We start from the raw sequence: 57671 nt of genomic DNA on the forward strand, positions 1-57671 counted from the left end.
ATATCGAGAATATTTTCAGGGTTATAGCGTTCATTATCGCCAACAATTGGGATCACGCGATAGGCTTTGCCGTCTTTATTAAAATAGTTAACAAAGTTGTTCGACATTAAAATGCTCAGCTGATCATTCACCGATTGTAAATTTAACCCTAAATCGGCGATTAATTCGCGGTCGATTTCTAGCTCTGCCTGCGGTAAATCGATTTTTAAGTCGGTATTAATAAACATAAAGCTGCCGCTGGCGTTTGCTTTTGCAATAATCTCGTCGGCGTATTGCTTCATAGTTTCTGGCTTATCATTCGCGCGCAATACAACTTCAACGTCAAACTGTCCTGCGGTAGGCAATGACGCTGGCAGAATTGGGAACAAACTTAAGCCCGTTACACTGCCTAGTCGACCGTAAAGGTCAAACAGTAAGTCGTGCACCGAGTTTTCGCGTTCTTCATAGGGTGCTAGTTCAACGCCACCAAAACCGGCCGCGGCAGTAATAATTTGCCAGGTAAACTGACCACCTTCAGTCGCGTTCATTACCTCAGCGGTATCATTCATTTTGCTTGAAGTATACGCCTGCGATGATTCAGGCGGCGCTTCAACAACCACTTGTATACTACTTTGGTCTTCAATTGGCGCGAGCTCTTTTTGTGATAAAAGATAAAAAGGTGCCGACAACAATGAAAACACAATAGCGACGAAGAACACTTGAGCACGCCAGTTAAATAGGGTGTCTAATGCGTTAAAGTAGAAATTTTGTAACTTATCAAAGTAACTATTTACTTTTTTCGTTAGTTTACTTTCTTTACCACCTTCTGCGTTAACCCACGCACTCATAATGGGTGATAAAGTAACTGCAACAACACCGGAAATAAGTACAGCAATGGCGAGGGTAAACGCAAACTCTCTAAATAAGAAACCCGTTAAACCCGTTAAAAAGCCAATGGGGGCGTACACTGCCGCAAGGGTTAAGGTCATGGCGATTACTGGCACAAGCAATTGACGTGAACTAATGAGCGCCGCTTGCCAGCGAGGTCTGCCTTCTCGCATATGGCGTGCTACGTTTTCAACGACCACAATGGCATCATCTACTACAAGGCCAACGGATAACACAATTGCAAGAATTGTCAGCAGGTTAAGTGAAAAACCAACCACATAAATAACGGCAATCGCACCTAAAATTGAAATAGGAATGGTGATAAGTGGCACCATAGCCGTTCTAAATGAGCCCATCATGGCAAGAACCACAATGCCAACAAGTAGTACGGTTTCACCCAGCGTGGTAAAAATCTCTTTAATTGAGTCACGCATATAAAGCGTGCCATCGTAGCCAATTTCAATGTGCATACCGTTTGGCAATACTTCATTGATTTGATCTAGCTTTTTATAAAGTGCATCACCAATTACAATTTCGTTAGCGCCTGGCAGCGCCCAAACTGCTAAAAATACCGTATCGTGATCATCTAAACGCGCTGTTACCATGCCTTCGGCTTCGCCAATTTCGACATTGGCGATAGTACCAAGACGAAGTTGCACTCCGTCACTTTCTTTTACGATGAGGTTTTCAAAGTCAGCAACGCTTTTCAATGACGTATTAGCCATTAAATCAATGCGTTGACGGTTGTTTTCACTGTAGCCTAATGTTGCAATGGTGTTGTTAGCTTGCAGTGCTTGAAACACATCAACCGCACTCACGTTATAAACAGCGAGTTTATCGGTATCAAGCCAAATACGCATCGCTGGATCGCGACCACCTTCAAGGGTTACTTTTTGCACGCCATCAATATCGCTCATTTGCGGCACGATGTTACGGGTTAGGTAGTCACTTACTTCGCTACGCGGTAAACCTTGCGATTGCACATCCAGGTAAAACACCGCGTACGGGCTATCGGCACGTACAATTTGAATTGCCGGATCTTCAGCGCCCGTTGGCAGTTCAAATTTGATTTGATTTAATTTAGTCGTGAGCTCTGCTAAAGCATCGGTAGTATTGTGGTTTAGTTCAAGCCACGCAGTTACTTTACTTAGGCCTGCTGTGGTAATTGAATCAACGTAGTCTACGCCAGGAACCGTAGAGGTGACACGCTCAATAGGCTCGGTAACATAGCCCTTTACAACATCGGCTGATGCACCAGTGTAAACGGTATTAATGACTAACGAGGCACTTTCAATTTTCGGATATTGTTGTACCGAGATTTTTTGCGCAGCGTTAATACCCGCGAGCACAATTAATACTGACAGTACAATTGCCAACACGGGTCGATTGACAAAAATGTCCATAAAGGAGGGCTTGTTTTCGTGTAATGAACTCATTACAAGCCTCCAGTGTGCGTTGTGCTTTCAGCAGTTTCTGTGGTGTAAACCAAGAGGTTTTCTTTTAGTTTAAACGCACCTTCACTGGCAATAAACTCACCGGCATTTAAACCACTTAAGATTAATTGTTGGTCTTGGATTTTGTCGCCTAGCTCTACTTTAATTGGCTTGGCGCGCCAATTTTGTTTATCGTCTTTCTCTAATTTATAAACAAAATCACCGAAGTGGCTGCGTGTTACTGCATTGGTCGGTACTGCTACTGCGTCAATCACTTCAATTGGTACAAACACACTCACCATTTGGTTGTGATGTAACTGCTTATTTTGATTGTTTACAATGGCGCGATAGCTTTGCTGGCGTGAATTTATGTCGATATTTGGCGCAATAGCGATAAGTTCAGCTGTTAACGCGGTGTTTGACTTTTGCTGCTTTACCGGTGCAACGCTTAGGGCATCACCAATTGCTAAGCGTGGTAGGGTTTGTGGCACAGCAAAATCAATCCAAATATTATCATTTAAGCCAACCAAAGTAGTGATTTGGCTATTGACATCAAGTAACTGACCGACTTGATATTGTGTTAAGCCAACGCGACCAGCAAACGGCGCTTTAATGGTTTTTTTATTAATAACTGACGTTAAATTAGCCACTTCAGCGTTAGCAACATTGACATTTGCCAGCGCTTTATCCACTTCATCTTGGCTAATGCGTTTTTGCGATAACAACTTTTCAACACGCGATAGGGTTGATTCTGCAAGTGTAAGGCGTGCTTTAGCAGCACTTAAGTTGGCTTCTTCGATACTGGTATCAAGTTTTATAAGCAACTGATCTTTTTCAACTATATCACCCGGCTTAAAACCTACTTTGGTAATATTGCCAGCATATTCATTGCTTACGGTTAGTGTATTCGGTGCTTGCACTTGGCCAATAACTTTTACGGTTTTAATGTGCTGAGTTGGCTGTGCATAGGTACTTTTCACCGATGCGGAAGGTTCAGGAAATGATTCGGCAAAGGCAATCATTGCTTGAATTTGACTAAACTTGGCGAAGCCTAGTCCCGAGATAACAACAAGTATAAGGATAATGGCTGCGAGCCAGCGTTTAATTTTCATACTTTCTCCGTTTGTATTGCATTAACGCAATGTTAATTTCTTTAATTCGTTTTCGATGGTGACAAGTGAGTCATCATCGATGGGTTTCTTCCATGGATAACTATTAAGCAAACGCACTGTGCTTCTAATAATAGGATGATTAAGCGGCAATGGCTCAAGTAATGAGTCTGTGCCTTCGACGATTTCTTGCGTTTGTTTAACCCGTTGTACTTGTTCAAAGCCAACAGTTATAGCCCAGCCACTAATGAGTATTTCTTCAATCACTTCGCTTAGGTTAGGCACATTTTGCAGCTCGCCTGCACTGATGCCATCGGAAAGGGCTAATTTAAAACCTTGTTCACAACAGTTACAGGCGTCGATCATTTTTTCAGTCCAACGACTAGAAGCGCGTTGAATAACCGCTTTATTGGTTGAATAAGATTGCAGTTCGTAATCAAATTCAAAGCGTTGCATGGCTTTAGGGGATATTAAACATACCGCGAGCATTTTTTCTGGCGTTGATAAAGGCAAGCTAAGCACACGTTCAAAAACCTTTGATACGTGATCAAATGACTGATAGGCAAGGGCAAGCACAATATCTTCTTTGCTCTGCACGAACTTATATACAGAACCCATAGAAAGCCCGGCCAAACGCGCGACCTTAGCCATCGTAAAGTCGGTAACTGACGACTCGTTAATACACTGTTCTGCGGCATTTAAGATCATTCTTTCCTGCTCTTGCAGGCTATATTTTGGTGCTGGTGCCATTACTAAACCTCTTGCTCATTTTCTTTTGTAACGCCATTCGAATGATATTCGAATGGCGTTATTCTAATTCAGCAAAGGTTAATGTCAATTAAAATGTTGCGCTTGTTAATTACAAATTAGGATAAGTTATTAGGGTCTAATTAACTTAATATTAATGAAGGTATGTTTGGACGTGTCTTGTTACTTTTTGTTTAGTCGATTTCACATGGTAAAAGGTAAGAAACTGATTTGAATGCACAAGTTTAAATGAAATTCGATTTATATTGCTGTTATCGCAGAGGGGGCGTGAACTTATACTGTTTGTGTACCGTTAATTAAAAATGCTTAGTGTAATTGAAACTTATGGGCTTAGTTGTTTTAAACATTCGTTAAATATAATTTGTGTGGCAAAGTAAATTCAAAATTACCCAATGTTAAACAAACTTAAACTGGAACCCAAATGTCAATGAATTAATGTCGAAAACACGAGCGCTTAATTGTGTCAAAGCTAGATATTAAAATTTGTTAAAATCTAATCTTAAAGGACACTGAAAACAGGCTACCAGTGTCTTTTTTCTTTTCAACTTGCTTCTTTTTTACTTGTTGCGTATTCGTCTGCTTTGTTTGTGTGTACTGGTTTGTATTTGAAGCTTGTAACACTTCATTTTGATTAACCTCAGGTAACGCTAATTGTGCTGAAAAAATAAGTGCAATAAGTGACATTGGTTGTTTCCGCTTTACATAAATTACGTTTGTGGGGCCATGATGCCGATTAAATTAATCCTTGTCTCTTATCAAACTATTATATCGTGAAATATAAGGTTTGGCTGGAAATTGCTTATTTATTTCAATGTGTTAAACGAAATCTTATTTGGTTGTTTTTTAAATAAATAATATTACTTATAGAAAATAAAGTGAGTTATGCTAATATCGCGTTTATTTTTTGTTAACTGCGAGCAACGTGATTTATCAGTTAGGACCTTGGCTTTTTGATAGCGATTTATGTTTGCTATCGAATGATGATACTAAAACGGAATTAGACCCACTTCTTGTTAAGTTATTGCGGTATTTTATTGCACATCCAAAGCAAATTATTTCTCGCCAAATGTTGGTTGATAATGTTTGGCAGCAATCATTTGTTGATGACAATGCGATAAATCGTGCAATGTCTGAATTGAGAAAACAACTCCAGCATTCTGAGCTTGAAGCGCCGCTAATCAAAACCCATTATCGTAAAGGGTATAGCTTACAACTACAGCCAAAAATAATTGAAACTCAAAACACTGAAGTTAACGAAAAAGAGAAACCAACGCGAACGAATGCACGTCCAAATATTTTGCTTGTTATTGGTGTATTGCTGTTGGTTGTTGGGCAACTTTGTTGGTATTTTTGGCCAAAACAAAGTAGCGATTATGTGGCGACAGCAGATTTTAAAACCGAACTTGTAACTAACGATAGCGCGCTGAAATGCTTCCGTTATTTAGTTTTGATAAAGCCTTTATGGCTTACACACGCTCTTATCCAGATACCAAAGAGAGAAAAGTCCATATTAGACGCATGGCGGATAAGCAAGAAATTACGTTAATTCACCCAACAATGATGATTTCCGCATTAGCGTGGCAAAATCAGCAGCACAGTATAATTGTGCAGGCAGTAGATATCAGCTTGGGTAAATGCGAGTTTCTGTTGGCAGATGTATCGGGCTTTACAGTTCGTTCGGATTTTACTCATCTATCAGATTGTAATTACCAAACAGATGGCTACGTAGCGCTCGATAAACAGGGACGCTATTTGTATTACACATCGAGCAATAACGAACTAAAAACAAAAGCCTTGTTAAAGTACGATACAGAAACCAAAACATCACACGCTTTGGTTCCGGCACGCCCTGATTTGTTTGGCCCATCGATGCCAAAGCTGTCGCAAGACGGAAAGTGGTTGGCTTATTTAATTTTTGAGAAAAATAAGCGTGTGCAAGTGTTTTTACATTCATTCGAAACGCTAGAGTCAAAAAGGCTATATCAAAATAAGTCAGCAACGTATTCATTCGCATTAGATTGGGTCGACGCAAAAACGTTGCGATTTATCGATTATGATCAAATCGTAACAATCGATATTAACTCATCAAGTGTCGTTGAACGCTTATCATTACCTGATTTTGTGTTTCCTTATTATATAAGTCACAGAAGCAAAACAGATCTTTATTACACAACAGGTAACACCCAGCATTACGGTTTTAAACAAGTTGATGACTTTGGCCGTGGGCATGATGCGTACAGTATTTATGAATCAAAACACCACTCATATTTTATTCAGTACGATAATCAGCGCCAGCAATCCTATTTTATTTCTAAACGAAGTGGCATACCGCAGGTATGGTATGGTAACAAATTAGGCGTTAAGCAATTAACCCATTTTGAAGATAAAGCAACTGCATTATCAAAGTTAAAATTAAGCCCAAATAGCAACCATTTGTTGTTTGAACGTAATAACCGCATTGAAATTTTAAATGTAGAATCGGGTAAATTGCGCAGCGTTGATTTTTTAGCGAACAAAGAACTATTGTCGATCATATGGGGCGAAAACAGTAATACTTTGTTGTATGTAGAAAAAGGTGATGATGCACGGGTAAAGCGTTATGATTTTATAACAGAGGAACATCAAACCATATTATCAGTAAACTCATTGTCACTATTTAACAGTAATAATGGTGTGCCTTATGCTGCAACTGATAAAGGCTTAGTTAATCTAGACACTAAAGAATTAGTCACACTGCCTGACAATGTTATTGTCGATTTAAATATGCGATTTAACTCTGTAGATGATTACTTTTACGCAACTGACCGAATTAAAACGGTTTATCGTTTTAAAGCTGGTGATAAAGAAGCCGATGTCAGTAAGCTCAATTTTAATATTCACAGTATGGACATAACAAATAAGCACCAAATATTACTTGGGAGCAGAATTATGAAAGATATAAATATCGAACGGATCTGGTGGTAAAACGCTATTTAACGCTCTGTTGCGTTCAAATATTAAGCTAAATTATATTTTTTCTTTCCACTATAACTTTCATTTATAATGGGTATTATTTGGCTAAATCCTGCTTGTGATATCCTCGTGTTACAATGCCAGAAAATGAATATCTAAAGTGAAGCCGACAGATAAAACAGACTATTGCGTAATCCCATTAACGTGCTTTAATTGGTTGCAAAGTGGTTAGGTTTTGTTTGGTAATAATAACTATTATCAATGAGTTATTGACGACTTCACGATTATGACCAGTAAGGTTATCAATTAGTATTAATTTACTGAGTTTTTCATGTTTTTTAGACTCGACAGTTTAGTGAGTGAGTAAAAATCATGTAAAATACTTAGTTCATATCTTTTCAAAAACACGTCGAGAGTTTTTTATGAGTTTGTACACAGAATACATGGAAGAAATTGAGGTTCGTAAAAAAGACCTTGGTTTAAACCCAAAGCCAATTGATAGTGCAGAGCTACTATCTGAAATCATCGCTCAAATCAAAGATACAACAAATGAGCACCGTGAAGATTCATTAAAATTCTTCATCTACAACACGCTTCCTGGTACTACACCAGCGGCAGGTGTTAAAGCGCAATTCTTAAAAGAAATCATTCTTGGTGAAGAAAGTGTTGCTGAAATTTCAGCTGATTTTGCGTTTGAACTACTTTCACACATGAAAGGTGGTCCATCAATCGCAGTATTACTTGATCTTGCACTAGGTAATGATGAAGCAGTTGCAAAACAAGCTGCTGATGTACTTAAAACACAAGTATTCCTATACGATGCAGATACAACGCGTTTACAAGATGCGTTCAAAGCAGGCAACGCAGTTGCTAAAGAAATTTTAGAAAGCTACGCAAATGCTGAGTTCTTCACAAAACTTCCTAACATTCCAGAGAAGATTGAAGTTGTAACTTACATTGCAGGTGAAGGTGATATCTCTACCGATTTACTTTCTCCAGGTAACCAAGCGCACTCACGTGCTGACCGTGAATTACACGGCCAATGTATGATTACACCTGAAGCGCAACAAGAAATTGTTGCACTTAAAGAAAAGCACCCTAACGCGAAAGTAATGCTTATCGCAGAAAAAGGAACTATGGGTGTTGGTTCTTCACGTATGTCTGGTGTGAACAACGTAGCACTTTGGGCGGGTGAGCAAGCGAGCCCATACGTTCCATTTATTAACATCGCACCTGTAGTTGCGGGTACGAATGGTATTGCGCCTATCTTCCTTACAACGGTTGACGTAACCGGTGGTATCGGTCTTGACCTTAAAAACTGGGTTAAGAAAGTAGACGCTGACGGTAAAACAGTTACAGACGCAAATGGCGACCCAGTACTAGAAGAAGCTTACTCAGTTGCAACGGGTACGGTATTAACAATTGATACCCAAGCGAAGAAACTATACAACGGTGACAAAGAGCTTGTAGATGTGTCATCTGCATTCACGCCACAGAAAGTTGAATTCATGCGCGCGGGCGGCTCTTACGCGGTTGTATTCGGTAAGAAACTTCAAACGCTAGCTGCTGAAACGCTAGGCGTTGATGCACCAGCAGTTTACGCACCGTCAAAAGAAATCTCACACGAAGGCCAAGGCCTTACTGCTGTTGAGAAAATCTTTAACCGTAATGCGGTAGGTGTGCAATCTGAAACGCCACTTCACGCAGGTTCAAACGTACGTGTTAAAGTTAACATCGTAGGTTCGCAAGATACAACGGGTCCTATGACATGTCAGGAACTTGAAGCGATGGCTGCTTCAACGATTTCACCACTTGTAGATGGTGCTTATCAGTCTGGTTGTCACACAGCATCAGTTTGGGATGCAAAAGCGCAAGCAAACATTCCTAAATTAATGGCGTTCATGAACAAGTTTGGCCTTATCACTGCACGTGATCCTAAAGGCATTTACCACTCAATGACTGACGTAATCCACAAAGTATTAAACGATATTACTGTGGACGACCGTGCAATCATCATCGGTGGTGACTCGCACACGCGTATGTCTAAAGGTGTCGCATTCGGTGCCGACTCAGGTACTGTAGCACTTGCTTTAGCAACAGGTGAATCAGCAATGCCAATTCCTGATTCAGTTAAAGTAACGTTTAAAGGTAAAATGGCTAAGCACATGGACTTCCGTGACGTAGTACACGCAACGCAAGCGCAAATGCTTAAGCAATTTGGCGGCGAGAACGTGTTCCAAGGTCGTATTATCGAAGTTCACATTGGTACGCTAATGGCTGACCAAGCGTTCACGTTCACTGACTGGACTGCAGAAATGAAAGCGAAAGCGTCAATCTGTATTTCAAATGACGAGACACTTATCAAGTCAATTGAACTTGCTAAGAGCCGTATCCAGATCATGATCAACAAGGGTATGGAAAACGAAGCGAAGACGCTTCAAGGTCTTATCGACTTAGCTGACGAGCGTATCGCTGGTATTAAGTCTGGTGAGCAACCAGCACTTGCACCAGATGACAACGCTAAGTACTACGCAGAAGTTGTGGTTAACCTTGACGAAATCGTTGAGCCAATGATCGCTGACCCAGACGTAAACAACGATGACGTTTCTAAGCGATATACGCACGATGTTATTCGTCCAGTTTCTTTCTACGATGGCAAACCAGTTGACCTTGGTTTCGTTGGTTCGTGTATGGTTCACAAAGGTGACATGCAGATCATCGCGCAAATGCTACGTAACCTTGAAAAGCAAAACGGTTCAATCGAGTTCAAAGCGCCACTGGTTGTTGCGCCACCAACATACAACATTGTTGATGAGCTTAAAGCTGAAGGTGATTGGGAAGTGCTCGCTAAGTACGCAGGTTTTGAGTTTGACGATGCAAATCCGAAAACAGCTGCACGTACTAAGTACGAAAACATTCTTTACCTAGAACGCCCAGGCTGTAACTTATGTATGGGTAACCAAGAAAAAGCAGAACCAGGTGATACAGTTATCGCAACATCAACGCGTCTTTTCCAAGGCCGTGTAGTAGCTGATACATCTGACAAAAAAGGTGAGTCACTACTTGGTTCAACACCATTAGTAGTACTATCGTCAATTCTTGGTCGTTTCCCAACTATGGCTGAATACTCAGCAGCAGTTGAAGGCATTGACCTAACAGCGTTTACACCGCTTGAAGAAGAACTAACGACTAAGTTCGGTTCAGAGCAAGCAGTACCAGTTAAAATGGTTTAATAAACCGATTTAACGAAAAAGCGCGGTAAGTTCTGCTTACCGCGCTTTTTTATTATCTAACGAATCATTTAAGTATTCTTATCACTGCTCTGAAGCGAACCGTTATTCATGGTATTTGCGAATAACCGCGACTTTGCCATCTTCAATTTCGAGTACTTCCATCATCACATTTGAATACGCAAGAGGCTGCTTATTTTGCGGGTGAATGCCTTTGGCATTTGATGTGTAACGAATGGCAACGGCAGAGTTATTAAAAGCAAAGACATTGAGTAATTTTGAGTTGTATTCTGTGTGTGCACCTAAATAAAACGTCATGCCTTTACGCATTGCTTCTTTGCCATAGGGTTGTCTTGTATCGTCAGTCACATAAGGTAAATGCGTGTGACCTATATCATCGGTTAAAAATGCTAAGTAATTTTCTAACTCTTTTGATGTTGCGTTTGGTGCTTGAGTTGCAACCATTGCATTGTAGTAGTCTGTGGCGAATGCTTTTAGGTCAATTTTTTTTGTATCTGCAAACACCGTAGGTATTGTTAAAAATGATAATAAGCAAATAATAATTAAGCGCATTTTAGTTCCTGTTGATTTTATAAACATCAACTAATCTAGCGACTTAATTTTTTAAAGCCAAGAAAAATAAAGGCTTAGAATTATTTTGTTACATTAATCGCAAAATGAAATCACTTAGCCAGTAGCAAATAACTATGGTTGATAAATGTATAAATGCTCGGATAACGAAAGTAAACTTGCTCACATTAATGTTCAATTTAGTCGATGCTATAACGGCTAAACTCATTACAAAAAACCACGGTGTGCAAACAAAAAATACTTCTTGTTTGATTACGCTTACCGCTAAATCATGAAGTAGTCCACTGATACTAAATGTTAAAATTAGCGTGAGAGAGTACGGCAAAAAGTGCGTTAGTGGTTTTTGAATTTTTGTGGCTAAGTAATAGCCCCAAATTGGGTTCCAATAAAGCCAAAACTGCGAAAAGTTATTAGCACCAAGGGCATTTTTAAGCATGTTTGAAAGCGAACCTGATGCACCGAGCGGTACACCATTTCGACGCTTTACATATTGTCTCAGGGTCAATTTTCTAGCCATGACTAGTCATCTAAAGTAACAATCCATTGGTAATGGGCTGAAAACGACTCGCGCTGTAAATGAGTGACTGTGCGGTGAGTTTTTCAACGCCATATACCCAGGTTTCTATACCATGTTTAGCTGCAACTTTTTGCAGTAGTAAATCGAAATCCCCATCGCCAGAGAGTAAACACACCACATCGACATTGGGTGCATGCTCTAATACATCAATAGTAATACCCACATCCCAATCGCCTTTTGCTGAGCCGTCAGCGCGTTGGATAAAGGGTTTGAGTTTTACGTCAAAGCCAATGTGTTTAAGTGCTTTTTGAAATTTATGCTGTTGGTCGTCTTGGCGCGCGATTGCGTATGCATTAGCGAGTACAATCTCCCCTTGATTAGATAATTGTTGCCATAACTCACGGTAATTAAATTGGCGTTGATAGGCTTGACGTGTGGTGTAGTAGATATTTTGAATATCTACAAAGAGCGCGATTTTTTTCAAAGTGATCAGTTCATTTTATTGTTTGTGACACTATAGCAAGCATAGTTTGAGACTAACAGTGATGGCATGCTGTGATATACTTCTCTTTTTGCAATATTTGAGTGTTCGCTTTGTCTTCAACTTCTTGTTTTTCAACTACGGCGCTATCGCCCGCGCTTTTAGAAAACTTAACCAGTTTAGGTTATACCACCATGACCGATATTCAGGCGCAAACCTTGCCGCTTATTCTTGCGGGTAAAGATGTGATTGGGCAGGGCAAAACAGGTTCGGGTAAAACGGCTGCGTTTTCACTTGGCTTGTTACATAACTTAAATGTTAAACGTTTTCGCGTACAAGCAGTGGTTGTGTGCCCAACACGTGAACTTGCCGACCAAGTAGCGGTAGAGATACGAAAGCTCGCACGTGCGATTCACAATATTAAAGTGCTTGCATTATGTGGTGGCGCACCGATGGGGCCGCAAATAGGCTCGCTTGAACATGGCGCCCACATTGTGGTTGGTACGCCAGGGCGTATTGAAGAGCATTTACGAAAAGGGCGTTTAATTCTAGATGAAGTAAATACCTTTGTGCTTGATGAAGCCGATCGTATGCTAGAAATGGGGTTTGAAGAGTCACTTAATTGCATCATTGAGCACCTACCAACAGCAAGACAAAATTTATTATTTAGTGCCACTTACCCAACTAAAATCGAGCAGTTAGCACAGCATGTGATGGTTAATCCTGAAAAAATCGTGGTCGAAGCAACGCATGATCACAGCTCAATTAGCCAATATTTTTATGAAGTTGTAAATAATGATGCACGTTTAGATGCGGTTAATCGCTTATTACTTAAGTTTCAGCCAAAATCAGCGGTGGTGTTTTGTAATACCAAAAGTGAATGTCAAAATGTATGCGATGAATTAAGTCATTTTGGCTTTGATAGTGCTGCGCTGCATGGTGATTTAGAACAAAAAGATCGTGACCGTACTTTAGTGCGCTTTGCTAACAAGAGTTTAACTATTTTGGTTGCAACCGATGTTGCGGCCCGCGGAATCGATGTTGACCATGTTGATATGGTGGTGAATTACCACATAGCGCACGACCCTGAAGTGCATGTTCACCGCATTGGCCGTACCGGCCGCGCCGGTAATAAAGGTATTGCCTGTTCGCTTGTGAGTTATAAAGAATCTCATAAGGTGAATGCGTTAGAAGACTATTTAAAGATTGAAGCGTTGCCTACTGATTTGCCAGGCGATGAGGTATTTGCCAACGCGATTGAGCGCGCGCCAAATATTACGCTGCAAATTGATGGTGGTAAAAAAGCAAAACTTCGCCCAGGCGATATTCTGGGTGCGCTTACATCGAATAGTGCAATTACCGGAGAACAAATTGGTAAAATCAAAGTAACGGCGATGACATCGTATGTCGCGGTAACACGAAAAATTGCCAATGCGGCTGTAAAAACCATTAGCGAAGGCAAAATGAAAGGCCGTAACTTTAGGGTACGCAAAGTCACTAAATAGTTGTACTCAATCTGTTATACGGGTGTGTGACAAAGTCACACACCTTTAAATAACGCGCGCATTTTAATCGTGTTTTCACTAACCTTATATCTACTCGCTTAGCGTTATATTTTATAAAAATACGCTAATGATAGAGCGTACCGTTTTTATAAATATCCGTTGACCACTGCTCCAGCAGTTCACTCGCTTTCTCATGCTCTTCAGCCGAGAGCTTATCGTACTGTCTGTTAACGAACCAAGAGAAGCGATTATAAATTTCGTCATTGTTGGTAAATTGGGTGATCAATTGATTTAGAGCAAATGACTTTACATGACCAAATTTTCCCGCGTTTTGTGAATGATGCAGATTCGACAATTGAATTAATGCATCAATACTGCCTTTTTTACCGGCTTGCTCCAACAGCGCTAGTTTTTGTGTCGTAAATGCATCGCGCGTTGCAATATAATCATCGCGCGATAATGATGCATAGCCTTGTGATTGCATGTAAAACTCAGCAGTGACGCGCCCTAATGTTTCCTGCGCAGGCACAAATCCTTGAGTTGCTGCAGTTTCTAAGTAGGTGTAAAAGGCGTTTAAATTTTCTGACTCAAGCCCCTGGCAATAGGTATACTGTTCACGCACTCGCTCAATTGCCACGGTGCTGTCCGTAAACTGGTAGGTTTGCTCAAGCTTGTCTTCAAACACTTGCTCATTTAACGGTGCAAATAAACAATAACGAAAATTACGGGCAAGAAGGTAACTCGCTTCAGCGTCCCCCGATTTTGCACGTAATTTTAATGTGCTTAACTGGCTCTTTATGCCATCTTCTAAACGCCATTGTGGTTTGGTAATTTCAATTAAATGGCCTTGCTTGGTGTGCTTTGATTGTATGGGTAACGCGTTAGTAATAGGCTGAATTTCGGTGATTTTTTCATGCTCAAACCGTTCGATGTTCTGCTGCGTTTTAAGCGACGTATTTGTTATATCTTGCGTTGTGTTTTCGCCGTTTAAAATCAAAATAAGCGAAGTCACAACGCACAGAGAAATTGCGATATAAGTAAATGCTTTCATAGTCACCAATTAGGATGCGCTAGGATTTTTTGCATTTAATGGTTGTTGGCGCGACAGAACGACTGCTAATGTTATTTTGATGTGATTCATATTTAGTCCAACCAAGTGGGCATTGTGTCGCATCAAGTTCAACAATCGTATTTTTTGGCAGCAAACTTGATTGTTTGCTTAATGTTTCAATCACTTTTTCTAATTTAACAATTTTTCGTTCTAAACAACGCGTTTGTTCGTTCGCGCTGAGTTTTACAGAGCAGTCTTCAGCATTTGCACTCATCGAGTGTGTAATAAAATACAGAAAGATTACGAATAGGGGAGCCAGTTTAAGTCTCATTTGAATGTCCGTTTAATGTGATACTGTTAATTTTTAATTTCGCGCATCTGCTATGCCCTGCTCAAACCCGATTACAAATGGTTCGATAGCAAAACCAATTAACAAACATAATGAGGCGGTTAACATCATATTGCGGTTATTTTTTTTGTAACCAATGCTAAAGAGCACAACAAACAGAACGAGCGTGAAAATTTCAACGTATTGCAAGGTCAAATCCTTTTGAAGTTAAAGTAATATACTTTTATGGGCTTTCTATATGATTGATATATTTACCAAATCTAAAAGCACTTTACTATAAACTCATCACAATAAATGTTAACAAATGTGTATTGCCGGGAAGCGGGTTGCTGTTGGTTTAAGTTGCAATTATAAGCCGTGTTTTTGATTATAAGCTTTTAATGCATTTCTAACTTTCTCTACTAATGCTTTATCTGTTTTATTACTAAACGCTAAGCATCCTTCGGCGTCACTGGCCTTAGTTACCTCAATCAACTTTTCGATTTCAGACTCGGTATGATTAAAATGACGCAGATTCTCTGACATTTCCCACTCTGTTTGTAATACCAAATCGACACGTCCTGCAAAAAACTTTCGTGCGCCTGCGTAAGGATCGCTCGTTACATCGAGGTTAACGCCATTTTTGAAGCCATTTGCCAACAAATACTCATGATCTGATTCGCCCTTTTCGATGGATGTAACATAGCGCTTGGCGTGTTCAAGCGTGGTTATATTTATCTCTTTGCGCTTCGCTAACTTGTACAAATTAACTTTAATTGGGCCAATAAGCGGACAAACCCATTGAAACAAGTTTTTGCGCTCTTTTGTTTTTAGAATGGTATAAATAAGGGTGTTTTCGTCGTTAGCGGTTAAAATCATAGAGCGCGCCCACGGGTAAGACGTAATTTGGTAGTCAATATTAATACTGTCTAGAATAGCTTTGACGCGCTCAGTCGCGCGACCAACAACTTCACCGTGCTCGTTTGTATAATTATATGGTCGCCACTCTTCGGTAACCACATTGAGCTTTGCGCTTGCCGCTACATACAGCGAAAACGTGCAAAGTATTAAACAAACATTAAAAATAGCTATTCGATACAAACTCGTACCCACTCCATGCGTTATGTGTTTAATAACGTACCTTTCAGTTAAAAACGCTTTTACATTCAATTATATAACAATTAATCGTTTTTAGTGTTCGGCATAATTTAACTATTATTCCCGTTATTAATATATAACGTAGTTAAATCTAAATAAACCGACAAAATTCTTATTTAATGTGTTACTTCTTTGTTTCTGTATTCGGTGCGTTTAACGCTTTGCTGCACACCAGAGTTACTTTATTTTATTGCTGTTTAAAAAAGCCCAACATAAACAATGTAGAGCGTGTTTTACTTTACGCTCTAGTCTTCTGACTGATTGTTGTCAGGTGTAGTTTGTGCCAGCTTTTCACGCTCTGCTTTCGAGATGTATTTTGGCTTATTACTTTTATTCAGCTTTTCGTTTGCTTTCTTGTCTTTCTTGTTCAGCTTTTCATAAATTTTTTTGCGGCGGTTCATAGTCTTCTCACATAATAAATCGCCGCGGAGTTTAGCATAGTCTGCCATATCTCAACGTATTTTTATTGTTTTGATAATACAATGTTATATTTCAACATAGCATGGTCACTACCTGGGATATATTGGGTGGTTAATGTGTCGAGTAAAAGTGAGTCACTTAATAAGCAATGGTCAATGGTAAGTCCAAAAATCGAATATATCGGCTGCGGTAACTTAACAGGTGACCAAGATGCATAATGGCCAGCTAATTGATAGCAAGCGTTGAAACGTTCAACACGCGTAAAGTGTTGTGACAATGGCCCGGTATTAAAATCACCTAATACTAATGTGTGTTCAATGTCATGGGGTTGGTTTAATAGGTTTGTTAAGTACAACAACATCATATTGCGTTTATGCCACAATTTTTGATTACGCGGCGAGGGTGGGTGTAGCGCAAATACACGCAACTTTTGATGTCCTACGGCTAAATGCAGTTCGACAATAACACCCCGTACGCTGTTTTCAAAAACTGAGTGGGTGATACGTTGCAAAATTGGGAATTTAGTAATGACACCGATACCATCTGGAAACCCTTCGATTTCGGCAGAGCCATAATCAAAGTAATCTCTACGCAGCGCGATAAAGCGTGCGCGATCAGTATCATTCACTTCAAATAGTGCTGTTATATCGCTACGTTCCTTGCCAAGTATGTAGTAAACGCTTTCGATGTCAGCATTGTAATAATTAAGGTTAAGTTGACTAACCGTAACGCTGGGGTCGTTGTAGTAATTAAATGAAAGATTTATAGGTAGATTAAATAACAGTGTGGTGAATGTAATTACAGCGATACTAGTTGCTAATTTTGGCTTTATAAAAATGAGTATCAACGATAAGCCAAGGCTCAGAATCAATAGGTGTGGAATAAAACTTGTCACTAAATCAAGCCAATAATAAGTGGCTGAAAGCGACGACATTGCAATTAGCGCCAACGTGAAGGCAACGCTGATAATTATAAGCAGTAAATATTTAACCATGATTGCGTAAGAACAAGTTGCTTAACTCTTTTAGTCATTTAACTAATAGTATAGTAAGCATTTTCAACTTGTTATGTGCCGTATAATCGAGTTTTAAGTAATACGTTCACTATTTAAATTTATTCGGAAATAAGCACATGTTAAAAACTAATGCCTTATTTAACTCACTAGAGCGGCTTGTATTGGATGATACACAATCAACTTTAAAAACCATGGTACTTGCTAACGCTCTGTGCTACTCTGCGCGACCTTTTTTTTGCTTAGGAGTATGCGATGATTGTTGGTTTTGATTATGGTAGTTCAAATTGCGCTATGGGTGTTTTAGAGCAAGGTGTTCCTAAGCTTGTTCCGCTAGAGAATGGCAAACCGTACTTACCATCGACTTTATATGCACAGCACAACAGTTTAATTGTTGACTATGTTGCTAAAAATTTAGCTAAGGGCGACCTGGCTGACACCTACGTTAGTCAACGAAAAGGGCTGTTGGCGGGTATTCCTGCTATTCGCAGCGATCTTGATTTAGCAAATAATGAAAGCGGAATTTACATTGGGCGAGAAGCCATCGATGAGTATATAGAATTCCCCGAAGAAGGCTTTTACGTTAAATCTCCTAAATCATTCTTCGGTGCAACCGGATTAAAACCAGAGCAAATCGCATTTTTTGAAGACATTGCTACAGCCATGATTATGGCAATCAAAGCCCGCGCCGAAAACCATTTAAAACATAGTTTATCGCATACGGTAATAGGTCGCCCAGTTAACTTTCAAGCCGTTGGCGGAGAAGAAAGCAATCAACAAGCGATTAGTATATTAACCAAGGCAGCACAGAGAGCAGGGTTTAAACACGTAGAATTCTTGTATGAGCCACTGGCTGCTGGTATCGACTTTGAAACCTCCCTCACTGAAAATACTAAAGTGTTGGTGGTTGATATTGGCGGTGGTACGTCGGATTGCTCATTCGTGCAAATGGGTCCATCGTTTCGCGAAAACCATGATCGCAGCAACGACTTTCTTTCGCATACAGGTAAACGTATTGGCGGAAACGATTTAGACATCGCTCTAAGTTTTCATAAATTGATGCCGCAATTTGGTTTAGGAACACAAATGAAATCGGGTTTACCTTTGCCACATCCACTTTATTGGCAAGCGTGTAAAATCAACGATATTCATTTGCAAAGTGAGTTTTACAGCGATACAAATCATCGCGAATTAACGCGTTTATTGCGTGATGTAGAGCAGCCAAATTTACTTTCGCGTTTAATTAAAGTGCTTGAGAATAAACAATCTCATCAAGTCGTTAGGCAAGGGGAGTTGGCTAAAATTGGTTTATCGGAACAGAGCACGCATTATGCAGATCTTTCGTTTGTTGAATCTGATCTTATGCAGTTAATTGAACATCATGATTTGAGCGATGCGATTAATGACAGTTTAAAGCAAATGGTGAATCTTGCGAACGACGCAATTTGTGCAGCCGGTACTCGCCCAGATGTGATTTACCTAACTGGCGGTAGTGCACAATCGCCATTACTCAAACAGGCATTACAACAGGCTTTGGGTGATATCCCAATGTTAAATGGTGACAACTTTGGTAGTGTAACTGCTGGTTTAACGAAGTGGGCGAATAAAATCTTTAAATAACCCGGTTTTAAAAAGGTTAATTTGCTTAAAATTAGCGTTGCATAAGGATTTGTTGCGCTAATGCAAAAGCGACACAACATGGCGTACTTATAAACACAATCACGCATTATGTTTTAAGTGACGTATTTCCTTGAAATTAGGTACACCCTTTGCTTATATTAAATTATTGCAAATGGAGTCGCGCAATATTAAGCCAGTCGCTACCTAACTTATCAAGGATGACTTATGAATACGTCAGCACAAACCAATAGTTCACACTCGTTGGTTAACCCCACCTTTCAACGTAAGCTCGATTGGGTAATGGTGTTGTTATTAACCGTGTTAATTATCGCAAATGCGTATCTTGCTCATTACGCCACAATAAACCATGGTGCATTTGATGTTCCCAGCAAACAAATTGCGTTTATTCTTGGTACCACATTTGGTTTACCGTTTGTGACAGTAGCAGCGACCTTGCTTTTTCCTTCAATGAGAATGCTTTCAACGCAAATTAAAGTGTTAACACTTACATCGGCAATTGTGTTTGTGTCAAATGTGCCGCTACTGGCATTGGCGTTTTAACTATTCTACGTGATTTATTACTACAAACTCGCTCGGTGTTAGTGCGCTAAAGGTCGCGTATTTAGTACGTACAAGCGTGCCATCAGTTGCCATTATTTGTCGCTCTGTAGTTTCAACATCAAGGTTACCCTTATAGAGATATGCTAATGTTTCTGTATCAGCACGGTAGCTTTCGCCAGCGGCGAGTTTAACGATGTAAATATGGGTTTTACTATCAAACGTAGCGTTTTGAGTTTTATCACCGCCGTAAATATGTGTAATGCCTTGTTTGGCTGTTTTATAGTATTTATACGCTGCGGGTTCGCCTAATGTTTCTGGCAACGCCCATAATTGTAATAAACGATTAGTTGACGAATTTGGGTTTATTTCATTGTGTGAAAAGCCTTCACCACCAGCGCGCTGTACTTGCGCATCACCCGCCTGCAAACTTTTACCGTGCTCTAATGAACCTTCGTGGGTAACTTGCCCATCAAGCATGATAGTGATGACGTCTATCTCTTTATGAGGGTGCATTGTGGTTTCACCAAAAGGATTAAATTTCGCATCAGCCAAATAAACAAATTGACCCAATCCTTCGAATGTTAACGGCGATTTACGTGAACCGAATAATCGACTATCCGTGACAAAACGGTGCTCAACTAAACCAGCAAAACCACCAAGTGGTAATTCGTTACGTGTTAATACTTGCATGGTATTTCCTATTCATTTTCTACTTTGATAGATACATAGTAGAGTGAAATTATTGTGTTAAAAATACCTATTTGTGATTAAGATAAATTCATTTATAACAACAATTGGGATCAATGCTTAACTTAAATGACATGATGGTGTTTCTTGCTGTGGTAGAAAGCGGTAGCTTTACCGCTGCAGCACAAAGGTTAGCAATGCCAAAAGCTAACGTCAGTCGAAAAATAGCAAAACTAGAGTCAACGTTAGGTATTACCTTACTTGAAAGAACCACGCGTTCGCAAAAATTAACAGAAGCGGGCAAACAATACATAGCGCACTGCAAACGTATTTATGAAGAAGCAGCACTAGCCAATGCGGTTATTGATAAGGCACGAAATACAGTTTCGGGTGACATAAAAATCGGCGCATCTGTATCGATTGGTCAAGAGATTTTAAAGCCCAAGGTCACTGAATTTTTATCTCAATATCCCGAGCTTTCATTGCAACTTAATTTAACTAATCAACGTGTCGATTTAGTTGAAGGTGGATTTGATATGTTAGTGCGCATTGGCAAGCTTGAGGATTCGAACTTAATAGCTAAAACGTTAGGCTGCGCGACCCGAGGGTTGTACGCAAGTCCAAAATACTTAAACGCGTTAGCAACTAAACCCGAGATTAAATCTCTAGACACACTAAATTGGCTCGTGATGAGCAGTAGTATTAGCGTGTCGGGCATTACGCTATTAAATAAACGTCAGACACAGGAAATTAGTTTTTCGCCCAAACTGGTTGTTGATGACTTTAGTGTGATTAAGCAAGCGTGTATTGACGGGCTAGGTATAACCGCCTTACCCAATTATATGTGTCAAGATGATGTAACGTCTGGGCGTTTGGTTAAGGTATTACCAAATTGGCAATTGACGCCCTCAGATATGTACGCGATTTATCCTAGAAACCGTATAAACTTACCAAAAATAAAAATATTACTGCAGTTTTTAGAAAGTGTATTTAGTGAAAAATTAGCGTGTTAATAAAAAAGGGAAGCATTTGCTTCCCTTAATGTGTGTTAGGTGTAAATGGTAAATAACTCAGAGTTAACCCACAAATGCACCAAAATACTTGCGGCATAACCAAGCGCAATCACCGGTGCCCATTTTAAATGACCAAAGAAGGTATAGTAACCACGAGCTTGACCCATTAATGCCACACCCGCCGCAGAACCAATGGATAACAAGCTACCGCCCACGCCTGCTGTAAGCGTAATTAATAACCACTGACCGTGTGATAATTCAGGCGACATGGCAAGTACCGCAAACATGACTGGAATGTTATCGATAACCGCAGAAATCATCCCCAGTAATACGTTTGCCGTCGTTGCTGACATACCGCCGTATAGCGCTTCAGACATTAATGTTAAATAGCCCAAGAAACCAAGACCGCCAACACACACTACGATGCCGTAGAAGAATAATAAGGTGTCCCACTCTGCGCGTGATACTTTAGCAAATACATCAAACGGTACTACGCTACCCAATGATTTTAAGCGTCTTTCATCGCCTTTACTTTCAGCAAGCGCCTTTTTACGTGCAAGAGAGCCTGGTAATGTCATACGCAGGAAATAACCAAAGAATTGTAAATAACCTAGACCCATCATCATGCCAAGTACTGGTGGTAAGTGAAGTAGGCTATGACACAATACAGCTGTGGTTACGGTAAGTAAAAATAGGCATAAGATGCGGATAGCGCCGCGCTTTAGTTCAACATCTACTTGCGCTGCAGCTGGCTGTTTACGCTCAACAAAGAAGCTCATAATCGCAGCTGGTACAAGGTAATTAACTACTGACGGTAAGAATAACGCAAAGAATTCAAGGAATTCGACTTTGCCTGCTTGCCACACCATAAGTGTTGTAATATCGCCAAATGGACTAAATGCGCCACCCGCATTGGCTGCAATAACGATGTTAATACAGCACAAATTAATAAACTTCTTGTCGCCTTCTGCCACTTTCATTACCACAGCACACATGAGTAGTGCGGTGGTTAAGTTGTCTGCAATTGGTGAGATAAAGAATGATAACCAACCAGTTAACCAAAAAAGCACAGGATAACTAAAGCCTTTACGGATCATCCACGCGCGCAATGCATCAAATACTCTACGTTCTTCAAGTGCATTAATGTAGGTCATGGCAACTAATAGGAACAACATCAACTCGGCAAATTCTAGCAAGTTGTGTCTAAACGCGGCTTCTGTGATCCCTGGCAAGTCATTATTTACGTAATAACTACCAATTAAAATCCAAATCAAACCTGCGGCAACCAGTACTGGCTTGGACTTACGCATATGTAATTTTTCTTCAAGCATCACAAATGCGTATGCTAAAACGAAAATTGCGATACAGATGTAGCCCAGCGTGCTCGCAGTTAAATCAAGAGGAGAGCCTACCGTGGAGGCGGCCATTGAAGTCGGAGTAAACAGCATAAAGCTGAATAACAGTAGACACAAAAACAGCTTGTTATTCATGAGTGAAGCCTTGTATTAAAATTGCAGCGTTTGTTAAAAAGCGCGCGAACATTAACACAAATATTTAACAAGTTGCATAGTACAGAGGTCTAAGTGGCTAAAATATTGACAAATAGCGGAAATAGATCAAAAGAATGTGTGATTTATGAGTGCCACGCTAAGTAGACGAGCGTTTAATGCTAAGTGATTACGCCATATACAAAAATAAAGGTGATAAAGGCGATTTAGAATAAAGTAAAATGAAAGTATCCAGCCATTTGTTAAATTAACATGTGGTGTTAACAAAAAAGCCCAGCTTAAGCCGGGCTTTTAAACGTACTATTTTGATTACCAGATGCGAACACGCTCTTCTGGTTTAAGGTAAAGTGCATCACCTTCTTTTACGTCAAACGCTTTGTACCAAGCATCATGGTTACGTGGCGCAAGTGCACGGAAACGACCTGGTGCGTGAGTACCCGCGCGTAATTGGTTTAGCATGCTTTGCTCAGTGCGTTTTTCTTTCCACACTTGTGCCCACGCTAAGAAGAAACGCTGATCGCCTGTTAAGCCATCAATTACTTCGGCTTCTTTACCGTTAAGGCTTAATTTATACGCGTGATAAGCCATTGCAAGGCCGCCTACATCACCGATGTTTTCACCCAAGCTGTTACGACCGTTTACAAAGTTATCTGGAATTGGTTCGTACTTGCTGTACTGCTCTGCTAATTTGTCTGCTTTTGCTTCAAAAGCAGACCGGTCTGAATCAGTCCACCAGTTACGTTGAATACCGTTAGCGTCAGATTTCGAACCCTGATCATCAAAACCATGACCCATTTCGTGACCAATTACCGCACCAATCGCACCATAGTTAACGGCCGCGTCAGCGTTTGGATCAAAGAATGGCGGCTGTAAGATAGCAGCTGGGAATACAATCTCATTAAACGAGCTGTTGTAGTATGCATTTACGCGCTGTGGTGTCATGCCCCAACGATTACGATCTGTTTTTTCTAGCTCTTTTGCTGCACTTTCTGCACGGAAGAATTGACGCGTGTTACGTACATTACCCATTAAATCATCTTTTGCGATTTTCAGGCCGTCGAACTCTTGCCATACATCTGGGTAACCAATTTTAGGGTTAAACGCTGCAAGTTTCGCTTTTGCGTTTACCTTAGTTTCGGCGCCCATCCAGTCTAAACCATCGATACGCTCACCAAGTGCAGTGCGAAGGTTTTCTACAAGCTCAGCCATTTGCGCTTTTGATGATTCAGGGAAGTAACGTTTTACGTATACTTTACCAATCGCAAAACCCATTGATTCAGTGCCTGACATTGCACCAATTGCACGCTTCCAGCGTGGACGCGGCTCTTGTTGACCACTTAATTCTTTACCGAAGAATTCGAAATTATTTGCATAGATTTCTTCAGAAAGTAGGCTTGCATTACCACGGATCGCATGAAACGTTAGGTAATCTTTCCAAACGTTAATGTCTTCACCGTTAATCAGTGAAATCATGGCTTTTATTGGTTCTGGCTGAGCCATATTTAGCTGCGGTACTTTATAACCTGTTTGTTCAAAATACAGATCCCAGTTAAAACCAGGGTATTCTTTTGCAAGGTCGGTACGCTTAATTTGGTTTAATGTTAAATCGCGATTACGACGCTTTTCACGTGGCCAATGACCTTCGGCAATTTTAGTTTCAAGCGCTAAAATTGCTTTTGCGCGCTCTTCTGTGTTGTCAACGCCAGCAAACTTAAGTGCACTTGCAATGTGCGCAACGTATGCGTCACGTGTTTTAGCAAAACGCTCGCTGTCTTCAAGGTAATATGAACGATCTGGTAAACCTAAACCGCCAGCGCCCATCGACATTTCATATTGATTCGGGTCTAAACGGTTAAACCACATGCCACCGCCAATCGGTGATGACACACTTGTTAGCCACGCATTACCAAAGATACGCGTTAAGTCATCCGTGTTTTTAACTGAACCAATTTCATCAAGTAAACCTTGGATTGGCGTAATGCCTTTTTTGTTGATTGTTTCAACATCCATATACGCGTTGTAGAAATCAGCAATCATTTGCTCTTCTGCGTTTAGGTCTTTACGGCTTGTGATATCGTCGATGATTTCTTTAACTTGTTTTTCACTGCGTTCAGCAAGCGCAGTAAACGCACCAAAGCGCGTTTTATCCGCTGGCATTACATAGTTGTCGTACCATGTACCACTTGCGTACATAAAGAAGTCGTCACCTGGTTTCACGTCTAAATTACGTGCAGTCAGGTCAACACCAAAGCTGCCAAGCTCTGCTTTAGTTTGTGCTGCTGTTTTTGTGGCTACAGGTGCTTTCGCTTGTTGTTCTTTTTCTACTTTAGCGGTATCAGCTTGTTGGTCACCACAACCACCAAGAAACGCAGTTGCAAGTGCAACTGCAAGAATTGATTTTTTCATTAAGATTTCCCTTAGCGTTAAATATTTCTATTTTGCGTTAAAAACTGCAAAACTTAGCTTGTTTTTAACGAAAATACGTCAAGATAGCAAATAGAACACGTTTAACAACGCGCTGTTTTGTAAATAAATATGTTTTTATTGCTTAAGTTATTGTGTTTGTAACGATAATCTAGGTTCGCTCAGCGTGCTAAAAGGCATCACCTGATTTCGCCCATTTTCTTTTGCACGGTAAAGTGCTTTGTCAGCATTAATAATGGCTGGTTTCAGTAATGACTCAATTTCACACACACCAAAGCTTGCCGTTATTGATAAGGCATCATGAGTATGCGAGCTAATGGTGGTGTTTTCGATTTGCTTGCGTACTTTATCAATTAAGGCAAATGCTTGGCTTTCGCTGTAATTAGGCAGGGCAATGATAAATTCTTCACCGCCAAGTCGCGCGACGATGGCATTATCAGGCGTGAATTTTTGCAATATATCGGCAAAAACCACAAGTACTTCATCACCTACTTGGTGTCCGTATTTGTCGTTAAACTTTTTAAAAAAATCAATATCAGCGATGGCAATACAAACAGGACGGGTTCGCGTATCATCAGTTAATACCGCTTCGGTAGCTTGGTCAAAGTAACGACGATTATAAAGTTGCGTTAGCGGGTCGGTGTTTGCTTGCACTTGCAGCGCCGCCTGTTGCTTTTCTATGCGCTCTAACACACGAATACGGTACGAAATAATAAACGCTAACATAAATGATTCGAGCATAATGCCAATGCCGACACCGTGACTTGTCACATAAGTATTTGGTAATATGCCTTTATAATAGCCGATGGCTAATAGGTTAAAAGTGAAAAACAAACCGTGACCAAATAAGAAGTATTTTGCCAACGGATTCCCTTTTTTTAGAATTGAGAGGCTGACACTTAATGTCACTACAATCATTATTGCGGCTAATGTGCTTGCTGGTTTTAATGCTGCAATAATATCAAATACGCCAAACACTAAATCAGATACCAGTAGCAGTAAAACAAACATAAGTGCTTTGTGCTCAGTCGGGTATAGGCGTTTGGTTTCAAAAATACTGATCATAAATAGGATCAGAAAGCTTGGCATGGTAAGTAGCGAAAGGTGTAGATGCATCATGGATTTGCCGTAAATGCCAAATAAGGTTGCTAAAAAACCATAGGAAAGGGCAATCCACGTTGTACCCGAGACTAAATACAGCGCATAGAAAATATTTTCTTTTTTACGTGATGATAAAAACAATATGACGTTGTAAAACATCAGCGCCAACAGCATGCCGACCATGATGGCAATATCATAATTTTCGCTTACAAGGGCATGTTTAGATTGTGTTTCATCGTATATGGCAAGCGTAAACCATTGGTGTGAAAATACATCACTTTTTAAGTAAACCTGATACCGCTCGTTAGGTAAAAGTATTAATGGAAACACTGCGGTTCCACCATATAACATCTCTTGAGCTTGATTGTTTTCTAGGTTAATCGAATGGCGTATTTGTGTGTTGCTATCTCTAATTAGATAAAGGGTTAACTGCTCGGTATGGTAAGCCTCTGGCACATGCAAAAACAGTTGTTTTTTTTGAGCCGATGAGTTGTGCAAAGCAAATCGAACCCAAGTTGTTTTTGCATTTGTACCTAGGGTAAGGCGGTTGGTTGCACTGGAAAACGGCGCATTTTGTATATCAGCAATACTTTGCGAACGAGATTCATCAATATAATAATGCGTATCAAATTGCGTTAATGCAATTTGATCTTGGTTTATAGTAATTTGGGCAGTTGCTGAAAAACTAAAAAATAATAGTAAAAATACCAACATGGCAGCTAAAGGCATCTTCTTTTTTAGTATTTATACCGTTAAACAAACCAAAAAGCTAACACACTTTATTACAGCAGTGAGTGTTACAAAAACAACCTTTCTCCTTCGTTCATAATATAAAATTGACTGTCTGTTTCAATAATTTTCAAGGTGTGCAACAGCCTAAAAAGTGCGGAGTGAGAACTGTGATCGCCCATTTGCCAGCTAGCATTGCCATAACCCCAAGGAATGGTCACTTTGCAGTTAAGATCGTTTGCGGCCGCAATAGCGTCTTCTGGTCGTGTATGTACATAGCGATACCAAGTTTCGTGCTCTTGGTGAAAGTAAGATGCGATTGGCAGTAAGCACACGTCGATATCACCATATTGACGTTGAATATCTTTAAAATGATCTGAATAACCGGTGTCGCCAGCAAAAAATAAAGTTTTGCCGTTTTCTTCTAACACCCAACCGCCCCACAGTGCCTGATTATCGTCGTTGTATAAAAAGGGCACCCAAATTCGACTATTAAAATGCTGGGCAGGCACAAAGTGGATTTTGGTTTGTGCAACGAGATGCGTTGTAAACCAATCCATTTCGTGAATGGTGTAGTGGTTGCGGTCAAAGTGCGTGGCAAAATTTAGCGGCACCAAATATTTTGGTTTGTTGCCAATTAACGCAATATCGTGCTTATTAAAATGATCATAATGTAAGTGGGAATATAACACAGCGTCGACATCGCTTAGGTTTTGCACTTTGCTTTTGGGTGATTGACGCTCAAAGCCATTCGCCATCTGAAACGCCCAATTTACAGGCCAATCAAATTCACCAAATACCGGATCAAATAAAAATCGCTTGCCGGATGGCGTTTTAATTTCAAAGCTTGCATGACCAAGCCAGTGAATTTGATAGCCTGAGTGTGTTGTTAGTTTTGGGTTTTTACCTCTGTATTGGCACTGCTCCATATCACTTTCGCAGTGAATATCGTCAGTAGAAGGGTAGCAATTTTCTTCACAGCTATAGGGGTATGTTTTATTACCGGGGTAGCGATTGATATAGCGCCCTTGCTTAAGGCTTGCTCCGTCTGCGTTAAGGTTATTTAATGTTGTGATCTTGTTTGATGCACAACCTGCGAGCAGCGAAATCATAGCGCAGATCGTCAATTTATACCTAGAACTCATTAATATTTTTATGATTATGTAAATGAATTATCTCGGGCGAAGTGTAATGGCAGTTTGCGGCATTTGTAAAGCAGCCAGCACACTGTGGCAGTCACTAATGCTAATACCAAGGCTTGAACTGCGCCAACTACAAAACTAAGGCTCAAGGCAAAACCAAAAACACATTCCGCACGATATGATTTTACGATACACGAAATCACAGCGATGCCAATAATTAACATTACAGTGTATAACTCCATTGCCCAATAGTAACTGCCCGCAAGTGTTGCACCATAGTTAAATGAAAATACAAATCCGATTAGTGCGTAGGTGGTTGCTTTACCACGATTCACAGTCGTACTTTGAAGGCGTTTTCGCATTAAAAGCAAACAGCACAATGAAAAAATAGGCATGATAATCAGTGAAAACCAAGATGGCACATCAAGTAGGTAAGGCGCATCCAATACACCAATAAATACAATCTTAGGATTAAAGTAATGCCAGCATAAAACAGCAGCTTGTAACAATGCTACCAACACAGTAACGCACCATAGAAATTTATTTTTTATCATAGGAATTCTCGTTTGGTGTTTTTATTAACTATGGCAACAATTAAGCCAAAACGAAAGTTATTGAAAATCAGTGGCTTAAATTTCAGGTGATATGTGTATGTTAGTTTTTTTGTTAGATTTTAGGCAAATAAGCCAGTGAGTTAGCTTTTTTCACAACGATTAATGGTATAATTTTTCGCATGTGTTTTTCACTTGTAACCTCATGTCATTTTCAGCATTTAACCTAAATTCTCACTTGTCCGAGACCTTAACGCGATTGGATTACCATACGGCCACGCCTATTCAATCATTGGCTATTCCAGAGATTATGGCCGGCCACGACATCATTGCGCACGCGCAAACAGGTACCGGTAAAACGGCAGCGTTTATGTTACCCATTATCGATAAGCTGTTATCACGTCAGCCGATATCGAATACGGTAAGTGCCTTAATCTTAGTGCCAACACGAGAGCTTGCGCAACAAGTTGCAAAGGCCAGTACTCAGTACAGTGAAAACTGCGGATTGAACGTTGCGTGTTTGTATGGTGGCGCAAATATTGGACCACAAGAAAAACAACTTAAACAAGGTGCGCAAATTGTTGTAGCAACGCCCGGCCGTTTGCTCGACCATTTGATTAAAGGCACGCTTTCGTTGTCAGATTTAGCGTATTTAGTGTTCGATGAAGCAGATCGCATGCTGGATATTGGGTTTATGGGTGAAATTAAGCGCATAATGCGTCATGTGCCACTAACACGACAAACCTTGCTATTCTCGGCAACGGTTGATGAGCAAGTACTCAATAATGTATCGCAGTGGCTAAATGAGCCAAAACGCGTAGGGGTAGATGCACCTAACACCGCAGCGACCAAAGTTGAGCAATTATTTTATGCTGTAGACGATGAACGAAAGCGCGAGTTAATCGCTTACACCATAGGAAAAAACAACTGGCACCAAGTGTTGGTGTTTACGCGTACCAAGAATTATGCCGATGAACTTGCGAAAGAACTCAATAAAGACGGTTTACCAACCACGGCTATTCATGGCGACAAATCTCAAGGCGCACGAAATAAAGCGCTAGAGCAGTTTCGCGCCGGCGAGTTACGTGTTTTAGTGGCAACCGACGTTGCGGCGCGTGGCATCGATATTCCGAGTTTGGATTATGTGATTAATGCTGAATTGCCGTATATAGCTGAGGATTACGTACACCGCATTGGGAGAACTGGGCGTGCAGGTAAAGCAGGAACTGCAATTTCACTGGTAAGCCTAGACGAAAATTGGTTGTTGGAAGAAATTGAAGTATTACTGGATGAACGTTTAACCCCACAATGGTTAACGGGATTTGAGCCGGATTTAACCCGAGAGCCAAAAGACAATAGAAAAAACACAACAAAATCTCGCAAACAGCGAGATAAAAAGCGTATTTTAGGTCAACGCAGTAATCGTCGCCGTAAAAAAAATTAACTGTGCACGTGTTTGTTTCTAAATTTATTGGTCGTTAATAACGACAGTAATTTATCTAAAAGCGCGTTTTACGCGCTTTTTTGTTTGCCTTTGTTATCCGTTGCGAATAGATAACTAATTTATTTGTATTAATAAATTTTGTTTTGCTGAAATTAAACTATTGTGAAAGAGGAGTCGTATCATTTAACTGCTTTGCTTGCCAAATTTAGGGATGCACACGATGCTAAAAAACCTACCGATTGTTCTTAAGCTCCTTCTTATTTTGCTTATTCCCAGTGTGCTGAGTGGATTTTTAATTTACCAATTAAATAAAAACAGCGAAGTACAAGTGACAGCTCAAACTCATATAAACGAGGTTATTGAGTTAACACAATTACTTAATAATTTAGCACATAACTTTGCGGTAGAGCGCGGGTTGAGTGCCGGGTACTTAGGCTCTGGTGGCACTCAAGGTAAACAAGCATTGCAATCGCAACGTAAAAATGCCGATAGCGCAGCAGACGCACTCTTACTGAAAATCGATAAGATACAGTCCCTTTCACTGAACAAACATTCTCTCGACGTTATACAGCAATTACAAAAGACGCTTTCTGAACGCATGGACATAAGAGAAAAAGTGGATGCACTAGTACCTGACTCTGGCTTTTTTCACTTTTATTCTGCAATTAACGCAGATGCCATTACCTTGACTGAAAAGCTATCGGTTTATATTACTGAGCCAGAGTTGTCAGCTAAATTTAAATCGTCAATTCAGTTAATTTGGTTAAAAGAGCATTTGGGCCAAGTGCGCGGTGCCTTAAACGGGGTATTTGCAAAAGGCGATTACACGCCACAGCGTGCAGAAGCCGTAAATCGTTTTTTAGCCGAAATCCGAAAGCGTGAAAAACAGTTTACCCATTATGCCAATAACGATTACTTGCAGCGTTTTGAGGCACTAAAAACTGACCCACAAGTGGTAAACGTAAAGGCAATGACCGCTACATTTACTAATAACGTTGCACTTAGGAACGATAAAAAATCATTACTGCTGTTACTCAGTCAAGACGATTTGAGCGCGCAGTCAATTGATGAGTTGAATGCGATTGTATTGAATATGAAGCCGTATTTACCCGCGCATGTATTTTCGGCGCTTCTAAATGATGTGAGCCGATTAAGCGCTGATCGAGACATTACAGGTAATCAAAAAAGCGCCATTAGTAAGCGACTCGCTACCGCCGTTATCTTGCCACATGTTGATGCAAAAACCTGGTTTGCCAGTGCCACGGACGAAATAAAATTGGTTAATGGGCTTATTAAGGCCTTGGCAACCGAAATAACTAATACTGCAAAACAAAATTTAAATAGCACAGAGCAGACATTACAAAATGCGTTTTATACAGCGCTTACATTTCTACTGGTCAGTTTAATTGTTGGTTTTGTAATTGCGCATTCATTTAAAAAGGCGTTGAACATCATTCAACAAACCATTCAACAAATACAACAAGACAACGATTACAGTTTACGAATTGCAGTTAATCAACACGATGAAATAGGTCAAACAGCTAAAAACATCAACGCATTACTTGAAAACTTAGGCAATGCGTTTTGTGAAATAGGCAATATGAGTAATGCGTTAGCTAGTGGCCAATACAACCAAATTAACTTTAGCGGAAAGTACAATGGTGACTTGGCAAAAGTAGTATCGCAAATTGAAACTGCAGGCAATCAAGTAGGCATAGGCGTTGGGGAAATACGAAAAGTGATGTCGGCGGTAAAAAAGGGTGACTTTTCAAATACCATTAGCGAGAATTTACAAGGGCAGCTAGGGCAACTGAAAGACGATGTAAACAGCACAGTTAATACCTGCAATCGCTCGTTTAGTGCGATATCAACGGTTGTTAACGATTTAGCGCGCGGCAATTTAAGCAATCAGTATACTAACCAACTCCAAGGGGAGTTTGCGGTTTTACTGGATTCGGCTATCGATTGTCGCGATACGCTACAGCAAATTATTGAAAAAGATATTCAACAGCTGGTGGATTGTGCGACTTCAGGCGAGTTAGATGTATCTATTAATGAGAAAAATAAACAAGGCGGCTTTTTAACCCTTACGCAAAGCATCAACAAATTACAACAGATTAATCGCAATGTGATAGATGAAGTCGACAATGTTTTTGCGAATTTAGCACAAGGCAACTTGGCAGTAACAATAGACGGGGAATATGAAGGTGCGTACGCACGCTTACAACTTAACGCCAATAAAACCATTTCTACGCTTAATCACATCATAGAGAATGAAATTACTGAAATAGTGCAGAGTTGTTTATCGGGCGAACTGACGAAACGTATAAATACCGATGATAAATCAGGGTTTTTCTTGTCGTTAAGTAATTCGTTAAATAACTTAGTAGCACTTAATCAAAATGTTATTAATGAGCTCAACTCGGTTGCTAATGCACTGGCGAATGGCAATCTACACATACATGTAAATGGCGACTATACCGGTGAATTCAACACCCTAAAAATGAATATAAATAAATCACTTGAACAGCTAAGCCAGGTTATTGAGGTCGAAGTTCAAGATGTTATCAGCGCATTACAAGTAGGCAACCTAGATAAACGCATTGATAGCGCCAATAAACAAGGCTGCTTTTTGCAACTAAGTGAGGGTGTCAATGAGATTATTGTGGTTGTTAGCCGAGTACTCAACGATTTAGACCACCTATTTGAAAGCTTGGTTGCGGGAGATCTAAGAGCCAATGTTACGACTCACTATGATGGTCAATTTAAACGATTAAAAGATAACGCGAATACCTCAGTTGGTAAGTTGAACTCGCTGTTATCAAATTTACTAAACCTAGCGCAGTCTGTGTCGAATAGTGTGCATGAAATCGCACATGCAAATGAGGATTTAAGACGCCGAACTGAATCTCAAGCAAGCGCAGTAGAACAAACGAGTGTGAGTGTGCAACGAGTGCATGAATCAGCAAAAGTAGCGCAATCTAACTTACTTGATACCGAACAACTAATGCTAACCATGCAAACTAGTGCGCAAAACGGGCAGGTTATTGCGCTTGAAGCAAAAGAAACGATGCAACAAGTGAGTGCGTCAAGCGACCGTATTAAAAATATTATTGGAGTTATCGATGAAATTGCGTTCCAAACTAATTTGCTTGCACTGAACGCGGCGGTAGAAGCTGCACGAGCGGGGGAGCACGGTCGCGGTTTTAGTGTGGTGGCAAGCGAAGTAAGAAGCCTTGCACAACGCAGCGCACAATCAGCAAACGAAATAAAATCCTTGATAACATCGAGTGTTGAGCAGGTGGCACATGGCAACCTGCATGTTGATCAATCAAGTGAAGCACTTGTCGGTATCGCACATTCGATTACTAATGCTAACGAGAAAATGGAAGAAATTGCCGAAGCAAATAAACGACAAACAGCAAGCTTTAATGAAATAAATATTGCCGTTACAAATATTGAAGAAAGTACGCAACAAAATGCCGCAATGGTCGAACAAATTGCCAGCTCCGCAGCCGCGCTAAATGAAGAAACTAAACGCATGGTGGATGAAGTGAACTTTTTCAAGGTGAGCTAGTATGAAAAGGGAGGTTTCCTTTTCATACTAATCCAAGGTTTAATTAAACTCAGCGACTAACTGAGTGTTATCGACATCTTGTTCGCGTGTTGGTACCCACTTTGACATACACGCCTGATCTTTAACACAGGGATCTGTCTGCGCCTTTAAAAATGCCACAACGGCACTGATTTGCTGCTCAGTATAGTCGACAGCTTGTAGTTTTGATTCACCTGTAGCTTGTAATTGCGTAAGCTGATGTAAGGCTTTTTCCGTGTTAGCTAACCAATTATTAGTTTGTAATCCAGGTTGTAACTCGGTTGGATCATAATTTGCGATCGAAAGTGCCGGATTGAGGTGATGCTTAACCACCGCTTCTAAGGTTAAAAACGCGCCGCTGTGACCGTATGGAAAGGTAACTTCAATATTAGTTAAGTGTGGTGTTCTAAACGCAAAGCGATCATTCTCTTCGTTAGTTTCGCGAAAACGACCAAAGTCTTCATCGCCAGTTAAACCATTACCTTTGCCACGACCAATTTGAGGCATGGCAATTACATGGAATGATTCGTCTGTCATAAAATCGCCAGAGTGACATGACGCACAATTAAAGCCACCATTTTCATAGGAGGTGTAAAACAGCTTTGCACCTTGTAATTGTTGCTCTGTTAATGCGCTGTCATCCCCTTCGACAAAATTATGCCACGGTGAGTTGATTAAAATTTGTGAACGCTGAAACTCACCGAGCGCAAAAGCGATATTATCAAAGGTGATTAATTGGTTGATATCAACGTCATTAATGTCAGCTTCAAAGCCATTCAAAAACGCATTAAACCACTCGTTATGGGCAAGTTCGTTGGTTTCACCTTTTAGTCGTGAAGTTAACTGTTCACGTAATACTTGATTGCTTTGTCCCGCGGCATAATTAAATCCGCGCATTTCTTCCGTCGAGGTAACAGGGAAGCGTGCTTGTGCAGCGGCTAAGTTTGCACCTGCCACGTTGTCTTTGGTATTAAATTGGCTATCAGGCGTTCTGATCGACTGATTGCTGCCATTTAATGCCCATTGGGTATCAAGGCTCTCAACACGGCCATCGTGAAACATGACTTTGTTGTAAAAAGCGATATTAAACGTTGATGGCGCATTCCGCGGAACAGTCGGGCCACCGTCGGCATGCGCTGCTGATGGCATGTGTTCTCGCCCCGGTCCCAATAGGTTCTGTTCAACGGCATCAACACCGATTGGCAACGCTAAATCGTCGCCACCGCCTAAAAACGGATGATGGCAACTTACACATGCGGTATCAATATTGCCGCTGAGTGATTTAGCGTAAAAGAGTTGCATGCCTAATTGTGCGATTGGTTGCTCAATATTAGGTAGATTAGCTACATGCTGAGAAAGACCTTGTAACTGATATGGTTCGATTAAAGTGCGAACGTCACTTACCAAGCCCGCTTTTTCATCGATTGTTTCTGAGTTGTCTGAGTCGCTACAGCCCAGTAGCGACAGCACGATTATACTGCTAAATATCCTTTTCATTTGCGCCCCTGTTTATTTTAAATTTAAGTAAAGTGCGCAAATATTAGTAGAAAGGATTAGAAAAGCAATTACATTTAATGACAATTATGCAATAAGCTACCGCTAGGGCGCTTTAGCGTTATAAGCTGCTGCACAAAAAAACAATTAATGCGCAGCAAAAACGAACTGGCTACATGCGCTAGTGATTATTTAATAAAATACCCGATTGCTTGCCATTTTCCATCAATCAGTGTCATAGACAAGGTTTCGATACTTTCGCGCTTATTTTCATACTGTGTACTAAATTGCATTACTTGGTATGTGCCATCTGGCATACCGGGTAGGCTAGTGTGACGAGTACTATCAAGCGGGCTTCGCTTTACGACTTTACCTAATGGCGTGCGTACTTGTTCTAGGGCAAGTTGCCACTGTGCTTCACTGACTTGATTTTTAAAGCGATCACTAGTGTCTTGCCACGAAGCCTGATAATCGCCACTATCAATCAGTTCAAGCCAATTATTTGCACTTTGTTCATAGGCTTTGTCGTTAGCTACGGCACTGAATGCGATAAAACAAATAAGGATCAATAATTGTTTCATTGTGAAATACCTTTTTCTTCAAACTGTCATCACGTTAGCAAAATATTGAAATAATAAATAGCATTAAAACAGTGCGTTAACAATCTGATGTGCATTTTTTAACGATTTTCAAAATTCTTACAAACGTAACGTGTCGCCCTAAAATGAATACGCTTTTAATCGAATTTATTTAAGCGTTATTTTAATAATGTTGGTTTTAGTATGGACTTGGTGTTTTATAAAAATTACTTAATATCAATTGCTTAATGAAAGTTTATGCGTAGTACCGTATGTTACTTATTGTGAATGTAATAGCACTTTAGAAATAGTGTGGGTACATATGAAATATTCACATGTGATTAAATGTGAATAACCTTTTTTAAAGTGTGGGATTAGATTAAAATTACACTTTCACCTTAACGTTTTAACGTTGTCGTACTGCGTATTAATCGGACTGGTTCAACTTAAATAATCAGCGGCAGTCAGCCAACAGTTTAGTCAAATATATTACATTACCTTATGGATAATTACCTGTTTAGTCAGGGCGAGCAGCCAGAGAAAACACAAAAGCCTAAAACACTTAAATGGCATATTTTGATCGTGGATGATGATAAAAATATTCATGATGTAACCAAATTAGTGCTGGAAGGCAAAGAAATATTGGGGCGTACAATTAGTTGCACCAGTGCGTTTTCATCTGAGCAAGCTAAAACACTCTTGATGTCCGATACTAATTGGGCATGTGTATTTATTGATGTTGTGATGGAGTCTACCCATGCAGGATTGGAGTTGGTTAACTGGATCAGAAATACACTTAACAATCACTTAGTAAGGTTATTAATTCGTACAGGGCAAGCTGGTTATGCACCCGAGCAAGAAGTGATTGAAAAGTACGATATAAATGATTATCGAACAAAAACCGAGTTAACAGCGACTAAGTTGGTAAGCTGTACGTATGGGGCGCTACGCGGATTTCGCGACTTAAACACGGTTGAAAAATCCCTGAAGTCATTTCGCAACTTAATAGAAGTGTCTGGTGACTTACTTAAAATTCAGAATATAAACGATTTCACATGTGCGGCCCTTGATAACTTTCTATCGTTAATGGAAGTGGAAAGTTCGGCAATTTACATAATGCGCCATGAAAATGATATCTTTAATCAATCTCATAAAATACTGCTCGCAAGTTCTGGTCGCTTTAACGAACTTAAAAAAGCTAATCAACCCTTCCCTAAAAACGTTAATGCTATTGTGGAAGAAGCGCTGAGCAGTGGCCACAGTCACTTTTCAGACGACTATTATGTGGCATGTATTAGTACATCTACCGATTCGAAAGCAGTGCTGTATATTGAATTTGATCATCAACCCAGTGACTTTAAAGCCAGCATCGCGGAATTATTTATAAATAATATTGCGTTGATGCTTGAAAGTTTAGTGCGCCAACATCAAACACAAACTACACAAAAAGAGTTACTTTATATTGTGGGTGATGCAATAGAAGCACGTAGCAAAGAAACAGGCAGTCATGTTAAGCGCGTTGCCGCAATGGCTGAGTTTATTGCGATAAAAGCGGGATTACCAGATTCGTTATGTGATGCAATACGCATTGCTGCGCCGTTACACGATATTGGAAAAACGACCATTCCTGATGCCATTTTGCATAAGCAAGGAGAGCTTACGCAAGATGAGTTTGAGTTAATTAAAACACATGCTGAAAAGGGCGGCCAACTGCTCGATAAATCAAGTATGCCAATTGCAAAACTAGGCGCAACGATGGCGCGTTTTCATCATGAAAATTATGATGGAAGTGGTTATCCGCAGGGGCTTAAAGGTGACGATATTCCACTTGAAGCACGTATTGTCGCGATTGCGGATGTAATTGATGCTCTGGGCAGTGTACGTAGTTATAAAGCGCCGTGGAGCGATGATCAAATTCGTCAGTATGTTGAGCAAAATGCGGGTATTAAGTTTGACCCGCAGTTCGCAAAAATCGCAACAGATCACTTTTGTGAGTTAGTAGCGATAAAACACCAAATCAGCGACGATTCACCTTTTGATAGTTAGCGTCGGCTTTTATATTTTAACTTCGCTTTTGCGCCCTTTTTATAAAGATAGGGGCGCAGGGCTCGTCGCAATTTTGGAAATAGATAGGCGAGGGTGGTTAGCTTGCCGCTAAACCATGGCATAGCGCTTTCTTCACTGTCGTTTATCGACAATGCGACAATCTCATTTGCAACCTCTAATGCGCTGCTCATTGGCTGAGAATATACAATGTCTTCAACGTGATCAATCTCATCCATTATAAAACCAGTATCAATTGGACCCGGTGACACTACCGCCACTTTAACCTGGTGAGGCTTGAGTTCATCGTGTAGCGCATAACTAAATGCCCTTAGTGCAGCTTTTGTTGCTGAATAAACCGCGGCACCTTGCAGTGGCGCACGTCCCGCTAACGACCCTACCATAATTACCGCGCCATTATTTGATTGTTTGAGCTGATCTAAAATAGGTGAGTGAGTGTTAGCGGCGCATTTAAATTCACATTCACCATATTTGAAACCTGAACTGGCGTTAGTTTTTCAAAATCGCCGCGATGGTGTAGCCCTGCGTTATTCACGAGCACATCGATTGCACCAAAGGTGTCGACCACTTGCGTTACTAGGGTTTCAAGGCTTGATATCTCGCCAATATCACAGGGAAATACCGCAGCATGACCATATTGATTAATTTCAGTTGCCAGTGCCTCAAGGGGCGCTTTGTTTCTAGCAACCAGTGCAACGTTAGCCCCAAGTTTGGCAAATTGCTTTGCTGTTTCAGCGCCTACACCTTTCGAAGCACCTGTTATTAAAACGGTTTTATTTTTATAGTTATTCATTTCGTCAGCCATTCAAGGTACATTAGTGCAAGATTGTTTTAATTTATCGTAAAAAGTATGGAAACTCTATTAGGACTTTTTGCGCTGGTGTTTGCTGTGTTTATGTTAGGCGGTTTAATCGTTGCCTGGTACAGCTTTGTTAAATTACGCAGCGCCGACGCAAAAATAAAGGAATTAACGCTCGCGGTATTACATTTAAAATCGCTCGTTAAAAAGTTAAGCGAAACTAATACACTACGCGCAACATCTGAAGAGTCAGCGCAAGAATCTGTTGTCGAACAAAGCGCAGAAAGCGACACACAAGCTACCGACAATTCACAACCGCAAACACCACAGGTGGATAGCACAGGCAATGTGAACGCAGCGCTGGCAACTCACCAACAGCAGGCAAAAACCTCGTTAAACGAAGAACCAAGATCTAAGCCCAAGCCTTTAGAGACTGTAAGTTTAGCGCAGCGATTAGAGCAATTTTTAGCAAATAATGGTTTGCTTTGGATTGGTGCTGGTATTTTAGCGCTCGGTGGTATTTTCCTCGCCAAGTACTCAATAGAATCAGGACTTATTTCAATTACGTTACGCTTAATTTTGGGTGGTGTGTTTGCTTTGGCATTAGTGATATTGGCGGAATATTTGTATCGCAAACACGGTGCCAGCAATCATGTTACGAACACCAGTGCTGCACTTGCCAGCGGGGGCATTATTACTGGGTTTGCATTGGTACTTGCTACCTTTAGTTATTATCATTTTATCTCGCCTGTTGTTGCCTTTGCTGCACTTGCAGCAATTTCTTTAATCGCTACTGCGCTCGCATTACGGTTTGGTCCACTGCTTGCGGTGATAGGTATTATTGGCGCATATACGGTGCCTGCTTTGGTTAATACTGGCAGCAACAATGTGTTTGCCTTACTAATGTACGTTAACTTTGTATCAATTGCGGCGATTTGGGTTGCCAATAAAGTCAAACGAGAGTGGCTGTGGTGGCAAAGTTTTGTCGGTCATTTCGTATGGCTTACCATTAGTGTTGCGATTGCAGATAAAAGCGATATTTGGGTAATTGCAGCGACTATGGCAATTGCATTTTACCTGTATGTATTATCCAGTGTGCTAGGTTGGCGCTTAACTAATAAGAACTTAACGCCACTAGCAATAAAAGTACTATTAATGCCACGCAAAGAGCAATTAGCCTTAGTGCTTAACATACTACTGCTAGTACTGTTTTATAGTTTGCACGGCTTTAGTAGCAGTTTATTGATTGTAAGTGTGTTATTAAGTGCACTTTGCATGTATTTGCCACTAAGGCACAGTGCATTTGATTCTTGGCCGTTTGTATCGTTAATCTTCAGTTGTTTTGCGATAGTAAACTATCCTATCGTGCATCAGCTCGATGACCCTATGCTGGTTTTTAGCAGTGTATTTTTATATGCGCAATTAGTGGGTGTAGCGTATTTTGTATATAGCGTGGTAATGCAAAAACTATTTATTAAGCGTGCCAGTTATAGTTTGTTGTTAGGCATTGCGCCGCTGTTGGTGTTTGCCGTGTCCTACATAGTAACGCCGCAAACAGTTGAAACAACCTTATACCCGCTTTGGACGGTATACCTGATGGTGATGGCAGGCTATGCGCTGTGGCAAATAACCAAAGCACATCATGCGCTAGCAACAATCACGTTTTGGCTTACTGCGAACAGTTTTTTAGCGTTAGTATTTACCATGTGGTTGAATGCTAGTACGTTATCATTGGCAATTTGTGCACAACTAGTGTTAATCGCTTATGGGCAACAGCGTTTTAAAGTCGAGTTGCCGTTGTGGCTGAGTAAAATAGCTCTGTCACTAGTGCTTATGCGTATCACGCTCGCTCCTTGGACTCAGCAATACAGTAATGAGCTCGTGTTTGGTGTGCACTGGAGTTTAGTGGTACTGCCCATGATGTTTGCCATGGTGTTTTATGCTTATCGGTTACATTCCAATTCTGAACTTAAAAAGTGGTATGAAGGCGCATTACTGCATTTAATCGCGTTATTTGTAACGACCGAAACCAGTTATTTCTTAGTCGGCCATTACCCTGACTTTAGTAACTTAAACTTCGCAGAACTTTGCGTGTTATCAATGAACTGGTTGATACTAGCCGTGGTTTATTGGTGGCGATTCAAAATCAGTTCGCGCTCTTTATATTTGTACGCTGGCTGTGCGCTGGCTGCGGCGAGTGGTTTGTGTCATTTAGTTTTGAATACGCAGTATAATCCGTTCTTAGAAGCTATTTTGATTGGTGATATCTTCTTGTTTAATTGGTTAATGGTGATGTGGGCTGTGCCTGCGGTGATAATTGCTCTTGTGTATTACTTTGATATTGTGCCAAAGCAGTTAAAACTAAATAAAAATAAAGTGTTGTTGCCAATAGCTGCAGGGTTTAGCTTTTTATTTATTAACGGTGTTGTGCGCAGTTATTTTCAAACCGAACAAATTCGGCTTTCGTTACCAACGAGTCAAGCTGAGATTTACAGCTATTCTGTTGTGTGGTTAATTATCGCGGCAGGATTTATTTTGTTTGGGCAGCGTATTGCCAAGTCTGTGGTTTACCAAGCGGGGTTTGCAATTTTACTTGTGGTTATTTTAAAAGCCTTCCTATTTGATATGGCGCACCTAGACGGGCTGTATCGTGCGATTTCGTTTATTGGTTTAGGTTTGTCGTTAGTTGCGTTAGGCTGGCTATTTACGCGATTTAAATTAGTGTCTGAAGAGGCGCCTCAATGATTGTATTGATCATAATTTGCTTTTTTATGTGGCTTTTTATGCTTTGGCTTACGTATTCAAAACGACTAAATAGCGTTGAGCATTTAATTGAGCATCAAGATAGCAAGCTGATTGTACGCGATACGCCGATTGCACGTTTGATTAAAGGCCTTGCTGTTACAGTGTCGGTTGATGAAATTCGTGCAATTGAAGCTACCAATACGCATGTGTTTTTGCGCACAGCAAAAAGTTCGGTCGATATTTTTATCAATCACCGTTTTATAAATCAAGTGCTTGATCATTTACGTAACGAGCTGAGCGAAATAGAAATAAAAGACCGTCGACCGATTGGCAAGTGATATTTTGTTAGCGTGTTGATTGTTAAGTAAACTGGCGGCGCTTAAAGTGCTACCAGTTTACGATTCACTTCGGGATTAGGTGTTCTGCCTAATTATTAAAGGCTATTCGTTAATCGCGCTTTTTAGTTTCGAGCCTGCTTTAAACGCTATTTTGTTTTGTCCGGCTATGGTGATCTCTTCTCCAGTTTGTGGGTTACGCCCTTGTTTTTCTGGATGATAACTCAATGAAAAACTGCCAAAACCAGGTAATTGTACTAAGTCACCTTCTGATAATGATTGAGTGATTGTCGCAACCAAACTATCCACAACACGTTTAGCGGTCGTTTTTGGCATGTCGTTGTTTTTTGCGATGAGTTCAATAAGTTGGGATTTATTCATAATAGCGCCCTTAAAAAGCGGCAAAGGCTAACTATGTCTTATGCTCGAGTCAAGTATTTAGCGCCTTTTACGCTGTATTTGAAAAATTAACGGTTAATGATCCAATTTATTATTTAAAGCGTAATTAGTACTAAATTCCTATTTTTTGATGTCGGAGGTGTTTATGGAGCTATTAGTTTCGGTTTTGGCATATCAAAAAGCACGTGATGAAGGACGAAAAGATCCTGCAATACAGGATTATGAATGGGCTGAGGAAAACCTAAGTTACTTTGAAAGCCACAAATGTGAACTTGGATTTTGCGATTCAAATGAGCCAAGACAATCACATGTCGATTAGAGGGCATGTTACGCCCCAGTGAATTTGTCGCTTTTTCAAGCAATAGTTGTTTTCACGGCGTGACATCGTTTACGTAGCTAGGCATATTTTACCGCTTAAAATCGTATTTTACCGTTTATCACTTTTAGTTTTTCAAAGTGTTTCAGGTTGTTATGGTTTGTGTATCAAAACAACTAAAAACGAGTAAAACTATGAAATCAGAAAATGCAATTAGCGCGATTGGCGATACATTTTTAGCCCCCACCAAGGCGTTTAACGGCCTAAAAGATGCAAAAGGCTGGTCTTGGCTTGCGATGATATTATTATTTGTGTTTGGTATCTCGGCACAAGTTATTTACTTTAACTCTGTTGACCAAGCATATTTTGTTGAACAACAAATTGCTACGATGGAACAAAGTGGCGATTACAATCCTGCAGAACTTGAACAAGCAGAAGCGATGACCGCACAGCAATTTCCGATGATGTGGATTTTCTCTGCAGTCGGTGTGTTAATTGGCATTCCAACTATCTTCTGTATTTTTGCTTTGTACTACTATTTAATTGGGAAGCAAGACCCAGAGTGTCATATGACATTTGGTGATTGGTTTGGTTTTACCGCTTTTACGAGCTTGCCAACAATTTTTGCAGCAATTGGTACCATGGCATTGGTGTTAACTGCCTCAAGCGGTGAAATTCCTGCAACAGTACTTACATTCTCCTCACTAAACCAACTTATTTTTGGCTTTGACGCTAACCACGCATTTGCGGGTTTGCTAGAGAGTATCAATATTTTCTCAATTTGGTCTCTTGCGCTGACGTATATTGGCTTAAAGTCATGGACTAACTTTAACAACAACAAAGCAATGCTATTTGCATTACTACCAAGCATTTTAATTTATGGTATTTGGGCAATTATTGCAGCACTTTAAGGTGCTGCTTTGCTTTGGGGTTGAATATGAAAAAAATTATTATCGTAGTAGTCGCCGTGGCGGCATTTGTCGCCATGATTGTAAGCCAACAAATCAAGGGCGATGGTAAATTACCAGAGATAAAAACCACACTTACTGAAAAAGGAAAAATTAAAGATTCAATTTTAGCGTCGGGTACCTTGGTTTTTAACACCCAAGTTCAATTACGCTCAGAAGTAACCGGCCGCGTTGAAAAAGTATTTGTAGAAGAAGGGCAGCGCGTAGAGAAAGGCGACATGTTAATGCAGCTTGATACCGAAGCCTTTGAAGCTGAAGTGGACCGTTATCAAGCGTTAGTAAGACAAAGCGAAATTGATATTGAGCGTGCGCAAACAAGTCTTAAGAATTTAATCTCTCAGCTTAACCGTCAAAAAGAACTCTTCGATGTAGGACTATCACAGCAAGAAGTTTACGATAACATTAAAAATGCAAAAGAGCTGGCTGAAATTGATGTATCGGCGCGTAAAGAATCGCTAAATCAAGCTAAAGCGTCATTGTCAATTGCTGAAGACCGTTTGAGTAAAAGTGTATTTAGAGCAACAATGAGTGGTTTATTAGCGTCGGTTGATATTAAAGAAGGCGAAACCGTGATTGCGGGTACCACTAATATTGTTGGTTCAGATCTGATGTTATTGGCCGATCCAAGCAAAATCCTCGCTGAGCTAAAAGTAGACGAAACAGATATTGCTAGCATTAAATTAAACCAAGAGGCAGAAATTTACGCTGCGGCCTACCCAAATAAACCATTTGTTGGCAAAGTCATTCATATTGGTACGTCAGCCAAGCAATTTGTTGGTTCACAAGGACGTTCATTTAAAGTGAAAGTGCTGTTAAACGATGATGAACGCACTTTGTATGCAGGTATGAGTTGCCGTGCAGAAATTGCAACAGCGATTGGTAAAGATGCCATTAAAATTCCAATTGAAGCTGTGCACAGCGAAGATGAAAATCACTATGTTTGGGTATTAAACGACGATAAAACAGTAACTAAGAAAGCGGTTGAACTCGGTGTTTCATCAGATATTGAACAAGCGATCGAAAGTGGTCTTGAAGAAAAGCAAACGGTTGTAGTAGGGCCAGCGCGCGCAGTTAGCAAACTAAAAGAGGGCGATAAGGTAAAGCTGAAAACAGCTGATAAGGATGCTAAAGATGTCAGTGATCGCGCTTAGTAATATTTGCAAAGAATACAAAATGGGTGAACAAAGCTTTTTGGCTTTGGATAATGTAAGCGTAAACATTGATGAAAATGAGTATCTTGCGATTATTGGTCCATCGGGCTCTGGTAAATCGACCCTAATGAACATTATAGGCTGCTTGGATGTCGCAAGCAGTGGCGAGTATGTGTTGCAAGGTAAACCAGTAAAAAAAATGACTGAAACTGAGCTTGCGGGGCAGAGAAATAAAAGTGTTGGCTTTATTTTTCAAAGTTTTAACCTTATTCCTCGCGCCAGTGCGTTAAGCAATGTAATGCAGCCGTTGATTTACCGTTTTATCTCAGCAAAAGAGCGTCAAAAGCTGGCAACGCAGGCGCTTGAGAAAGTTGGGCTTGGTGATAAATTACACCATCTACCATCACAACTTTCAGGTGGTCAACGTCAACGTGTGGCAATAGCAAGAGCGTTGGTGACAAAGCCTGATATCCTGCTGGGAGATGAACCGACTGGTAATTTGGACAGCAAAACAACCAATGAAATTATGAGTTTATTTGATGAGCTTCATAATGACGGGCATACCATTATTTTAGTGACCCATGAGCAAGAAATTGCTGAACATTGCCAGCGTGTATTGCGCTTGGTTGATGGAAAAGTGGTATCGGATACACGAAATAGCGAGGAGAGAGCGTATGTTTAAGTCATTTCTCGCGATTATTGAGGGAACCAAAGCCGCGCTTCAGGCGATTCGTGCTAATGCGATGCGCAGTGCACTCACGTGTTTAGGTATAATTATTGGCGTTGCAGCAGTTATTACGGTTGTTGCTGTGATGCAAGGCTTTACCAAGCAAATTAACGACCAATTGGCTGATATGGCGCCGGATGTGACTAGCATTAAGCCGTACACCACACCACAGCAAGAAATGCTTGGTAAACGTTCGTATTTAACAGTGCGTGATTTTGAAACGCTAAAAGGTAAAGTACAAGGGTTCGATACTATCACTGCGCAAATGATGGCGTTTCGTTTTCAAGGCGCGGTAGAGTACAAAGGCGAAAGTCACAATACGCGGGTAGTTGGCACAGAATCAAACTATCAAAAGGCCTATCGCATTTATCCTGAAATGGGCCGCTATATTCGCCCACAAGATGACGATAAACGCCGTCGCGTCGCCTTTATAGGTGAAACACTGATTGAAAAGCTTAAGCTACCTGAAAACCCTGTGGGTGAATACATTAAACTCGGTGGCGAATGGTTTCGTATTATTGGGGTTGCAGAGAAGCAAGGCAGCTTTTTGGGATTCGATCAGGATGATTATATCAATATCCCAATCAGTACCATGCAAATTCTAGAAGGCAATGCGCGTAAACCATATTTTCAAATTATGTTTCGCTTAAAGCCGGATGTGGATGAAGCGCAAACCTTGGCTCAAATGAAACGTATCTTGCGTCAGAATCATAAACTTGGCCCAGATGAACACGACGATTTTGAGTTTGAAACCGCTGAAAAAGCGCGTGAGAATATTGATAAGTTTACGGGCAGTGCAACGGCAATTACTGCTGGTATTGTAGGCATTAGCTTGTTAGTTGGCGGTATTGGTGTAATGAATATTATGCTGGTGTCTGTAACTGAGCGCACCCGTATTATTGGCACGCTAAAGGCACTTGGCGCGACGCCGGGCTTTATTATGCTGCAATTTTTAGTAGAAGCCGTGGTACTCAGTTTATTTGGTGGCGTAATTGGCCTTATAACAGGTTATGGCGCTGCTGCTGCCATATCAGCGATCGTACCAGGCATGCCTGCTGCATATATTCCAATGTGGGCGATATTATTGTCATTTGGTTTTACCTCAGCAATTGGTGTTATTTTTGGTTTAGTGCCTGCGATAAAAGCGGCAAGACTCAACCCAATTGATGCGTTAAGATATGAATAAACGCGTTAAGCAAGGAATAAACAAATGAAAAAGGCAATGGGTTTAGCACTGTTACTTGGGTTACTTGTTGGTTGTGATTCAAGTGAGGTAGGTGATGTGTCGCTTGGTGTTTTTACGCTGAAAGACATTAAACTAAACCATTTTCAAGACCCAATAGTAACAGGGGTAACATGTCATGTTGCCTCTGTTGAAGCTAATTTAAGCTTTTCAGATCCAAGTGATAGCTCAATTGCGTGTCGTCAAACAGGGCCAATCACCCAAGCGATGATAGCGCAAATAGATAGCTCAGATTCAGGTGAAGTGATTTTCAAAAAATCGAAAAGCGTTTTCTTTAAATCGATGAAGATAAGACGAATTTTAGATAAAGAAAATCAAACCTTAATGTACTTGTCGTATTCAACGAAAGAAACGTCAGGTAGTTTTAAGCACAGTTTGTCGACAGTGCCTTTGTATGGTACAAAAGCATATCAAACACGTGTATCAGTAGATAACTAACGCATTAAGTAGATTAATGTCGTAAATTACACAGTAAATAATGTAAACAGGAGATTTTGATGATTGTAGTTAACCCAACCGGGTGTAAAGCATAATTAATACACCCGGTTTGTATAACCGGGGTTAAAAGCCCCTTATTTTTCTTTTATTTAAGGGCAAAAATGTTAAATATTAATCAATTAAACTTACTTGGATGGCAAAGCTTTTTTCAACAACAACTTGATATCGACGAATGGTACAACAGCGTTCCTGTTAGGGTTGTTGAACAACATCGAAATCGACTAGTGGTTGATTCTGGTAGCGACACATTTCAATTACCAGTAACTGAAAAGGTATCGCAGTGTGTTGTTGGCGATTGGTTGTTACTTACTGAAAAACACGACGTAAATCGTGTTTTTGAACGTAAATCGTATTTTGCTAGACGCGCTGCCGGCAGCAAACTAGAAAAACAGGCAATTACGGCAAATGTCGACGTTGCGTTTGTGTTGTGTTCATTGAACGATGACTTTAACCTCAATCGCATCGAACGTTATTTGGCGCTAGTCAATGAAGCGGGCTGCGAACCTGTGGTAATACTAACTAAAGCCGATCTTGCAAATGATGGCTTTGAAAAGCGTGAGCAAGTTCAAAACCTTAGCTCAATGTTACGGGTCGAAGTCATTGACTGCCATGATGTTACACTGGCTAATCAATTGTCAGATTGGTTAAAACCACAAACCAGTATCGTGCTGTTGGGGTCTTCTGGTGTAGGAAAGTCAACATTAAGTAATACGTTGGCGCAAACGCAGCAGAAAACAAGTGCCATTCGTGAGCAAGATAGCAAAGGCCGTCATACTACTACTGGGCGATACTTACTTAAGTTAGCTTCAGGCGCAGTATTAATCGATACGCCGGGAATGCGAGAGCTTCAGCTTAGCGATGTAACCGCGGGGCTAGAGCAAACCTTTAGCGAAATAGAAGCCTTGGCATCAAGTTGTAAGTTTGTTAACTGCTCACATAGCAATGAGCCAAAATGTGCGATACAGCAAGCAATTAGCGATGGTAGTTTAACAGAGCGACGCTTTTTAAATTACCAAAAGTTACGTAAAGAAAACCAATTTAATACAGCATCTTTACGTGAACGCCGAGCGCACGATAAATCGCTTACTAAAATGTATAAACGAGTACAAAGCCAGGCGGTTAAGTTTAAGAAATTAAACGAATAGCTAGTAGGCTTTAACGATGCGTCTATCACGTTTTGATAGGCGCATTTTTACTTATATCAACACATAAACTTCAAAATATTATTGATACGTCGTTTGTTGGCATCATTCTCTAAATATTACCCAATAAAAAGAAAACTAGTTGATACACTGACGTTTTTTGATAAAAATGACGGTAGATTTAATTCCTAAGATTAGATTCCAGTTAACTAGTAAACCTTGAAAAGGAATTCTTATGCCGTTTTTTACAAAAATAACATTGGTTGTTGCACTTATGCTGGTGCAAGTTGAAGCGCTTGCCAAAACGCTTACGTTTGGTGAAGAGGTTGATAGCGACAAACTAATTAAAATATCAACTGTGATGGCAAACCCAGATAATTATTTAAGTTCGCCAATTACCATTGAAGGGACCATTGTCGGCGTATGCGAAAAGCGAGGCTGCTGGATGACACTTGCATCAGATAAGCGCTTTCAAAATTTACGTATCAAAGTAGAAGATGGGCACATGGTATTTCCGATGACCGCGAAAGGAAATAAAGCGCTTGCAACGGGTACGCTTGAAAAAATAGAACTAAGCCTTGATCAAACAAAACGATTACTCGCTCATCGCGCTCAAAAAGCAGGTAAAGACTTTAATCCCGATTCAGTAACTGAGCCAGATGTAGTCTACCAACTGTCGCCGACAGGTGTTGAGATTATTGATAACAATGTTGAAAAGTAAGCCCAATCACATTAATTGGTTTAGATTAAATCGCAGTTTACATCGCGATGTTGGTTATTTTTGTATTGGCTTTATTTTGATCTATGCGATTTCAGGTATCGCGGTTAATCATAAAAATGATTGGAATCCGAACTACGCAGTACATACTACTAAGATAACCGCACGTGATATTGATTGGAATATAAACGACGACCAGGTTTTAATTAAGCAAGTTTTGACACTCGCTAATACACAATTAGACGTCAAAGCGTCTTATTGGCAATCGCCAAATCAATTTAAGGTTTTTTTACATGATGACGCGAATATTAGCTTAAATTTAAATACTAATACGCTTACTATTGAACAAATATGGCCTAGACCAATTTTCCAAGCACTTAATCGGTTGCACCTGAACGAAACACATCAATCATGGATTATCGTATCTGATATTTTTGCCGCTTTGTTGTTGTTTTTGGCAATGAGTTCACTTTTTATGATCCGAGGTAAATACGGACCATTTGGTAAACGTGGCCTTTTTATTTTGGCGGGCTTTGCTATTCCTGCAGGCTTTATCTTTTTATAGCGCCTCAGAGCGAACTTATTTGTCAAAAAGGGTTAGTTAGCAACGACTAAAAAGCGCAAAAAATGTCTTTGAAACAAAGTAAACAGTACAACAGCACATCTGGTGTGCTGCTGTACTTTTTAAGCATTGAATTACACTTTAAAGCGGTTAACGAGCCCCTCTAAATTAGCGGCAATTTCAACTAATCCACGTGCTGTTTCAGCCGCTTTTTCTGCGCCTGCAACGGTTTGCACTGCCATTTCATTTACTTGGCCAACACTGTCGGTGATTTGCTGAGTCACCACATTCTGCTCTTCTGACGCACCGGCGATTTGCATATTCATATCGCGAATTGTGCCAACAGAATTAGAGATTGAGTCAAGCGCTTCATTGGTTTCGTTAGCTTTTTCTGTGGTAACGCGCGCACTTTCTAGGTTTGCATTCATTTGATCAACTGACGCCTTAGCTTCGCTTTGCAGTTTATGGATCATTGCTTGAATTTCTTCTGTGCTCTTTTGCGTACGACTCGCAAGGCTTCTTACTTCGTCAGCAACTACAGCAAAGCCACGACCTTGTTCGCCTGCGCGGGCAGCTTCAATGGCAGCGTTAAGCGCCAATAAATTTGTTTGATCTGCAATTGCTCGGATCACATCTAAAATTGACCCAACTGATTCGGTTTCGTTTTCAAGGTTTTTAATTGAATTACTCACCAGCTCAGTGTTATCAACTAAGTCGTTTATCGCACTACGAGTATTATCAACCACTTGCTTACCAGTATGAGTTTGATCGTCGGCATTGGTTGCTGCATCGGCTGCAAGTTGGGCACTTTGTGTGATATCGGCAACTGTGGCCGCCATTTCATTCATCGACAGCACGGCTTGATTTAACTGCTCCATTTGATGCTCTGCACCTTGCATTGAACTTGCAGTGTTTTCATCCAATATATTCGTTGAGCGTATTAGTTCGGTAGTTGCGTGTTTTAGGCTATCAATAATATGTCGTAGTGTGCCAACCATCTCGCCCATGGCCTTATATATGCCGGTTTCGTTACCTGATTTTGTGAAGGAAATGGTTAAATCGCCATCAGCAATACGGTTTGCGATGTATTCAATGTCTTTTGGTTCGCCGCCAATAGGTTTGCGAATGGTGATCGAGATAAACCAACTGAAAAATACGCCCACAGCGACAACGGCTATTGAGACGACAATAATTGTGGTTGTGGTGGTTTCACTGCGGCTTTGAACTTTAGGACCAAGAGAATCTTGGTCATTTTTAACGGATAGCTTCACTTCTTCATAAGCCTCGGCAATTTCGGGGCCGACTTTATTCAACACATTGGTAATGATGTTATTGCGCTTGTTGATTACGTCATTAGCATTGTTAATGCCTTGCTGATAAGTTGTTAAACGAGTAGCAGCTTCATTTAGAAGTGCGATTCTTTTAGGTGATTGAATATTGTCCTTAAGTACTTTTACCGACTTCATTACTTCTTTAAATTCCGCGATGGCGCGCAAATAGTCATCTTGAGTGTTTGAAACGAGAAATTTGCTTGTGTATAAACGACCTAATAACAGCTGTTCTTGAACAATGGCGGCAAAATACGTGACATCTGTATCGCCATCTTCGTAAGCGGTTCGAATAATTTCGCTAATATTTTTTCGAATGACTACACCGTTTGCATCAAGTTGATTTTTAACAATATCATCACGTTTGGCATATAAATCTACTACGTCAGAAAATCCTTGCTCGTAAGCCATAACTTTATCAAATGACTGTTTAATAAGGTTTGAACGCCCGGGCTCAATAATTTCGGTTCTTGCAATGTCGAGTTGCTCGTTTAGTTGCTTAGCGCGTTTTTTAAAGTCGTTGATGTTTTCGTCATTTTGTTCTTTTAAAAATTTAAGGGCATGTAAACGGATAGATAATAAATTAGATTGCACTAAGCCTGCTAAATTACTGTCGCGTGCGAGCCCGCGATATTCGACAAAGTCATTGTAGCCACTGCGTAATCCAAAAAACGAAATAGTGGCAAGTAAAACCATTAGTCCTATCATGGCGCCAAATGAAATAGATAATTGTTGAACCAGTTTTAACTTAGTGAACATAAACGCTACTCTCATTAGATCTGACGAATTAAATTTAAGATAAATTTAACTAAGTATAGGTAGAAAATTTAACGCACACTGTAAATTCTTCATTATTGCTAAAAATTTACTAGATATGAATGTGTTAGTTGATGTGCTTTGAATTAATCTAAAGCGTTTTGGGAGGGGTAAAGCGAGTGCTTAAAACAAACTGTAAATTAAATGTGTAACTTATAAAAAGATATACGTGGGCGATAATAGTGTTGCTGTTAAAACAAAAAACGCAGGCTAGGCCTGCGTTTTTATCATTTATTTAAGCAGATTTTAGTGCTCAAATAATGCAGAGATTGATTCTTCGTTACTTACGCGACGAATTGTTTCTGCAAGCATATCAGCAAGCGTTAACACTTTAATCTTGTCGATTGCTTTTAATTCATCTGTAAGTGGTACTGAGTCAGTTACGATAACTTCGTCAATTACAGAGTTTTTAATGTTTTCTGCTGCTGCACCTGAAAGTACAGGGTGTGTCGCATAAGCAAACACGCGACGAGCGCCATGTTCTTTTAATGCTTCTGCAGCTTTACAAAGTGTGCCACCTGTGTCGATCATATCGTCAACAATGATACAGTCACGGCCTTCAACATCACCAATAATGTGCATTACTTGCGATACGTTAGCGCGTGGGCGACGCTTATCGATAATTGCAAGATCAGTGTCATCAAGTAGTTTTGCAATTGCACGTGCACGTACAACACCACCGATATCTGGCGATACAACCACAACATCTTCAAAGTTTTTCTCTTTCATATCTTCAAGTAGAATTGGGCTACCGAAAACATTATCAACTGGTACGTCGAAGAAACCTTGAATTTGTTCAGCGTGTAGGTCAACAGTTAACACACGGTCAACACCAACGCTTGAAAGGAAGTCAGCAACTACTTTCGCTGTGATTGGAACACGAGCACTGCGCACGCGACGATCTTGGCGAGAATAACCGAAATATGGGATAACCGCTGTGATACGGCCAGCTGATGCACGGCGAAGTGCGTCAACCATTACGATTAATTCCATTAAGTTGTCATTTGTTGGCGCACAAGTAGATTGTACGATGAAAACGTCAGAACCACGTACGTTTTCGTTGATTTGAACGCTAATTTCACCGTCACTAAAACGACCAACTTCAGCGTCACCAAGATCAATGTATAAGCGTTTTGCAACTTTTTGAGCTAACTCAGGCGTTGCGTTACCAGCGAAGAGCTTCATGTCTGGCACGGTAGGTTTCCTCAGGCACTTTTTTGGGTAACAGTAGTTACCAATAATTAATTTAGTTTAGTACGTAACTCCGAATGTGCTGGAGATATGTTCGTACTTCTTGCTACAAAGCCTTGCCAAGTTTCAGGGAGCGATTTTAATGCTTCAAGGGCTGCGTGCTGCGTTTCAAAACTGACAAAACAGCATGCTCCTGTACCTGTCATTCTTGACGAGCCGTATTTTAACAACCAGTTAAGGGTCTTTTCAACCTCGGGATAGTGCTTTTTCACCAACTCTTCGCAGTCATTACGATGTTGAGAGCTTTGCCAGTCGCCTGATAATTTAGGTGTGTTACGTGGCAAATTGGCATTATTAAAGATTACGCCCGTACTAATGTGTACATTTGGGTGGACTACTAAATACCAGGTTTCAGGTAAATTTACTGGGGCTAATTTTTCTCCGATACCCTGTGCTATAGCGGCCTGGCCGCTAATAAATACGGGCACATCGGCACCCAGTGCAACGCCGATTTCCGCTAATTTCTCAAGTGGCAATACTAATTGCCAAAGTGTATTTAAAGCAAGCAATGTAGTTGCCGCATCGGATGAACCACCACCCACACCGCCACCACTTGGCAGGTGTTTATCAAATGAAATCTCTGCACCAAATGCAGTATTTGTTGCAAGTTTTAATGCGTTTGCCGCTTTATAAATTAAATTTTCTTCGTCTGGCAGACCGTCTATTTGGGTTTTTAGCGTAATCGCGCCGTCGTCTGTGCGTTTAAAATGTATACGATCGCCATAATCTAAAAACACAAACAAGGTTTCAAGTTCGTGGTAACCGTTCGGTAAGCGCCCATTAATATGTAGAAATAAATTAAGTTTTGCGGGTGCAATAAGCGAAAGCGTTGTTAAATCTGCCATGTATATACTTTTAATTTTAGTTTAACTGTGTCATGAGTGAGTGAAATGGAATAGGGCAACCAATACCCCCCGTGTTTTTGGTAGTTGCTGTAGGTTATTTGCCATTGTTTACCTTGCGAATCAATAAGTGTGGCATTGCTAACGCGATTTAGTTCATCGGCAAGAAATGTTTGGGTATCAGGCAATCCTTTTAACCAATTAGGGTCATCTAAAAATGGAAGATTCATACCCGTTAGCCAATACACTAGTTGCTGTGCATTTTTTCCAACATGGGTTTCGCCATCTAATTCTAAAGTGGCATGGGTCTGCGTCTTTTCAAGTGAAAGGACTGAGGTGCCAACAAATGATGTGAGATTAAGCACATCTTTTTTGGCGGTAGTGGCCCAAAATAAATTAGCACTTTGACGTTTTTCTGGCTGAATAATCGCCAATTTGCCTTTTACCTGCCAAGACTGTTTTTGCAGTAATTCCCTTTGCCAATTCTCTTTAACTGTTGCATTGTCGTAATATTGACTTGCACAGCCTGTTAAAAAAACCAAAAATATGACAAATATCATGCGTAATTGCATCAAATCTTAAATCCTTACTTTTTTTATTGACTTGATTTACGTAAAATTAATCGCTTTAAAACGTGCTAAAAACAAATTGTAGACATAATGACCATAGTTGCTTTAGGCATTAATCATAAAACCGCATCTGTTGAATTAAGAGAACGCGTTGCGTTTTCTCCTGATCAAATCGACGTTGCCCTTGCTCAACTTTGCCAACAGAATGGCGTGAACGAAGCTGTGGTTGTGTCTACCTGTAATCGCACCGAACTCTATTGTATCGTTGAAAATCAACAACCCCAAGTGCTTATTGATTGGTTGGCTGATTTTCACCAACTCAATAAAAGCGAATTGGCGGAACACGTGTATCAGCATCAAGACTTTAATGCTATTCAGCACTTAATGCGTGTATCGGTTGGATTAGATTCGTTAGTGTTGGGTGAGCCACAAATTCTTGGCCAAATTAAACAAGCTTACGCTAAGGCAAAACAAGCAGGCGTTGTGAATGCCTTACTTGAGCGTCTTTTTCAAAAGTGTTTCTCTGTCGCTAAACAAGTGCGTACAGAAACCGATATCGGAGCGAGTGCGGTCTCAGTTGCCTATGCAGCGGTTAATTTAGCTAAACACATTTACGGTAATTTAGAACCAACCAAAGTATTGTTAATTGGCGCGGGCGAAACCATAGAGCTTGTAGCACGGCATTTATATCAAAACGGTTGTCAGCATATGACGGTGGCAAACCGTACCTTATCACGTGCACAAAATTTAGCAGATGAATTCAACGCACATGTTGTGCCGCTATCGCGCGTGCCAGAGAGTTTAATCGATGCCGATATTGTGATCAGCTCAACGGCAAGCACACTTCCAATTATCGGTAAAGGTATGGTTGAGCAGGCGTTAAAGGCGCGTCGCTACAAACCAATGCTGCTTGTTGATATTGCCGTACCGCGCGATATTGAAGCGCAAGTGGCTGAACTTGACGATGCGTATTTATATTCTGTCGATGATTTACAAGAAATTGTTAATCAGAATATGGAATCACGTGAGCGTGCGGCCGCTGAAGCCGAAGAGATAATTGTTGTAAAAGCCAATGAATTTGTAACTTGGCGAAATGCGCTTGATTCAGTCGACATTATTCGTACTTACCGCAAAAATATTGAACAAATAAAATTAGAGTTAGTACAAAAGGCGCAAGGTCAGTTAAAATCAGGTAAAGACCCAGAAAAAGTGCTGAATGAATTAGCTAATAAATTAGCAAATCGAATTATTCATTCACCAACCAAAGCGATTAAGCAAGCTGCTGAGCAAGATGATATTGCCAAGCTTGCACAAATCAAAAAAGTTTTAGATTTAGATAATTAACAGGCGTCAAGCTTAGATGAAAGAATCCGTTTACAGAAAATTAGAAACGCTGGTTGAGCGTTACGAAGAAGTACAAGCATTATTAAGCGATCCGGATGTGATCTCTGATCAAGACCGTTTCCGTTCGCTTTCAAAAGAATATTCTGAACTTGAAGATGTGACTAAGGCTTTTAATGCGTACCGTCAGGCAGAAGATGACGTTGCGACAGCCGAAGAAATGCTTAAAGATAACGATCCCGATATGCGTGAAATGGCGCAAGAAGAATTCAAAGAAGCCAAAGCAAATATCGAAGCGTTAGAAGACGAACTACAAGTGCTTATGTTACCGAAAGACCCTCGTGACAATAACAATGTGTTTCTTGAAGTGCGTGCCGGTACAGGTGGTGACGAAGCGGCAATCTTTGCTGGTGACTTATTCCGTATGTACAGCCGTTATGCTGAAACACAAAAGTGGAAAGTTGACGTTGTTAGCACGAACGAAGGTGAACACGGCGGGTTTAAAGAAGTTATTGCGAATATTTCTGGTGAAGGTGTGTATGGCAAACTGAAATTTGAATCAGGCGCACACCGCGTACAGCGTGTTCCAGAAACAGAATCGCAAGGCCGAGTGCACACGTCTGCATGTACAGTTGCGGTTATGGCAGAAGTGCCGGAAGCAGAAGCAATTGAAATCAATTCGTCTGATCTTAAAATTGATACCTTCCGCGCATCAGGTGCCGGTGGTCAGCACGTTAACAAAACCGACTCAGCGATTCGTATTACCCATATTCCAACGGGTGTTGTTGTAGAATGTCAGGACGAGCGTTCACAGCATAAAAACAAAGCGAAAGCACTGAGTGTGCTTGCGTCGCGTTTACAGCAAGCTGAAGATGAGAAGCGTATGGCAGAAGAAGCCTCTGAGCGTCGTAACCTTGTCGGTAGTGGTGACCGTTCTGAGCGTATTCGTACATATAATTATCCGCAAGGTCGCGTTACCGATCACCGTATCAACTTGACACTTTATAAGCTAAACGAAGTGGTTGAAGGCGATTTAGGTGCCATTGTTGACCCACTTGTTCTTGAGCATCAAGCAGACTTGCTTGCAGCGATGGGCGATGAGTAATTATTCAATACAACAAGCACTTGCCGTTGGCGCAAGTGCTTTAACTGAGACATCAGAATCCCCCAAACTTGACGCAGAAGTATTACTGCTAGATTGCATTTCACAATCGCGTACATACCTTTTTACGTGGCCTGAAAAATTACTGACCGATGAACAACAAGCCGCTTTTTTGTCAGCAATTGAAAAACGCAAAACGGGTTTACCTGTTGCGCATATTACTGAATATCGCGAGTTCTGGAGCCTAAATTTTAAGGTGAGTCCTGCAACGCTTATTCCAAGACCAGATACCGAAACATTAGTTGAATGTGCGCTTGATAAAGCAATAAACAAGCAAGGTAGGTTACTTGACCTTGGTACCGGCACCGGTGCAATCGCCTTGTCACTGGCAAGTGAGCTTCCTTTATGGCAGGTGATTGGCTGCGATTTTCAACCAGATGCCGTTGCGTTGGCAACGCAAAATCAACAAAATTTAGCGATTACAAATGCGACCATTGTACAAAGCGATTGGTTTAGCGCGCTCGATGCGCAATTGTTTGACGTCATCGTATCAAATCCGCCTTATATTGATGAACAAGACCCTCATTTGCTCGAAGGTGACGTACGATTTGAGCCCTTGTCGGCGTTAGTCGCACCGAAAAAGGGGATGGCTGATATTGAACATATCATTGAAACCGGACGTAACTATTTGCAGAAAAAAGGCTGGTTATTATTGGAACATGGTTATGATCAGGGCCAGTTAGTACGTGATTTTTTTGCAAAAATGGCATATAAAGATATTTCAACAGTAAAAGATTTAGGCGGCAACGACCGTGTAACTTTAGCGCAGTGGGATCCTGATTAGCTATTTAGTGAGTTGGTATTAACGCGAGTGTGAAGTGGTTAT

The 57671-nt window shown here is 40.5% G+C and carries 50 protein-coding genes and 1 pseudogene (1 of these 51 only partly in view); 24 read left to right on the forward strand and 27 right to left on the reverse strand.

Annotated features, from left to right (window positions below):
* The 4 genes from C2M30_RS18195 to C2M30_RS18210 form a co-directional block, all read right to left on the reverse strand.
* Positions 1-2303: the 5' portion of an efflux RND transporter permease subunit gene (locus C2M30_RS18195; protein ID WP_105172764.1), read on the reverse strand. The gene continues 796 nt to the left of window position 1, outside the view; only the first 2303 of its 3099 coding nucleotides appear in the window; it begins with the start codon at positions 2301-2303; the stop codon falls past the left edge of the window.
* Complete coding sequence (locus C2M30_RS18200; protein WP_105172765.1) at positions 2303-3412, reverse strand: efflux RND transporter periplasmic adaptor subunit; 1110 nt, start codon at positions 3410-3412, stop codon at positions 2303-2305. Before C2M30_RS18200 ends, C2M30_RS18195 begins: the two co-directional genes overlap by 1 nt.
* 21 nt (positions 3413-3433) lie before the next feature.
* Positions 3434-4159 carry a TetR/AcrR family transcriptional regulator gene (locus C2M30_RS18205; RefSeq protein ID WP_010558955.1) on the reverse strand — a complete coding sequence of 242 codons (726 nt, stop codon included), beginning with the start codon at positions 4157-4159 and terminating at the stop codon, positions 3434-3436.
* A gap of 504 nt (positions 4160-4663) precedes the next feature.
* Positions 4664-4861 carry a hypothetical protein gene (locus C2M30_RS18210; RefSeq protein WP_100915340.1) on the reverse strand — a complete coding sequence of 66 codons (198 nt, stop codon included), beginning with the start codon at positions 4859-4861 and terminating at the stop codon, positions 4664-4666.
* 238 nt (positions 4862-5099) lie between these two features.
* Here C2M30_RS18210 and C2M30_RS18215 point away from each other — a divergent pair, with 238 nt between their 5' ends.
* The 3 genes from C2M30_RS18215 to C2M30_RS18225 all read left to right on the forward strand — a co-directional run bounded on the left by C2M30_RS18215 (position 5100) and on the right by C2M30_RS18225 (position 10362).
* Entirely contained in the window at positions 5100-5723 is a 624-nt protein-coding gene (locus C2M30_RS18215) for a winged helix-turn-helix domain-containing protein (RefSeq protein WP_105172766.1), read from the forward strand.
* The gene (locus C2M30_RS18220; protein ID WP_105172767.1) at positions 5696-7141 is read left to right on the forward strand and encodes a hypothetical protein; all 1446 of its coding nucleotides are present in this window, start codon (positions 5696-5698) and stop codon (positions 7139-7141) included. The genes C2M30_RS18215 and C2M30_RS18220 overlap by 28 nt, the downstream gene beginning before the upstream one ends.
* 410 nt (positions 7142-7551) lie before the next feature.
* On the forward strand, positions 7552-10362 hold the full coding sequence (locus C2M30_RS18225) for a bifunctional aconitate hydratase 2/2-methylisocitrate dehydratase (protein ID WP_105172768.1): 2811 nt from the start codon (positions 7552-7554) through the stop codon (positions 10360-10362).
* 102 nt (positions 10363-10464) lie between these two features.
* Here the strand turns inward: C2M30_RS18225 and C2M30_RS18230 are convergent, their stop codons facing one another.
* From C2M30_RS18230 to C2M30_RS18240, 3 genes are all read right to left on the reverse strand, one after another.
* Positions 10465-10932 carry a nuclear transport factor 2 family protein gene (locus C2M30_RS18230; RefSeq protein ID WP_105172769.1) on the reverse strand — a complete coding sequence of 156 codons (468 nt, stop codon included), beginning with the start codon at positions 10930-10932 and terminating at the stop codon, positions 10465-10467.
* Positions 10933-11020: 88 nt separating this feature from the next.
* Positions 11021-11467, reverse strand: a complete 447-nt coding sequence (locus C2M30_RS18235) for an acyltransferase (RefSeq protein ID WP_105172770.1) — start codon at positions 11465-11467, stop codon at positions 11021-11023.
* A 10-nt stretch (positions 11468-11477) separates the two neighbouring features.
* Positions 11478-11951: an NYN domain-containing protein gene (locus C2M30_RS18240; protein WP_100915332.1), complete on the reverse strand. Its 474-nt coding sequence runs from the start codon at positions 11949-11951 to the stop codon at positions 11478-11480.
* Positions 11952-12052: 101 nt separating this feature from the next.
* Between C2M30_RS18240 and dbpA the strand changes: the two genes are divergently transcribed.
* Positions 12053-13453: an ATP-dependent RNA helicase DbpA gene (gene dbpA / locus C2M30_RS18245; RefSeq protein WP_105172771.1), complete on the forward strand. Its 1401-nt coding sequence runs from the start codon at positions 12053-12055 to the stop codon at positions 13451-13453.
* 124 nt (positions 13454-13577) lie between these two features.
* On the opposite strand, the gene C2M30_RS18250 is transcribed toward dbpA, so the two are convergent.
* From C2M30_RS18250 to C2M30_RS18270, 6 genes are all read right to left on the reverse strand, one after another.
* Positions 13578-14504 (reverse strand): hypothetical protein, encoded by a 927-nt coding sequence (locus tag C2M30_RS18250; RefSeq protein ID WP_105172772.1) that lies wholly within the window; start codon positions 14502-14504, stop codon positions 13578-13580.
* A gap of 19 nt (positions 14505-14523) precedes the next feature.
* Entirely contained in the window at positions 14524-14835 is a 312-nt protein-coding gene (locus C2M30_RS18255; protein WP_158683557.1) for a hypothetical protein, read from the reverse strand.
* A 33-nt stretch (positions 14836-14868) separates the two neighbouring features.
* Positions 14869-15042, reverse strand: a complete 174-nt coding sequence (locus C2M30_RS21560; protein ID WP_158683559.1) for a hypothetical protein — start codon at positions 15040-15042, stop codon at positions 14869-14871.
* 159 nt (positions 15043-15201) lie between these two features.
* The gene (locus C2M30_RS18260) at positions 15202-15933 is read right to left on the reverse strand and encodes a substrate-binding periplasmic protein (protein WP_105173003.1); all 732 of its coding nucleotides are present in this window, start codon (positions 15931-15933) and stop codon (positions 15202-15204) included.
* A gap of 302 nt (positions 15934-16235) precedes the next feature.
* Positions 16236-16391: a DUF2986 domain-containing protein gene (locus C2M30_RS18265; protein WP_105173004.1), complete on the reverse strand. Its 156-nt coding sequence runs from the start codon at positions 16389-16391 to the stop codon at positions 16236-16238.
* 62 nt (positions 16392-16453) lie between these two features.
* Positions 16454-17344 carry an endonuclease/exonuclease/phosphatase family protein gene (locus C2M30_RS18270; RefSeq protein ID WP_158683561.1) on the reverse strand — a complete coding sequence of 297 codons (891 nt, stop codon included), beginning with the start codon at positions 17342-17344 and terminating at the stop codon, positions 16454-16456.
* A 333-nt stretch (positions 17345-17677) separates the two neighbouring features.
* Between C2M30_RS18270 and yegD the strand changes: the two genes are divergently transcribed.
* Both yegD and C2M30_RS18280 read left to right on the forward strand, forming a co-directional pair.
* Complete coding sequence (yegD, locus tag C2M30_RS18275) at positions 17678-19042, forward strand: molecular chaperone (RefSeq protein WP_105172775.1); 1365 nt, start codon at positions 17678-17680, stop codon at positions 19040-19042.
* 225 nt (positions 19043-19267) lie between these two features.
* Positions 19268-19603 carry a hypothetical protein gene (locus C2M30_RS18280; protein WP_105172776.1) on the forward strand — a complete coding sequence of 112 codons (336 nt, stop codon included), beginning with the start codon at positions 19268-19270 and terminating at the stop codon, positions 19601-19603.
* On the opposite strand, the gene C2M30_RS18285 is transcribed toward C2M30_RS18280, so the two are convergent.
* Positions 19604-20293, reverse strand: coding sequence for a pirin family protein (locus tag C2M30_RS18285; protein WP_105172777.1), 690 nt, complete (start codon positions 20291-20293; stop codon positions 19604-19606).
* A gap of 113 nt (positions 20294-20406) precedes the next feature.
* Between C2M30_RS18285 and C2M30_RS18290 the strand changes: the two genes are divergently transcribed.
* Positions 20407-21303: a LysR family transcriptional regulator gene (locus C2M30_RS18290; protein ID WP_105172778.1), complete on the forward strand. Its 897-nt coding sequence runs from the start codon at positions 20407-20409 to the stop codon at positions 21301-21303.
* Between the two features lie 35 nt (positions 21304-21338).
* Here the strand turns inward: C2M30_RS18290 and nhaD are convergent, their stop codons facing one another.
* From nhaD to C2M30_RS18315, 5 genes are all read right to left on the reverse strand, one after another.
* A complete protein-coding gene (nhaD, locus tag C2M30_RS18295) occupies positions 21339-22751 on the reverse strand; it encodes a sodium:proton antiporter NhaD (protein ID WP_040642663.1) in 1413 nt (470 codons plus the stop codon).
* A 369-nt stretch (positions 22752-23120) separates the two neighbouring features.
* Positions 23121-25217 (reverse strand): M13 family metallopeptidase, encoded by a 2097-nt coding sequence (locus C2M30_RS18300; protein WP_105172779.1) that lies wholly within the window; start codon positions 25215-25217, stop codon positions 23121-23123.
* A gap of 147 nt (positions 25218-25364) precedes the next feature.
* On the reverse strand, positions 25365-27065 hold the full coding sequence (locus C2M30_RS18305) for a sensor domain-containing diguanylate cyclase (RefSeq protein ID WP_105172780.1): 1701 nt from the start codon (positions 27063-27065) through the stop codon (positions 25365-25367).
* A 68-nt stretch (positions 27066-27133) separates the two neighbouring features.
* Positions 27134-28177, reverse strand: coding sequence for an MBL fold metallo-hydrolase (locus C2M30_RS18310; protein ID WP_234004778.1), 1044 nt, complete (start codon positions 28175-28177; stop codon positions 27134-27136).
* Between the two features lie 47 nt (positions 28178-28224).
* Positions 28225-28761, reverse strand: a complete 537-nt coding sequence (locus tag C2M30_RS18315) for a hypothetical protein (protein WP_105172782.1) — start codon at positions 28759-28761, stop codon at positions 28225-28227.
* Positions 28762-28963: 202 nt separating this feature from the next.
* On the opposite strand from C2M30_RS18315, the gene C2M30_RS18320 reads away from it, so the two are divergent.
* Together C2M30_RS18320 and C2M30_RS18325 are read left to right on the forward strand one after the other, a co-directional pair.
* Positions 28964-30202, forward strand: a complete 1239-nt coding sequence (locus C2M30_RS18320) for a DEAD/DEAH box helicase (RefSeq protein WP_105172783.1) — start codon at positions 28964-28966, stop codon at positions 30200-30202.
* Positions 30203-30422: 220 nt separating this feature from the next.
* Entirely contained in the window at positions 30423-33779 is a 3357-nt protein-coding gene (locus C2M30_RS18325; protein ID WP_158683563.1) for a methyl-accepting chemotaxis protein, read from the forward strand.
* A 39-nt stretch (positions 33780-33818) separates the two neighbouring features.
* On the opposite strand, the gene C2M30_RS18330 is transcribed toward C2M30_RS18325, so the two are convergent.
* Both C2M30_RS18330 and C2M30_RS18335 read right to left on the reverse strand, forming a co-directional pair.
* Positions 33819-35294 carry a cytochrome-c peroxidase gene (locus C2M30_RS18330; RefSeq protein ID WP_105172785.1) on the reverse strand — a complete coding sequence of 492 codons (1476 nt, stop codon included), beginning with the start codon at positions 35292-35294 and terminating at the stop codon, positions 33819-33821.
* Between the two features lie 185 nt (positions 35295-35479).
* Entirely contained in the window at positions 35480-35872 is a 393-nt protein-coding gene (locus C2M30_RS18335; RefSeq protein WP_010559018.1) for a DUF4019 domain-containing protein, read from the reverse strand.
* A 498-nt stretch (positions 35873-36370) separates the two neighbouring features.
* Between C2M30_RS18335 and C2M30_RS18340 the strand changes: the two genes are divergently transcribed.
* Positions 36371-37915: an HD domain-containing response regulator gene (locus tag C2M30_RS18340; RefSeq protein WP_105172786.1), complete on the forward strand. Its 1545-nt coding sequence runs from the start codon at positions 36371-36373 to the stop codon at positions 37913-37915.
* Here the strand turns inward: C2M30_RS18340 and C2M30_RS22170 are convergent.
* A pseudogene (locus C2M30_RS22170) lies at positions 37912-38738 on the reverse strand (SDR family NAD(P)-dependent oxidoreductase). The gene C2M30_RS18340 and the pseudogene C2M30_RS22170 overlap by 4 nt on opposite strands.
* 45 nt (positions 38739-38783) lie before the next feature.
* Here C2M30_RS22170 and C2M30_RS18350 point away from each other — a divergent pair.
* Together C2M30_RS18350 and C2M30_RS18355 are read left to right on the forward strand one after the other, a co-directional pair.
* Positions 38784-41477: a DUF2339 domain-containing protein gene (locus C2M30_RS18350; protein ID WP_105172787.1), complete on the forward strand. Its 2694-nt coding sequence runs from the start codon at positions 38784-38786 to the stop codon at positions 41475-41477.
* Positions 41474-41815 (forward strand): hypothetical protein, encoded by a 342-nt coding sequence (locus C2M30_RS18355; protein ID WP_100915311.1) that lies wholly within the window; start codon positions 41474-41476, stop codon positions 41813-41815. The genes C2M30_RS18350 and C2M30_RS18355 overlap by 4 nt, the downstream gene beginning before the upstream one ends.
* 102 nt (positions 41816-41917) lie before the next feature.
* Here C2M30_RS18355 and C2M30_RS18360 read toward each other — a convergent pair whose 3' ends face one another.
* Positions 41918-42193 (reverse strand): HU family DNA-binding protein, encoded by a 276-nt coding sequence (locus C2M30_RS18360; RefSeq protein ID WP_105172788.1) that lies wholly within the window; start codon positions 42191-42193, stop codon positions 41918-41920.
* 163 nt (positions 42194-42356) lie between these two features.
* On the opposite strand from C2M30_RS18360, the gene C2M30_RS21565 reads away from it, so the two are divergent.
* From C2M30_RS21565 to C2M30_RS18400, 9 genes are all read left to right on the forward strand, one after another.
* Positions 42357-42530: a hypothetical protein gene (locus C2M30_RS21565; RefSeq protein WP_158683565.1), complete on the forward strand. Its 174-nt coding sequence runs from the start codon at positions 42357-42359 to the stop codon at positions 42528-42530.
* Between the two features lie 191 nt (positions 42531-42721).
* Positions 42722-43438 (forward strand): YIP1 family protein, encoded by a 717-nt coding sequence (locus C2M30_RS18365; protein WP_157813573.1) that lies wholly within the window; start codon positions 42722-42724, stop codon positions 43436-43438.
* Positions 43439-43464: 26 nt separating this feature from the next.
* Positions 43465-44646, forward strand: coding sequence for an efflux RND transporter periplasmic adaptor subunit (locus C2M30_RS18370; protein ID WP_010559025.1), 1182 nt, complete (start codon positions 43465-43467; stop codon positions 44644-44646).
* The gene (locus C2M30_RS18375) at positions 44627-45328 is read left to right on the forward strand and encodes an ABC transporter ATP-binding protein (protein ID WP_105172789.1); all 702 of its coding nucleotides are present in this window, start codon (positions 44627-44629) and stop codon (positions 45326-45328) included. Before C2M30_RS18370 ends, C2M30_RS18375 begins: the two co-directional genes overlap by 20 nt.
* On the forward strand, positions 45321-46559 hold the full coding sequence (locus tag C2M30_RS18380) for an ABC transporter permease (protein ID WP_105172790.1): 1239 nt from the start codon (positions 45321-45323) through the stop codon (positions 46557-46559). The genes C2M30_RS18375 and C2M30_RS18380 overlap by 8 nt, the downstream gene beginning before the upstream one ends.
* Before the next feature lie 24 nt (positions 46560-46583).
* Positions 46584-47054 (forward strand): CreA family protein, encoded by a 471-nt coding sequence (locus C2M30_RS18385; protein WP_054978727.1) that lies wholly within the window; start codon positions 46584-46586, stop codon positions 47052-47054.
* Positions 47055-47215: 161 nt separating this feature from the next.
* Positions 47216-48259, forward strand: a complete 1044-nt coding sequence (gene rsgA / locus C2M30_RS18390) for a ribosome small subunit-dependent GTPase A (protein WP_105172791.1) — start codon at positions 47216-47218, stop codon at positions 48257-48259.
* Positions 48260-48491: 232 nt separating this feature from the next.
* Complete coding sequence (locus C2M30_RS18395) at positions 48492-48977, forward strand: DUF4920 domain-containing protein (RefSeq protein WP_105172792.1); 486 nt, start codon at positions 48492-48494, stop codon at positions 48975-48977.
* Entirely contained in the window at positions 48964-49539 is a 576-nt protein-coding gene (locus C2M30_RS18400) for a PepSY-associated TM helix domain-containing protein (protein ID WP_105172793.1), read from the forward strand. The genes C2M30_RS18395 and C2M30_RS18400 overlap by 14 nt, the downstream gene beginning before the upstream one ends.
* 131 nt (positions 49540-49670) lie before the next feature.
* Here the strand turns inward: C2M30_RS18400 and C2M30_RS18405 are convergent, their stop codons facing one another.
* The 4 genes from C2M30_RS18405 to lolB all read right to left on the reverse strand — a co-directional run bounded on the left by C2M30_RS18405 (position 49671) and on the right by lolB (position 54333).
* Positions 49671-51623, reverse strand: a complete 1953-nt coding sequence (locus C2M30_RS18405; protein WP_105172794.1) for a methyl-accepting chemotaxis protein — start codon at positions 51621-51623, stop codon at positions 49671-49673.
* Positions 51624-51926: 303 nt separating this feature from the next.
* Positions 51927-52874 (reverse strand): ribose-phosphate pyrophosphokinase, encoded by a 948-nt coding sequence (locus C2M30_RS18410; RefSeq protein WP_010559033.1) that lies wholly within the window; start codon positions 52872-52874, stop codon positions 51927-51929.
* A gap of 47 nt (positions 52875-52921) precedes the next feature.
* Positions 52922-53776: a 4-(cytidine 5'-diphospho)-2-C-methyl-D-erythritol kinase gene (gene ispE, locus C2M30_RS18415; RefSeq protein WP_105172795.1), complete on the reverse strand. Its 855-nt coding sequence runs from the start codon at positions 53774-53776 to the stop codon at positions 52922-52924.
* A complete protein-coding gene (lolB, locus tag C2M30_RS18420; RefSeq protein WP_234004779.1) occupies positions 53764-54333 on the reverse strand; it encodes a lipoprotein insertase outer membrane protein LolB in 570 nt (189 codons plus the stop codon). Before lolB ends, ispE begins: the two co-directional genes overlap by 13 nt.
* 99 nt (positions 54334-54432) lie before the next feature.
* Here lolB and hemA point away from each other — a divergent pair, with 99 nt between their 5' ends.
* The 3 genes from hemA to prmC are packed head-to-tail and all read left to right on the forward strand — an operon-like array spanning position 54433 to position 57629.
* Positions 54433-55686 (forward strand): glutamyl-tRNA reductase, encoded by a 1254-nt coding sequence (gene hemA, locus C2M30_RS18425; RefSeq protein WP_105172797.1) that lies wholly within the window; start codon positions 54433-54435, stop codon positions 55684-55686.
* 16 nt (positions 55687-55702) lie between these two features.
* Positions 55703-56788 (forward strand): peptide chain release factor 1, encoded by a 1086-nt coding sequence (gene prfA / locus C2M30_RS18430; RefSeq protein WP_010559037.1) that lies wholly within the window; start codon positions 55703-55705, stop codon positions 56786-56788.
* Complete coding sequence (gene prmC, locus C2M30_RS18435) at positions 56781-57629, forward strand: peptide chain release factor N(5)-glutamine methyltransferase (protein WP_105172798.1); 849 nt, start codon at positions 56781-56783, stop codon at positions 57627-57629. Before prfA ends, prmC begins: the two co-directional genes overlap by 8 nt.
* Positions 57630-57671: the final 42 nt, after the last annotated feature.

Source organism: Pseudoalteromonas sp. T1lg24 (genome assembly GCF_002964745.1).
In the GTDB taxonomy this organism is placed as follows: Bacteria; Pseudomonadota; Gammaproteobacteria; order Enterobacterales; family Alteromonadaceae; genus Pseudoalteromonas; species Pseudoalteromonas spongiae.

Excerpts from the sequence above, each read along its gene's own strand:
- C2M30_RS18290 (WP_105172778.1), top strand. The coding sequence starts at position 20,407 with ATGCTTAACTTAAATGACATGATGGTGTTTCTTGCTGTGGTAGAAAGC.
- C2M30_RS18230 (WP_105172769.1), bottom strand. The coding sequence starts at position 10,932 with ATGCGCTTAATTATTATTTGCTTATTATCATTTTTAACAATACCTACG.
- lolB (WP_234004779.1), bottom strand. The coding sequence starts at position 54,333 with ATGATATTTGTCATATTTTTGGTTTTTTTAACAGGCTGTGCAAGTCAA.
- C2M30_RS18375 (WP_105172789.1), top strand. The coding sequence starts at position 44,627 with ATGTCAGTGATCGCGCTTAGTAATATTTGCAAAGAATACAAAATGGGT.
- C2M30_RS18285 (WP_105172777.1), bottom strand. The coding sequence starts at position 20,293 with ATGCAAGTATTAACACGTAACGAATTACCACTTGGTGGTTTTGCTGGT.
- C2M30_RS18320 (WP_105172783.1), top strand. The coding sequence starts at position 28,964 with ATGTCATTTTCAGCATTTAACCTAAATTCTCACTTGTCCGAGACCTTA.
- C2M30_RS18235 (WP_105172770.1), bottom strand. The coding sequence starts at position 11,467 with ATGGCTAGAAAATTGACCCTGAGACAATATGTAAAGCGTCGAAATGGT.
- C2M30_RS18340 (WP_105172786.1), top strand. The coding sequence starts at position 36,371 with ATGGATAATTACCTGTTTAGTCAGGGCGAGCAGCCAGAGAAAACACAA.
- C2M30_RS18385 (WP_054978727.1), top strand. The coding sequence starts at position 46,584 with ATGAAAAAGGCAATGGGTTTAGCACTGTTACTTGGGTTACTTGTTGGT.
- C2M30_RS18300 (WP_105172779.1), bottom strand. The coding sequence starts at position 25,217 with ATGAAAAAATCAATTCTTGCAGTTGCACTTGCAACTGCGTTTCTTGGT.
- C2M30_RS18265 (WP_105173004.1), bottom strand. The coding sequence starts at position 16,391 with ATGAACCGCCGCAAAAAAATTTATGAAAAGCTGAACAAGAAAGACAAG.
- C2M30_RS18200 (WP_105172765.1), bottom strand. The coding sequence starts at position 3,412 with ATGAAAATTAAACGCTGGCTCGCAGCCATTATCCTTATACTTGTTGTT.
- C2M30_RS18360 (WP_105172788.1), bottom strand. The coding sequence starts at position 42,193 with ATGAATAAATCCCAACTTATTGAACTCATCGCAAAAAACAACGACATG.
- C2M30_RS18350 (WP_105172787.1), top strand. The coding sequence starts at position 38,784 with ATGGAAACTCTATTAGGACTTTTTGCGCTGGTGTTTGCTGTGTTTATG.
- hemA (WP_105172797.1), top strand. The coding sequence starts at position 54,433 with ATGACCATAGTTGCTTTAGGCATTAATCATAAAACCGCATCTGTTGAA.
- C2M30_RS18255 (WP_158683557.1), bottom strand. The coding sequence starts at position 14,835 with ATGAGACTTAAACTGGCTCCCCTATTCGTAATCTTTCTGTATTTTATT.
- C2M30_RS18280 (WP_105172776.1), top strand. The coding sequence starts at position 19,268 with ATGAATACGTCAGCACAAACCAATAGTTCACACTCGTTGGTTAACCCC.
- C2M30_RS18225 (WP_105172768.1), top strand. The coding sequence starts at position 7,552 with ATGAGTTTGTACACAGAATACATGGAAGAAATTGAGGTTCGTAAAAAA.
- C2M30_RS18405 (WP_105172794.1), bottom strand. The coding sequence starts at position 51,623 with ATGTTCACTAAGTTAAAACTGGTTCAACAATTATCTATTTCATTTGGC.
- C2M30_RS18205 (WP_010558955.1), bottom strand. The coding sequence starts at position 4,159 with ATGGCACCAGCACCAAAATATAGCCTGCAAGAGCAGGAAAGAATGATC.
- prfA (WP_010559037.1), top strand. The coding sequence starts at position 55,703 with ATGAAAGAATCCGTTTACAGAAAATTAGAAACGCTGGTTGAGCGTTAC.
- nhaD (WP_040642663.1), bottom strand. The coding sequence starts at position 22,751 with ATGCTGTTTACTCCGACTTCAATGGCCGCCTCCACGGTAGGCTCTCCT.
- C2M30_RS18395 (WP_105172792.1), top strand. The coding sequence starts at position 48,492 with ATGCCGTTTTTTACAAAAATAACATTGGTTGTTGCACTTATGCTGGTG.
- rsgA (WP_105172791.1), top strand. The coding sequence starts at position 47,216 with ATGTTAAATATTAATCAATTAAACTTACTTGGATGGCAAAGCTTTTTT.
- C2M30_RS18335 (WP_010559018.1), bottom strand. The coding sequence starts at position 35,872 with ATGAAACAATTATTGATCCTTATTTGTTTTATCGCATTCAGTGCCGTA.
- C2M30_RS18370 (WP_010559025.1), top strand. The coding sequence starts at position 43,465 with ATGAAAAAAATTATTATCGTAGTAGTCGCCGTGGCGGCATTTGTCGCC.
- C2M30_RS18250 (WP_105172772.1), bottom strand. The coding sequence starts at position 14,504 with ATGAAAGCATTTACTTATATCGCAATTTCTCTGTGCGTTGTGACTTCG.
- C2M30_RS18365 (WP_157813573.1), top strand. The coding sequence starts at position 42,722 with ATGAAATCAGAAAATGCAATTAGCGCGATTGGCGATACATTTTTAGCC.
- C2M30_RS18380 (WP_105172790.1), top strand. The coding sequence starts at position 45,321 with ATGTTTAAGTCATTTCTCGCGATTATTGAGGGAACCAAAGCCGCGCTT.
- C2M30_RS18325 (WP_158683563.1), top strand. The coding sequence starts at position 30,423 with ATGCTAAAAAACCTACCGATTGTTCTTAAGCTCCTTCTTATTTTGCTT.
- C2M30_RS18220 (WP_105172767.1), top strand. The coding sequence starts at position 5,696 with ATGGCGGATAAGCAAGAAATTACGTTAATTCACCCAACAATGATGATT.
- C2M30_RS18330 (WP_105172785.1), bottom strand. The coding sequence starts at position 35,294 with ATGAAAAGGATATTTAGCAGTATAATCGTGCTGTCGCTACTGGGCTGT.
- C2M30_RS18270 (WP_158683561.1), bottom strand. The coding sequence starts at position 17,344 with ATGTCGTCGCTTTCAGCCACTTATTATTGGCTTGATTTAGTGACAAGT.
- C2M30_RS18210 (WP_100915340.1), bottom strand. The coding sequence starts at position 4,861 with ATGTCACTTATTGCACTTATTTTTTCAGCACAATTAGCGTTACCTGAG.
- prmC (WP_105172798.1), top strand. The coding sequence starts at position 56,781 with ATGAGTAATTATTCAATACAACAAGCACTTGCCGTTGGCGCAAGTGCT.
- C2M30_RS18315 (WP_105172782.1), bottom strand. The coding sequence starts at position 28,761 with ATGATAAAAAATAAATTTCTATGGTGCGTTACTGTGTTGGTAGCATTG.
- C2M30_RS18305 (WP_105172780.1), bottom strand. The coding sequence starts at position 27,065 with ATGCCTTTAGCTGCCATGTTGGTATTTTTACTATTATTTTTTAGTTTT.
- C2M30_RS18400 (WP_105172793.1), top strand. The coding sequence starts at position 48,964 with ATGTTGAAAAGTAAGCCCAATCACATTAATTGGTTTAGATTAAATCGC.
- yegD (WP_105172775.1), top strand. The coding sequence starts at position 17,678 with ATGATTGTTGGTTTTGATTATGGTAGTTCAAATTGCGCTATGGGTGTT.
- ispE (WP_105172795.1), bottom strand. The coding sequence starts at position 53,776 with ATGGCAGATTTAACAACGCTTTCGCTTATTGCACCCGCAAAACTTAAT.
- C2M30_RS18355 (WP_100915311.1), top strand. The coding sequence starts at position 41,474 with ATGATTGTATTGATCATAATTTGCTTTTTTATGTGGCTTTTTATGCTT.
- C2M30_RS18310 (WP_234004778.1), bottom strand. The coding sequence starts at position 28,177 with ATGATTTCGCTGCTCGCAGGTTGTGCATCAAACAAGATCACAACATTA.
- C2M30_RS21565 (WP_158683565.1), top strand. The coding sequence starts at position 42,357 with ATGGAGCTATTAGTTTCGGTTTTGGCATATCAAAAAGCACGTGATGAA.